49 protein-coding genes, 1 tRNA gene and 3 pseudogenes (1 of these 53 only partly in view) are annotated in these 57,336 nt (G+C 62.9%); 22 read left to right on the top strand and 31 right to left on the bottom strand.

What is annotated here, in order from left to right; genetic code table 11:
• The 4 genes in view from NKH50_RS09415 to NKH50_RS09400 are tightly spaced (at most 11 nt apart) and all read right to left on the bottom strand, a layout consistent with a single transcriptional unit that may run on beyond the window.
• Positions 1-395 carry the 5' portion of a glycosyltransferase family 2 protein gene (locus NKH50_RS09415; protein ID WP_352822898.1) on the bottom strand. It extends 556 nt beyond the left edge of the window, so 395 of the gene's 951 nt are visible here — the first part of the coding sequence; the start codon lies at positions 393-395; its stop codon lies beyond the left edge, outside the window.
• Complete coding sequence (locus NKH50_RS09410; RefSeq protein WP_352878178.1) at positions 385-1,335, bottom strand: glycosyltransferase family 2 protein; 951 nt, start codon at positions 1,333-1,335, stop codon at positions 385-387. The genes NKH50_RS09415 and NKH50_RS09410 overlap by 11 nt, the downstream gene beginning before the upstream one ends.
• Positions 1,335-2,327 carry a glycosyltransferase family 2 protein gene (locus NKH50_RS09405; protein WP_352822902.1) on the bottom strand — a complete coding sequence of 331 codons (993 nt, stop codon included), beginning with the start codon at positions 2,325-2,327 and terminating at the stop codon, positions 1,335-1,337. The genes NKH50_RS09410 and NKH50_RS09405 overlap by 1 nt, the downstream gene beginning before the upstream one ends.
• A gap of 11 nt (positions 2,328-2,338) precedes the next feature.
• Entirely contained in the window at positions 2,339-3,511 is a 1,173-nt protein-coding gene (locus tag NKH50_RS09400; RefSeq protein WP_352506976.1) for a glycosyltransferase family protein, read from the bottom strand.
• 302 nt (positions 3,512-3,813) lie between these two features.
• Here NKH50_RS09400 and NKH50_RS09395 point away from each other — a divergent pair.
• Positions 3,814-4,866 (top strand): annotated as a pseudogene (locus NKH50_RS09395) (polysaccharide pyruvyl transferase family protein); the annotation flags it as partial.
• Positions 4,867-5,088: 222 nt separating this feature from the next.
• Here NKH50_RS09395 and NKH50_RS09390 read toward each other — a convergent pair.
• The 8 genes from NKH50_RS09390 to NKH50_RS09355 form a co-directional block, all read right to left on the bottom strand.
• Positions 5,089-6,552: a lipopolysaccharide biosynthesis protein gene (locus tag NKH50_RS09390; protein ID WP_352506977.1), complete on the bottom strand. Its 1,464-nt coding sequence runs from the start codon at positions 6,550-6,552 to the stop codon at positions 5,089-5,091.
• Complete coding sequence (locus tag NKH50_RS09385; RefSeq protein WP_352506978.1) at positions 6,549-7,718, bottom strand: glycosyltransferase; 1,170 nt, start codon at positions 7,716-7,718, stop codon at positions 6,549-6,551. Before NKH50_RS09385 ends, NKH50_RS09390 begins: the two co-directional genes overlap by 4 nt.
• Positions 7,719-7,905: 187 nt before the next feature.
• Positions 7,906-8,985 carry a glycosyltransferase gene (locus NKH50_RS09380; RefSeq protein ID WP_352479830.1) on the bottom strand — a complete coding sequence of 360 codons (1,080 nt, stop codon included), beginning with the start codon at positions 8,983-8,985 and terminating at the stop codon, positions 7,906-7,908.
• A gap of 31 nt (positions 8,986-9,016) precedes the next feature.
• Entirely contained in the window at positions 9,017-10,348 is a 1,332-nt protein-coding gene (locus NKH50_RS09375; RefSeq protein WP_254816094.1) for a UDP-glucose dehydrogenase family protein, read from the bottom strand.
• An 85-nt stretch (positions 10,349-10,433) separates the two neighbouring features.
• Entirely contained in the window at positions 10,434-11,300 is an 867-nt protein-coding gene (gene exoK, locus NKH50_RS09370; RefSeq protein ID WP_352479829.1) for an endo-1,3-1,4-beta-glycanase ExoK, read from the bottom strand.
• Positions 11,301-11,432: 132 nt separating this feature from the next.
• Complete coding sequence (locus tag NKH50_RS09365) at positions 11,433-11,834, bottom strand: hypothetical protein (RefSeq protein ID WP_254816092.1); 402 nt, start codon at positions 11,832-11,834, stop codon at positions 11,433-11,435.
• A gap of 269 nt (positions 11,835-12,103) precedes the next feature.
• A complete protein-coding gene (locus NKH50_RS09360; protein WP_352506981.1) occupies positions 12,104-13,126 on the bottom strand; it encodes a glycosyltransferase family 2 protein in 1,023 nt (340 codons plus the stop codon).
• A 455-nt stretch (positions 13,127-13,581) separates the two neighbouring features.
• Positions 13,582-13,902, bottom strand: a complete 321-nt coding sequence (locus NKH50_RS09355; RefSeq protein ID WP_352649790.1) for an exopolysaccharide production repressor protein — start codon at positions 13,900-13,902, stop codon at positions 13,582-13,584.
• A 558-nt stretch (positions 13,903-14,460) separates the two neighbouring features.
• Between NKH50_RS09355 and NKH50_RS09350 the strand changes: the two genes are divergently transcribed.
• Together NKH50_RS09350 and NKH50_RS09345 are read left to right on the top strand one after the other, a co-directional pair.
• Positions 14,461-15,138 carry a sugar transferase gene (locus NKH50_RS09350; protein ID WP_352479827.1) on the top strand — a complete coding sequence of 226 codons (678 nt, stop codon included), beginning with the start codon at positions 14,461-14,463 and terminating at the stop codon, positions 15,136-15,138.
• A gap of 170 nt (positions 15,139-15,308) precedes the next feature.
• Positions 15,309-16,556, top strand: a complete 1,248-nt coding sequence (locus NKH50_RS09345) for a polysaccharide biosynthesis/export family protein (protein ID WP_254816387.1) — start codon at positions 15,309-15,311, stop codon at positions 16,554-16,556.
• A gap of 77 nt (positions 16,557-16,633) precedes the next feature.
• Here NKH50_RS09345 and NKH50_RS09340 read toward each other — a convergent pair whose 3' ends face one another.
• Positions 16,634-17,905 carry an O-antigen ligase family protein gene (locus NKH50_RS09340; protein WP_352878171.1) on the bottom strand — a complete coding sequence of 424 codons (1,272 nt, stop codon included), beginning with the start codon at positions 17,903-17,905 and terminating at the stop codon, positions 16,634-16,636.
• A 329-nt stretch (positions 17,906-18,234) separates the two neighbouring features.
• Here NKH50_RS09340 and NKH50_RS09335 point away from each other — a divergent pair, with 329 nt between their 5' ends.
• Positions 18,235-18,987 carry an SDR family NAD(P)-dependent oxidoreductase gene (locus NKH50_RS09335; RefSeq protein ID WP_254816087.1) on the top strand — a complete coding sequence of 251 codons (753 nt, stop codon included), beginning with the start codon at positions 18,235-18,237 and terminating at the stop codon, positions 18,985-18,987.
• Between the two features lie 40 nt (positions 18,988-19,027).
• On the opposite strand, the gene NKH50_RS09330 is transcribed toward NKH50_RS09335, so the two are convergent.
• Positions 19,028-19,609 (bottom strand): DUF1349 domain-containing protein, encoded by a 582-nt coding sequence (locus NKH50_RS09330; RefSeq protein WP_352878168.1) that lies wholly within the window; start codon positions 19,607-19,609, stop codon positions 19,028-19,030.
• 38 nt (positions 19,610-19,647) lie between these two features.
• Positions 19,648-21,084 (bottom strand): aldehyde dehydrogenase family protein, encoded by a 1,437-nt coding sequence (locus tag NKH50_RS09325; RefSeq protein ID WP_352878557.1) that lies wholly within the window; start codon positions 21,082-21,084, stop codon positions 19,648-19,650.
• Positions 21,085-21,260: 176 nt separating this feature from the next.
• On the opposite strand from NKH50_RS09325, the gene NKH50_RS09320 reads away from it, so the two are divergent.
• Complete coding sequence (locus NKH50_RS09320; protein ID WP_352878165.1) at positions 21,261-22,292, top strand: hydroxyacid dehydrogenase; 1,032 nt, start codon at positions 21,261-21,263, stop codon at positions 22,290-22,292.
• A gap of 27 nt (positions 22,293-22,319) precedes the next feature.
• On the opposite strand, the gene NKH50_RS09315 is transcribed toward NKH50_RS09320, so the two are convergent.
• The 8 genes from NKH50_RS09315 to NKH50_RS09280 form a co-directional block, all read right to left on the bottom strand.
• Positions 22,320-22,805, bottom strand: coding sequence for a hypothetical protein (locus tag NKH50_RS09315; protein WP_352702500.1), 486 nt, complete (start codon positions 22,803-22,805; stop codon positions 22,320-22,322).
• A gap of 110 nt (positions 22,806-22,915) precedes the next feature.
• Positions 22,916-25,777 carry a nitrate reductase gene (locus NKH50_RS09310; protein WP_352878162.1) on the bottom strand — a complete coding sequence of 954 codons (2,862 nt, stop codon included), beginning with the start codon at positions 25,775-25,777 and terminating at the stop codon, positions 22,916-22,918.
• Positions 25,778-25,780: 3 nt separating this feature from the next.
• Positions 25,781-26,110, bottom strand: a complete 330-nt coding sequence (gene nirD / locus NKH50_RS09305) for a nitrite reductase small subunit NirD (RefSeq protein WP_254816082.1) — start codon at positions 26,108-26,110, stop codon at positions 25,781-25,783.
• Between the two features lie 66 nt (positions 26,111-26,176).
• A complete protein-coding gene (nirB, locus tag NKH50_RS09300; protein WP_352878159.1) occupies positions 26,177-28,627 on the bottom strand; it encodes a nitrite reductase large subunit NirB in 2,451 nt (816 codons plus the stop codon).
• 19 nt (positions 28,628-28,646) lie between these two features.
• Positions 28,647-29,948 carry an MFS transporter gene (locus NKH50_RS09295; RefSeq protein ID WP_352878156.1) on the bottom strand — a complete coding sequence of 434 codons (1,302 nt, stop codon included), beginning with the start codon at positions 29,946-29,948 and terminating at the stop codon, positions 28,647-28,649.
• Between the two features lie 639 nt (positions 29,949-30,587).
• Positions 30,588-31,385, bottom strand: a complete 798-nt coding sequence (locus tag NKH50_RS09290) for an ABC transporter ATP-binding protein (RefSeq protein WP_352878153.1) — start codon at positions 31,383-31,385, stop codon at positions 30,588-30,590.
• An 11-nt stretch (positions 31,386-31,396) separates the two neighbouring features.
• Entirely contained in the window at positions 31,397-32,293 is an 897-nt protein-coding gene (gene ntrB, locus NKH50_RS09285; protein WP_352878150.1) for a nitrate ABC transporter permease, read from the bottom strand.
• 83 nt (positions 32,294-32,376) lie between these two features.
• The gene (locus tag NKH50_RS09280; RefSeq protein ID WP_352506993.1) at positions 32,377-33,693 is read right to left on the bottom strand and encodes a CmpA/NrtA family ABC transporter substrate-binding protein; all 1,317 of its coding nucleotides are present in this window, start codon (positions 33,691-33,693) and stop codon (positions 32,377-32,379) included.
• Between NKH50_RS09280 and NKH50_RS09275 the strand changes: the two genes are divergently transcribed.
• Positions 33,680-33,808, top strand: coding sequence for a hypothetical protein (locus NKH50_RS09275; RefSeq protein ID WP_280952097.1), 129 nt, complete (start codon positions 33,680-33,682; stop codon positions 33,806-33,808). The genes NKH50_RS09280 and NKH50_RS09275 overlap by 14 nt on opposite strands.
• 244 nt (positions 33,809-34,052) lie before the next feature.
• On the opposite strand, the gene NKH50_RS09270 is transcribed toward NKH50_RS09275, so the two are convergent.
• Complete coding sequence (locus NKH50_RS09270; RefSeq protein ID WP_352878146.1) at positions 34,053-35,291, bottom strand: CmpA/NrtA family ABC transporter substrate-binding protein; 1,239 nt, start codon at positions 35,289-35,291, stop codon at positions 34,053-34,055.
• A 2-nt stretch (positions 35,292-35,293) separates the two neighbouring features.
• Complete coding sequence (locus tag NKH50_RS09265) at positions 35,294-35,893, bottom strand: ANTAR domain-containing response regulator (RefSeq protein WP_023676288.1); 600 nt, start codon at positions 35,891-35,893, stop codon at positions 35,294-35,296.
• Between the two features lie 112 nt (positions 35,894-36,005).
• Between NKH50_RS09265 and NKH50_RS09260 the strand changes: the two are divergent.
• The 8 genes and pseudogenes from NKH50_RS09260 to NKH50_RS09225 form a co-directional block, all read left to right on the top strand.
• Positions 36,006-36,245, top strand: a pseudogene (locus tag NKH50_RS09260) (ABC transporter permease); the annotation flags it as partial.
• 139 nt (positions 36,246-36,384) lie between these two features.
• Positions 36,385-37,110, top strand: a complete 726-nt coding sequence (locus tag NKH50_RS09255; protein ID WP_352702513.1) for a GntR family transcriptional regulator — start codon at positions 36,385-36,387, stop codon at positions 37,108-37,110.
• Between the two features lie 3 nt (positions 37,111-37,113).
• Positions 37,114-38,124 (top strand): annotated as a pseudogene (locus NKH50_RS09250) (ADP-ribosylglycohydrolase family protein); the annotation flags it as partial.
• Between the two features lie 27 nt (positions 38,125-38,151).
• Complete coding sequence (locus NKH50_RS09245) at positions 38,152-39,135, top strand: PfkB family carbohydrate kinase (RefSeq protein ID WP_352878554.1); 984 nt, start codon at positions 38,152-38,154, stop codon at positions 39,133-39,135.
• Positions 39,136-39,173: 38 nt separating this feature from the next.
• On the top strand, positions 39,174-40,235 hold the full coding sequence (locus tag NKH50_RS09240) for an ABC transporter substrate-binding protein (RefSeq protein WP_352878142.1): 1,062 nt from the start codon (positions 39,174-39,176) through the stop codon (positions 40,233-40,235).
• A gap of 60 nt (positions 40,236-40,295) precedes the next feature.
• Entirely contained in the window at positions 40,296-41,165 is an 870-nt protein-coding gene (locus NKH50_RS09235) for an ABC transporter permease (RefSeq protein ID WP_352702522.1), read from the top strand.
• Positions 41,165-41,953 (top strand): ABC transporter permease, encoded by a 789-nt coding sequence (locus NKH50_RS09230; protein WP_352878139.1) that lies wholly within the window; start codon positions 41,165-41,167, stop codon positions 41,951-41,953. The genes NKH50_RS09235 and NKH50_RS09230 overlap by 1 nt, the downstream gene beginning before the upstream one ends.
• On the top strand, positions 41,953-43,020 hold the full coding sequence (locus tag NKH50_RS09225) for an ABC transporter ATP-binding protein (RefSeq protein ID WP_352878136.1): 1,068 nt from the start codon (positions 41,953-41,955) through the stop codon (positions 43,018-43,020). Before NKH50_RS09230 ends, NKH50_RS09225 begins: the two co-directional genes overlap by 1 nt.
• A gap of 312 nt (positions 43,021-43,332) precedes the next feature.
• On the opposite strand, the gene NKH50_RS09220 is transcribed toward NKH50_RS09225, so the two are convergent.
• The gene (locus tag NKH50_RS09220) at positions 43,333-44,832 is read right to left on the bottom strand and encodes a helicase HerA domain-containing protein (protein WP_352878133.1); all 1,500 of its coding nucleotides are present in this window, start codon (positions 44,830-44,832) and stop codon (positions 43,333-43,335) included.
• A 167-nt stretch (positions 44,833-44,999) separates the two neighbouring features.
• On the opposite strand from NKH50_RS09220, the gene NKH50_RS09215 reads away from it, so the two are divergent.
• The gene (locus NKH50_RS09215; protein WP_352878130.1) at positions 45,000-45,671 is read left to right on the top strand and encodes a type 2 periplasmic-binding domain-containing protein; all 672 of its coding nucleotides are present in this window, start codon (positions 45,000-45,002) and stop codon (positions 45,669-45,671) included.
• Positions 45,672-45,852: 181 nt separating this feature from the next.
• Here NKH50_RS09215 and NKH50_RS09210 read toward each other — a convergent pair.
• Both NKH50_RS09210 and NKH50_RS09205 read right to left on the bottom strand, forming a co-directional pair.
• Positions 45,853-45,928 (bottom strand) — tRNA-Ala (locus tag NKH50_RS09210).
• 163 nt (positions 45,929-46,091) lie between these two features.
• Positions 46,092-46,481, bottom strand: a complete 390-nt coding sequence (locus NKH50_RS09205; protein WP_254816066.1) for a TIGR02300 family protein — start codon at positions 46,479-46,481, stop codon at positions 46,092-46,094.
• Positions 46,482-46,675: 194 nt separating this feature from the next.
• Between NKH50_RS09205 and aroA the strand changes: the two genes are divergently transcribed.
• The 3 genes from aroA (at position 46,676) to rpsA (ending at position 50,864) form a co-directional block, all read left to right on the top strand.
• Positions 46,676-48,034, top strand: a complete 1,359-nt coding sequence (aroA, locus tag NKH50_RS09200) for a 3-phosphoshikimate 1-carboxyvinyltransferase (RefSeq protein ID WP_352878127.1) — start codon at positions 46,676-46,678, stop codon at positions 48,032-48,034.
• A 278-nt stretch (positions 48,035-48,312) separates the two neighbouring features.
• On the top strand, positions 48,313-48,963 hold the full coding sequence (cmk, locus tag NKH50_RS09195) for a (d)CMP kinase (RefSeq protein ID WP_352878124.1): 651 nt from the start codon (positions 48,313-48,315) through the stop codon (positions 48,961-48,963).
• 203 nt (positions 48,964-49,166) lie between these two features.
• Positions 49,167-50,864, top strand: a complete 1,698-nt coding sequence (gene rpsA, locus NKH50_RS09190) for a 30S ribosomal protein S1 (protein WP_023676278.1) — start codon at positions 49,167-49,169, stop codon at positions 50,862-50,864.
• Positions 50,865-50,965: 101 nt separating this feature from the next.
• Here rpsA and NKH50_RS09185 read toward each other — a convergent pair whose 3' ends face one another.
• Genes NKH50_RS09185 through NKH50_RS09175 form a run of 3 tightly spaced genes read right to left on the bottom strand, consistent with a single transcriptional unit; the run spans position 50,966 to position 54,156 of the window.
• A complete protein-coding gene (locus NKH50_RS09185; RefSeq protein ID WP_352464463.1) occupies positions 50,966-51,673 on the bottom strand; it encodes an SDR family NAD(P)-dependent oxidoreductase in 708 nt (235 codons plus the stop codon).
• A 57-nt stretch (positions 51,674-51,730) separates the two neighbouring features.
• Positions 51,731-53,311 (bottom strand): 5-guanidino-2-oxopentanoate decarboxylase, encoded by a 1,581-nt coding sequence (locus NKH50_RS09180; protein WP_352878121.1) that lies wholly within the window; start codon positions 53,309-53,311, stop codon positions 51,731-51,733.
• Entirely contained in the window at positions 53,308-54,156 is an 849-nt protein-coding gene (locus tag NKH50_RS09175) for a dimethylarginine dimethylaminohydrolase family protein (RefSeq protein ID WP_352807567.1), read from the bottom strand. The genes NKH50_RS09180 and NKH50_RS09175 overlap by 4 nt, the downstream gene beginning before the upstream one ends.
• 217 nt (positions 54,157-54,373) lie before the next feature.
• On the opposite strand from NKH50_RS09175, the gene NKH50_RS09170 reads away from it, so the two are divergent.
• The 4 genes from NKH50_RS09170 to NKH50_RS09155 all read left to right on the top strand — a co-directional run.
• On the top strand, positions 54,374-55,183 hold the full coding sequence (locus NKH50_RS09170; RefSeq protein ID WP_254816060.1) for an ABC transporter ATP-binding protein: 810 nt from the start codon (positions 54,374-54,376) through the stop codon (positions 55,181-55,183).
• A 54-nt stretch (positions 55,184-55,237) separates the two neighbouring features.
• Positions 55,238-56,032 carry a transporter substrate-binding domain-containing protein gene (locus tag NKH50_RS09165; RefSeq protein WP_352480693.1) on the top strand — a complete coding sequence of 265 codons (795 nt, stop codon included), beginning with the start codon at positions 55,238-55,240 and terminating at the stop codon, positions 56,030-56,032.
• A 126-nt stretch (positions 56,033-56,158) separates the two neighbouring features.
• A complete protein-coding gene (locus NKH50_RS09160; protein ID WP_254816058.1) occupies positions 56,159-56,890 on the top strand; it encodes an ABC transporter permease in 732 nt (243 codons plus the stop codon).
• Positions 56,890-57,336 (top strand): ABC transporter permease subunit (locus NKH50_RS09155; protein ID WP_352878551.1); only part of this gene is annotated, 447 nt, incomplete at its 3' end. The genes NKH50_RS09160 and NKH50_RS09155, both read left to right, overlap by 1 nt.

The following is a 57,336-nucleotide window of genomic DNA, read 5'->3' as shown; positions in this document are numbered from 1 at the left end:
AACATCGTCTCTTCGGCAACGCCATCCTCGCGAACGACCTGCAGATTATCGACCGCGATCTCGGCGCCCGCCTTCTCCGCGCGTTCGATCATGGTGCAGATTCGCCCGGGATAGACCGCGTCGTCGGAATCGAGGACCGCGACCCACCTGCCGCGGGCAAGTTCAAGGCCGGCGTTCCTGGCGCCGCCGGGGCCACGGTTTTGCTCAAGCGCGACCACGCGTACGATGCCTTCGGGGTAGGATCTCGCCAGATCGAGCGTCCGGTCGGCCGACCCGTCGTCGACGACGATGACCTCGACGCTGACATTGCGCTGGGCAATGGCGCTGGCGATCGCCCGATCGATGGTCGCCTCGGCATTGTAGGCGGCAATCACGAAGCTCACGTCAGGCTGCACGCTTGCCCCCTTGCTGCGGCGAAGACAGACCGTATTGGCGGATTTCACGAACCCCGACGAGGCCGCTGACGACGCCGACATGCATAATGCCGCGAAGCAGGCTGCGGTTCCGGCGCACGGGGTCGATGGCGACCGGAATTGCCGACAGGAAACTGTAGGCGGCCTTTGCCGCGGCAATGCCGACCTGCTTGAGCCGGGCAAGGCCGTGTACATTGCGCCCCAGAAGATGACCGTGCGTCTGCCCGACGCGGAACCGGCGGCGGCCGAGCCAGTCGAATGCCGCCCTGGCAGGTGGCACCGCTTCGTCGACCCAAGCCTCCGGCGAAAAGGCGATGCGGCCGCCGGCCTTGACCGTCTGGTCGAAGAATTCCGTATCTTCGCCGCCGGTCTGGCCACGTGCCAGGCTGAAGCGCCGGCCGCGCAGGCTCTCAGCCCCAATCCTGAGCAGGACGTTGCAGGTATAGCCGGTGCGGATCTCGCCGCGGACCCAGACCGGCAGGGTCGAGTGGAAATCGCCCTCGCGCATCCAGTCGGGCGCATCCGGCCGGTAACGGGCCCGCACCGGCCCGAGAACGGCCGCAGCACCAGTTGCTTCCGCCGTCGCCACCAGTTCGGCAAGCCAGCCGGCGGTGGCCGTCTCGTCGTCGTCGATAAAGGCGACGAAATCCATCGCACTTGCATCGAGGCAAGCGTTGCGCGCGATCGAGATGTTGCGGGCCGGAGCGTGGCGGTAGGTTACCGGCAGCTTCAACTCCCCCGACAGCCTGGCGACCAGCGTTTCGGCCGTCGGCGTATCGTCGTTGTCCGCAATGATGACACCGACGTCGAATCCCACGGGCATATCCATGGCCGCTATGGAGCGAAGCGTGTCGGCAAGCTCCGGCCGGCGAAATGTGCAGATGCAGATATCGATGCTTCGATTTTTCCTGACCGGGTCCATCACGCTACCTCGCGCTGCGGTCGCGGTGCGAGCAGTTGCAGCCAGAAACCGACCGACCAGCCGAAATGCATAACCATTGCCGAGACCCCGGCAAGCGCAATGTCGGGTTTGCGCCGGCTAACGGCGGTCCAAAAGCCGTAGCCGAGGCAGACCGACGCCCATAGCAAAAGCGGCACGGCCGCCAGCCAGTGGACGAAGGAAAAGGCGGCGAGAAGAACCACGGGGAACACCAGAAGCGGCACCATTTGCCGGATCTTCGGGATCATGCGGTGCTTGAGAACGTTCTTCGCCCGACCACGGCCATAGCCGAGATACTGAAAATAGAGGCCCTTCAGCGAGGAGCGCGGGTAGTAGACCATCTGCGTCTTGCCGGTCATCCAGATGCGGTAGCCGGCCTGGCGGAGCCGATAGTCGAGTTCGGCATCCTCATTGTGGCTGAACGTCTCGTCATAGCCGCCGACCGCGGTGAAGGCCGATATCCGCATCAGCGCATGGTGGCCATGATCGACCCACTCCCCCGCCGAAAGGTGCCGGTGCTTGGAGCCGCCGGTGCCGAGCCTGGAATTCTGCGCCGCTGCCGCTGCTTTCTGAACCATGCCGCTGCCACTGGTCAGCATCGAGACGACGACCGAATCCGCGCCGGTGGTCTGCGCTTCTTCGATCAGCCGGTCGCAATAATCCGCGGGATAGCCGCCGTGCGCATCGATGCGAATGAGATAGTCGACGCCTTCCCCGAATCTGGCGACGGCGAGATTGATCGCCGCGCTCTGCAAGCGCTTTTCATTGTGCAGCAGGGTAACCCGCTGATCTTTTGCGGCGATATCCGCGACGATCGTCCTGGTGCCGTCGGTACTGCCGCCATCGGCAACGATGATCACGGCGCCCAGCCTCTCGGCCGCAGGGCGAAGCTCTCGAAGCAATGCGCCGATATGGGCCGCTTCGTTCAGGCACGGAACCACGATCATGCAGGATGGAATGTCGGTTTGCGTCATCGGCAGTCCTTCTATGCCAATGCTTCGGCAGCATATGGACCGGGAGCCGCAGTCAGCCCGCGGAGCTTTTCGACAAACGCCCGGCAATCGGCGCGGTCGTGGCTCCAGGTGCGCGGATTGCGGGCAAGAACACGCGCCCTCAATGTCTCGAACCGATGCTGCTCCATCGTGCCGACGGCGGCTTCGAGCGCCTCGGGGGTGGCTTCTGACAATAGAACCCCGATGCCTTGCCGGTCGAGGAACCGGCCGGTTTCGGTGGTTCCCATCGAAATCGGCACAGCTCCGAAGCGGCAGCCTTCATAGAGCCGGTTCGGCAGCAGCCATTCGGAATTCAGGCCCTGCTCAAAAAAGTCGATGGCCCAGGAAAAGTGAACCTCGTGGTAGATCGCCGCCATGTCCTCGGGATTGCGGTAGGGCCCGCCAAACGACAGCCAGGGTTCCGATTGAACAAAACCATGGAAATCGGGAAATTCGGACAGCGCCGGCCGGCCTCTGAGGACGATTTCAAAGCGGCCGTCGAGGCGGCGCGAAAATTCGGCCAGAAGCTCCAGGGAGCGACGGCAGCGGAGCGCACCGAACCAGCCGATCCGCCACGGCGGCGCAACGGGATTCTCCGCCGTAATGCGGTCATCCAGCGAAGCTGCGGCCGGCTCGAAATGCTTGTTTTCGAGCAGTTCGACCGGAGCGGCAACCTGTCCGAACGGCTTGAAATAGTTAGCGATGAAGGCCGGAGAGCTGGTCACCAGAAGCTTCACATCCCTGGCTAGGAAGCGTTCCGCACCGCGCATCGCCCAGCCCAGCGAATCGTCGCGAAGCAGCAGGCGATGGATGTCCAGGCACTCGTAGACGATCGGCACTGTTGCCTGGAAAGCCGACCTGGCGCGGCGGGCAAGCGCCAGCATTTCCAGATTGCGCGCGATAATGAGATCGGGCCGTGGCATTGAGCCCAGCTTCGAGCCGGTCGAGACCACCGCCTTCATGATCGCGGCCAGACGTTGGGCGAATCGGCCATCACGAGTCGGGCCGAGATCGATCGGCTGCAAGCCCTCGACATCAGCAACTGCGCTTGCCGTACGACGAAAGCCCGCCAGCGTAACCTGTGCGCCGCCTGCCTTGAGCATTATGATCCGCCGGCGCACTGCCGGGTCGGAGACGTCGTGTACCAAGTACAAGACATGCAGCATGAAAACTCGACCGCTGTTGGCCCGCCCGCGACGATGCTAGTACACCTCTTGCTGCATCGCAACATTTTTGGTTGCAGCGTAGCAAAGATCCACGTTTTTTGTTGCACTGCAAAATCGATGGGTTAATCTCGCTCTGCTTGGGCCGCATGGACCGCGCGCTGGCCTGCCATCGGACTGCGCGCCAATAATCACGACGCGAGGACCATCCTTGGCGTGCAGCATTTTCGGCCAACCCGCCTGCAATTCGCCCCTTCGCGCCCGTCGATGGAAGCACGGGACTACTCACGAAATGAGGTCATTCCATGAAGATCGCGGTTGAAAACACCGTCTGCCTGAATACCGGGGATGCAGCGATTCTCCTGGCGATTCGCCATGTTTTCAAGACGATCGTGCAGGACGATATCCAGTTCTACGTCTTCGACAGCCAGCCGGAGGTGGCGGCGAGGCTCTACACGAAGAAGGACTATCCGGACCTCGAATTCCACAAGCTGCTGTCGGAATCGCTGTTCCGCTACAAATACGGCAGCGGGCTGAAGAACCTGTTCAAGCCGATCTACAATCGGCTCGTCCTCAATGCCCTGCGGCGGTTCGGCATCCGCGGCGTTGTTGGGCGTTTGTTCAGCTCAAGCAATCGCCGTGGTCTCGAGATCTACAAAGACGCCGATCTCGTGGTCACGACAGGCGGAACCTATCTCGTCGAGACCTACAATCTGGAGCGGCGCCTCAATCAATTCAGGATCGACGCGATTCTGGGCAAGGACCCAGTCTTCTTCACACAATCGCTCGGCCCGTTCAACAAAAGTTACAATCGCCAGGAGTTGAGCCCGATCTTCGACCGGAGCCCGCTCATCCTGCTGCGCGACGAACGTTCGCGGGGCCACATTGTGGACATGGTGAAAAACCCCGGCAAATGCCACGTCGTGGCCGACGCCGTCTTTGCCCTGGCCGACACTGACAGGATCGGAAAAATTCTGGCCTCCGGCCAGTCGGCGACCGTCACCGGCCGCGTCGCCATTTCCGTCCGTCACTGGAACTATGTCAGCGACGGCGAGGGCGGCATGCGCCGCTACATCGACTCGATCCGCGAGATCGCGACTATCCTGGTCAGGGACCACGCCAAGGAGGTCACCTTCGTCTCCACCTGCCAGGGCGTGCCGGAATACGCCCATGACGATTCCAAGACGGCGAGGGCGATCGTTGCCGAACTCGATCCGGAGATCGCCAAGCATGTCAGCGTGGACGCTTCGTTCCACACGCCGGAGCAATTGATGGCCCTGGTGAAAGGCTTCGACTTTGTCGTCGCAACACGCATGCATATGATGATCATGTCGCTCTGCGTCGGCACGCCGGTGCTGCCGATCGCCTATGAATTCAAGACCAAGGAGCTTGCCAAGCGGATCGGCGTCGCCGACCTGCTGCTCGACATCGATACGGTGACGCCCGAGGAAGCGAGCGAGAAGCTCGGCAGACTTACCGCCAATCTCGACCTCTATCGCAGGACGAGCCTTCAGGCAGTGCTTGAGGAGCATGCGTCGGCGATGTCGGCAGGTGAGCTTTTGAGGCCGGTGATCGCTCGCCTAGCGGGCGTTGCGCATGGCGCTGGAAAGCGTGGTGAACAGGGCGCTGCGCGACTGGCGAAGGGCAAGCATGAGGATCAGGCCGATCGAATAGTTGAGGGCAACCGCCAGGACCACCGCGAGCAGGTCTGATTGGCCGGTCAGCGATGCCGGCAACTCGCGGTACACGGACCAGGCAAGCAGCGACGATACGATGAAAAGCCCCTGCATGATCAGGAAGTCGGCTGCGGTCACCGGGCCGACCCGGTGGACCAGGACGGCAAGCACCGGGACGCGCAGCACATAGCCGCTGATTGCATAGGCCGCCGCGACACCGACGGCCCCCCAGTGCAATCCGATGATGAAGGCGGCGACCGTCGTCAGCGACGAGTAGATGCCCCAGTGGAACATGGTCTTGGTCTTGCCCTGGCAGATGAAGATCCATCCCGTGGTGCTCGAGACGGACTGGATCAGGCTGGCGATGCCCAGCCAGGCGAAAATCGGCGCCACCGCCGCCCAGCGCTCGCCGAAGAGAAGCCCGACGACCTGGTCCGACGTTAGCGTCAGCGCCGCGATGCCGGGCATGGTGACGGCCGCCAGCATCCAGTTGGTTCGCACATAGATGTCGCGAAACCGCGCCTTGTCCTCATGGATGCGGCTCAGCAGCGGCACCATCACGCGTGTCAGCGGCTGGTTGATGTTCTGCAGCGGGAACAGCAGGAGCTTATAGGCGCGGTCATAATAGCCGAGCTCGATCGCGCCCGAATATTTTCCGATCAGGATGTTGTCGAGATTGCGCGAGAAGAAGTTGGCCAGATTGAAGCCGGTCAGATTGGCGCCGAAGGACAATATGTCGGTATCGACCTTCAGGTCCGGCCGCGACGGCGTCCAGCGCGCCACCTGCCATGCCGCGGCCAGCGCGACAACAGCCGATACCGCCGGGCCGATGACCAGCGACCAGTAGCCCAGCCCCGCATAGGCCGCGGCTGCTGTAGTCGCAAGTCCGGCAGCAGCGGTTATCATGTCGTTCAGCGCGAGCTGGCCAAAGCGCAAGTGACGGTTCATCAGCGCCAGCGGCACCGCGGCGAGGCTGCCAAGCAGCAGCGGCAAGGCAGAGCCGATGGTGATCCCGACCATGCGTTGATCGCCGTAGAAGGCGGCGATGGCGGGCGCCAGGCATGCCACCATCACGGCACTGCCCAGCCCGACCAACGCACTGATCCAGAATACCTGGTTGAGCTGCTCCGTGCTGATATCCTTGCGCTGGACCACAGCCTGCTGCAGGCCAAGGTTTTGAAGCAGTCCGACAAAGGCCACGATCGGCCCGACAGAAGCCACCAGGCCGAAATCCTCGGGCACGAGCAGACGCGCAAGCACGATGACGGAGAGAAACTGGATCGCCATCTTGAAGCCTTGCGCGCCGATCGTCACCACGCCGCCGCGCAGGGCGACACGACCGAACTGGGGGGGCGGGTTGGCGTTCATGCCGGGCGCCCGGCTTCGGCCAGCTGGGCAACGATCTGCGCAAAACGTTCGTTGAGCACGTCCGCGTTGAAATCCTGCTCGATCTTACGGCGCGCCGCACGTGCGATGCGCTCGCATTTGTCCGGGTTTTCGGCCACCCAGACAAGCTTGCGGGCCAACGCCGCAACGTCTCGCTCCGGTGCGAGGAAGCCCGTCTCCTGATCTTCGATCAGTTCGGGAATGCCCGAGTGATAGGTGCTGACGACGATCAGCCCGGCGGCCATAGCCTCCATCAACGCCACCGGAATACCCTCGAGATCGCCGTCTCGCGCGGTAACGCTCGGCAACAGGAATACGTGGGCATCGCGCAGGCGCTGCTTGACCTCGGCGTGCGGACGCGGCCCGAGGAAAGTCACCCGGTCGGCAATGCCGAGATTTGCGGCGAGGTTCTTCAACTCTTGCAGCAATTCGCCGCCGCCAATCACCGAATAGACCCAGTCGCGCCGCGGCAGGCTGGCGAGCGCCCGAAGGGCGAATTCGATGCCCTTCTTTTCGGTCAGCCGGCAGACCGAGATGAAGGACAGTGTGTCCCGTTCCCAGGAACGCCAATGGTAGCCGATCTCACCGGGCCGCACGCCCATATGGTGAACCATGACTTGCGCCGGGGGTGCGCCGACGCCGATCAGGGCGTCGCGGAAAAACGCGTTCACCGGGAGCTGGAGAACACCCTTGTCGAAGACAACCTTGTAGCGCGTGAGTGTGTTGTCATGCAGCGGTTCGCCGACATCGCGGCCGTGGAATATGGTCACCAAAGGAGCGGAAATCCGGCCTCGTTTCATGGCGCGGGCGACGCGCATGCCGTTATTGCCGAAATGCGCGACGATCACATCGGCGTTCTGCAATTTGCGCGCAAAAGCGATGTCGACGGCGGTCGAGAGCTTATCCCAGAACCTGCCCGACCATTTCCTGAGCGTCGGGCGAAAGCGCCCCAGCCCGCCCCACCAGCAGACGACCTTGCCAGGGAGAGCCTGCCAGCGGCGATCGTCGATGTTGCTGTCCTTGCCGAAGGACGTCTCGTTGCAGACGACGCCGACTTGCATGCCGCGCTCGAGGCACCCTTCTATCTGGTCAAGGACGAAGGTCTCCGACAAAGAGGGGAACTTATCAACTACGAAGCAAATCTTCATCGAATGGACGATCTTTCGAGGCCGGTCGGCGATCTGCTCGCGCGGATGAGGGCTGACGCCCGTCGCCGCCGTGCGAGGCGCTTCAAGCGTCTGGTGTTGTGCATGTTGTTGTCCCAAAGCCGCTCACACCCCGGTCAGGCGCAAAAGCGGGCTGTTGGGCGACATAAACGATTTTGGACGAAATGCATCAGGCGGCACGCTCCAGCGCGCCTTGCCTGGCGTTGTCGAGAACGCCGAGGAAGGTCGTGAACTGACTGTCGGGGTTCATTTGCGGCCGCTCCGAAAACAGCTGCGCCGCCGCCGACAGCCGATCGTACTCGGCCTTGTCGCTCCATAGTCGCCTGACCGCGGCGACCCAGTCGTCGAGCGGTGCGTCATAGTCGAGCACAACGCCGCCGGCGCCAATCGCTTCCGGCAGGCCGCCGCGGCGGGATCCGACGACTGGAATGCCGCTGCAATGGGCCTCGGATGCCACCCGCCCCCAAGCTTCTTCCCATTTGCTGGGCGCCAGCAGTATCTTGGTGCGGCCATAGACGGTCTTCATGTCGCTGGTGCGGCTTTCCAGCCTGACGTTGCGTAGCGGCGCGATGATCCGTTCGATCTGCGCCCGGTGGTCGTCGTCGAGCTTCCAGCTTTCGACGAACAGGAACGGGATTTCGGGGCATTGGCCGGCGATGCGCACGGCGAGTTCGAACCCTTTTTCATTGTAAGGATTGATCAGCGTGACGAATTCGCCGGTGGTCGGCGTGCTGTAGAGCCCGGGATTGATGGTCGGCGGGATTACGGTCGAGTCGATGCCGAACTTTTCCTTATAGGTGCGCGCCGTGAATTCGGAGTTGGCGATATAAAGCGCCGAATGCAATTCGCGCAGGTCGCCGGCCAATTCGTGGAATTCGACGTTCCGCAGATAGACCACCAGCGGCACGCCGAGCGCCTGCAGCGCCTTTCCGATCGGCACCGATTTGTGGCACTGCACGACGGCGACATCGGGATCGAGCCGTTCGACGGCGAAGCGGGCCGCCTCCCAGGGAAACCACGCCCGCACGACAGGATAGCCGGGATAGCTGTCGATGACCGCGCGCTGGCGAAGGAGCTTCATCTTGGCGCGCGCCTTGAAACCGAACATGCCGTCACCGAACAGCGCCGCCAGCACCGAGGCGTCATGACCGTGCTCGCGCAGCTGCTCGACCAGATGGTGCGTGCTCGACTGAACGCCACCGCTGAACTGCGGTGTGTAGCCGTTGCCGCCTGCAAACAGAACTTTCATGGACCTGGCTCCTTGCTGGACCGCCCTAGCGTCACGCCGCCATTCTGCCGATGCTGTGGTATTCGATGCCGTGGCGGGCGATGACCTTGGGGTCGTAGAGATTGCGTCCGTCGAAGATGACGGGCCTGGTCAGCGCGTTCTTCAATGCATCGAAGGACGGCGCGCTGAAACTCTTCCACTCGGTCACGATCAAGAGCGCGTCGGCGCCTCGCAGCGCGGCCTCCTTGGTGCCGCACAGTTGCAGGTCGTCGCGCAGCCCGTAGATCGCCTGGCATTCCTGCATCGCCTCCGGATCATAGGCCTGGACATTGGCACCGGCGGCCCAGAGCGCTTCCATCAGCGTGCGGGCCGGGGCCTCGCGCATGTCGTCGGTATTGGGTTTGAAGGCGAGGCCCCACAGCGCAAAGGTTTTGCCTTTGAGATTGCCCTTGAAATAGCGGTGCACCTTCTCGAACAGGACCGACTTCTGCTGGTTGTTGCGCTCCTCGACGGCACGCAGCAGCTTGGCGTCGAACTTGACAGCCTCGGCGGTCTTGATCAGGGCACGCACATCCTTCGGGAAGCACGAGCCGCCATAGCCGAGGCCCGGATAGATGAAGTGGTAGCCGATCCGCGGGTCGCTGCCGATGCCCTTGCGGACCTCCTCGATGTCGGCGCCCAGTTGCTCGGCCAGGTTGGCCATTTCATTCATGAAGCTGATCTTGGTCGCCAGCATGCAATTGGCCGCGTATTTGGTGAACTCGGCACTGCGCACGTCCATCACGATCATCTTTTCGTGGTTGCGGTTGAACGGCGCGTAGAGCTCGCGCATCACCGCCTCGGTGTCCTCGTTGCTGGTGCCGACGATGATGCGGTCGGGCTTCATGCAGTCGCTCACAGCGGACCCTTCCTTGAGGAATTCCGGATTGGAGGCGACGTCGAAAACCAGATCCTCGCGCCCGCGCGCCTTCAGCGTCTCGGCGATCCTGGCCTTTATTCTTTCGCAGGTGCCGACCGGCACGGTCGACTTGCCGACGACGATCTTGGGCGCGTCCATCTCACGACCGATAGCCTCGGCGACGGCCAGCACATATTTGAGGTCTGCCGAACCATCCTCGCCCGGCGGCGTGCCGACGGCGATCATCTGGATCTGTCCATGCTTGATCGCCGCGGCGGCGTCGGTGGTGAACTTGATGCGGCCGGCGGCATGGTTCTCCTTGACCATATTTTCGAGACCGGGCTCGAAGATCGGGACATGGCCCTGGTTGAGCCTTTCGACCTTTTTTGCATCGATGTCGACACAGACCACCTGGTGGCCGACTTCGGCAAGCACCGCCGCCTGTACAAGACCGACATAGCCGATTCCAAAGACAGTCAAATTCATTCGGTTTCATTCCTGTTCAAGGCTTCGGGCGTGTTCAAGCTTCGGTTTTCCGACCACCTTCGGCCCGGCCGGTTCAGATGCGCTTCTAGTTTGTGTTGCATGCCAGCGATTCCGGGAATTGGCAGGGCTGGCCGAGTGCGGTGAACGCAACGCGATCCACCTGCATGGTGAGCTTGCGGCCCGGATCCGAGAACGGCCCCATCCAGCCCTTCATCGTGTCGCTGCCCCACAGGCTGAAATAGATCCTTTGCGAATGGGTGGGCAGCTTCGCCGGATCGGTGATCTCGTGGACAAGCTTGCCGTTGACGTACCAGCGCAGCCGGTCTTTTTCCCAGACGAAGGCGTAGTCGTTGAAGGCCTTGTCGGTGCCGCCGGCGACGTCGACCAGTTTCTCGTTCTTGCCTTTGCCGGCTATGTAGGCGTTGACCTGAACCTTGGACGTGTCCTTGGTCAGCACCTCGAAGTCGATTTCATCATGCGGCTGCTTGTCGGCATCGCCGACGAAGCTGAAGAATGCCGCGTTGACGCCGGAGCCCGTGTCGGTCTTCATCCGCGCCTCGTAGGTGCCGTAGCCGAAGCGCTGCTTGGTCTGGATCTCGGCGCAGGCGAATTCGCGATCCTTCAGCTTGCGCTTCTCGAAACCGAGCGTCAGCATGCCGTCGGAAAGCCCGATCAGGTTTTTGGACCAGGTGCAGTTCTGATGCTTGCCGTTCGTCCAGCCGTCGGAAATGTACCAGCGCGCGCGACTGAGGCTGGTGAAATCATCGACAAAAGACGGCGCGGTTGGCAGATCCTGGGCACGGACGGGTACAAGGCCCGCAACCAGACTGACGAGAACGATCAGCAGAAACGCGCCGTCTGAACGGAGCGGCCGCAGCTTGCCTGAGATCGGGCGCGTGAACGGGGTGCCGCGGGGTGCCGGGGCGGACGTGCTTTTAAGATCTGCATTCATATCAAAACTCACCTTGTGCTGTGCGCCCCCAAAGCGATCGTTCGAACCGTGACGAAACAACCTGATCTTGACCTCTGTCGCTCCCAAGCTCCGTGTTGTGCCTAAACCATTGCGCCGACCCAGGGTGTTCGCTCAGCCCGTGCCGGAATCGGCGGGCTTCACAAAATCAGTCCTCATGTCGGGACCGTTCTGCCGCTTCGGCTCGAAGATTTCATCCAGCGAATGACGGAGATCCTTCATCATCTGCATCTGGCGCGACAGCGCTGCGATGCGCCGCTCGCAATTCAGAATCGACCTGGTCAGTTCGCCGACTTCGGAAGACCTGCGCGAGGAGACCGAACCGTTCTCCATCGCCTCGACCAGAAAGGCGGCATTGGTGGCCGTTGTCCTGTAGCGGTTCTCAAGTCCGCTCTTCTCCGCCTCGACTTCGGCCGCGATCTGGTCCAGCAGCTTTGCCAAGCGATCGAGGCGCGAGGTGTCGGTCTGCGTGTCGCGCGCCGGATCTCTCGATCGGAAGCGAAAGATCGAGGCCATGTAGTCAGCGCCCCGTCATCGTCGAGCTGGTGAACGGCCTTAGAGCCCGTCCACATTCAAAAGACATTTCTTGCATCGTCCAGCTCCTCCGACAGGGTATGTCTCGGGCCAGTTCGGTTGGCCGTCCAAAATTGCTGCACCGCAACATAGATTGCCATTCCCTGCGCGCATAGGCAACCACCTAGATCGTAAACTCATGAATCTCGTTGAAATGGTGCGAGCCGACCTAAGGGTAACGGAGTGGCTACCGCCATCGCACGTTGACGGGCCTAGCTATCGCTGGCCGTGCTGGTTCCGGCCATGAGGAAGCGCAGCGGCGGCACATGCTGACGCTTCGCGGCGAGGCCGGCGCGGCGAAACAGCGCATCCAGCTTGTCGGAGGCAACGCCGCGGACGACGGCTGTGAGGTTGGACGAGCCGGCCAAGGCGTAGGCCGCGGCCGGTGCCAACCCGCGCTCAGCCTTCACGTCTAAAAACTTCCGCAGCCGGTATTTGTCGCGGATGTGCCGCTCGTGCCTTCTCAGCGCAGCCTTCGATGCCTCCGGCAAACTGTCGATCGCAAGCAGTGCCAGGTCGGCATCGGCCAGATGCTTCAGGTCCTGGGTCTTGTGCCGTCCGCTCAGCGAATCGGCGCGCACGATCGCGCCGTAGCCACAGGATTTGATGACCTTGAAGCGCGCGCCATGGGCAACCGCGCGCGCATAGAGTTCATAGTCTTCACCCAGGCGCAGCTTCTCGTCGTAGCGCAGCCCATGCCGATCGAGGAAGGCGCGGCTGATCACTGGCTTGAGGAAGCCCAGTTCCCCTCGTTGCACACGGCGCCTGGAGATATTGCCATCGACGAAGCCCTCGAAATCGAGGAATTCCGGCTCGGGCGAGAACGGTGGAGCAACGATTTTCGAAACGTCGGTTGCCGCGTCATCCCTGACAAGCATGATGTTGTCTGCGGCGAAATCCCAATCGGTGCTGGCGAACAGTCTGTGAAACCTGCCTTCGAAAAAGAAATCATCAGCGTCCAGAATGCTGATGAACGGCGACCTGGAACCGGCTATCGCGGCGTTGCGTGCAAAGGAGGGGCCGCGATTGACGTCGAAGCGGATGACGGACAGGCGGCCCGTGCCGTCGCCGGCTGCGTGGGCGACTTTCGCCGTATCGTCGGTGGACGCGTCATCGACGACGACAACTTCCGCAACCTCAGGTTCGCGTAATGCCGATGCAATGGCAGCCGGGATTGTCCGCGCCGCATTGCGTGCGGCGATGATCACGCAGACCTGGAATGATGTCATGGACATGCCTCTCGATTGCAGAAGTCGTTGCGGATTTCCTCGCCCCGACCGCTCAATGACCCACCGCCCAACCTGAAATGCATCGGCCCAAACGCCTATGCTGCAAGTGCGAAGCAAGCATCGCCAAAATCATCGGCGCCGTCCAGTTTTTCATTCTGCTGGGTGTCATGGCCCGGCTGGGCAGGCGGCGAGCCTCAATCGGGATGGCTCCAGAAATGCGCCGCTTGGCAGAGCCGTTCCTACACGCTCCATCAGAGCGCTCGACTGGCGGAAAACCAGTTGCTGGTCCTGGCCGACCGGACTGCGGCGGGGCGGAGCGAGCGCGTCGAGGCCCGCAGTGTCAAGGAAACGAAAGAACAGGAATGCCGACTGCCGGTGTTGTCGAGGCGAGCAATTCGTCAGAGGACCGGCGAGCTTAACCATAGGTCACATGGACATCGCAGACCCGGCCAGGCCCGAAATCAGTGAAGGCCTCTCCTTGCGCTGAATTTCTCGCCTTCGGCCGCCTCGTTCGAACTCAGCGTTCGTTCAGCGTCGCGAATTTTGTCGGCCGGGGTCGGGGCATTTCTGGCGACCATGGCAAAGACCAGTAGAAAATAACCCATTTGGATGACTATGGCACAGCCGATGACGCGAAACAGCGTCGTGCCGAGCGAGGCGCCGCCCAAATAGGACCAGACGATCACGATCGCCAGCGCAAAACACATTCCGATAATGAACTTTGGCAGTGACATACCCGATAGCCCATCCACCGGCTCGGGAAAAAATGTCGACAAGCCCACCCCGAGCACCTCCCTTAAACTCTGCGAGCTTATTTAGGTTGCCCGCTTCTGGCCGGTTGCTTCCGGCCTAGCCCAACCTGTCCATAGTCCGACAGAAACAATTTGCAACTCTATTGAGCCGCGCAATAGCCGGCAAGGGCAGCTGCGGAATAAATTTTAAACGAATCCTCGGGATCGACTCTGCCATGGTGCAATGCACACGTCGGCATCACCACTGATTGCCGGATATCGACTCGCTTCAGTAAGATTTATGATATCGATTAGTATTTTACCACAACGTCAGTCGTTATTTCGAAATTCTAAATGGCGACAAAGCTCCACAGCAGGGTATAAAGAGCGATTCGCCTAAAATCAGCCTCAAAATTGGACTAGCTTTTCCAAAATTGCCCGTAATCCGTCTTTTTTGCGACATAAAGGCGCAATTTTGTGCAGGACGAGTTTATTATTTAGTCAGTTCATGACGCGACTATTACAGCCGTCTGGGAAATTGTGTGTTGCGCTGCAGCATTTTTTTGGTATCGTGCGGTAAACCATCCGTTCAACGTATGGAGTTTACGCATGAGGGACGTAGCCAAGCCGGCCGATGCGGATTTTTCGCAGGCCGGTGTCGATTTTCCGCCACCGATCGGCGGCCTGCTCAAACGCAGCTTCGATATTGCCGGTTCGCTGATCGGCCTGGTCGCCCTCAGCCCGCTGTTCGTAATGATAGCGCTGCTGGTCAAGTTTTCCGATGGCGGGCCGATTTTCTATGGTCATAGCCGGATCGGTCGCGGAGGACGGATTTTTCCGTGCCTCAAGTTCCGCACCATGGTTCCAGACGGCGAGCGGGTGCTTGCTGCCTATCTCGCTGCGAATCCGGAGGCCAGCGCCGAATGGATCGCGACCCGCAAGCTGAAGAACGACCCGCGGATCACGCGCGTCGGAGCGGTGCTGAGGAAGCTCAGCCTCGATGAGTTGCCGCAAATCATCAACATCCTGCAGGGGGATATGAGCCTGGTCGGGCCTCGTCCCGTGGTGCGCGATGAGCTGGAGATCTATGGCAATTCGGCCGTCTATTACCTGAAATCGCGCCCCGGCCTGACCGGGCTATGGCAGGTCAGCGGACGCAACGACGTTTCCTACGACAGCCGCGTCGCGTTCGACAGGCACTATGTCGAGAACTGGTCGATGTTCGAAGACATTCGCATCATCATCAAGACCGTACCTGCGGTCTGGATGTCGCGAGGCTGCTACTGACGGCCGCTTGCTGGCCGACATCGAGGAGCAGCTGTCCAGAATTCGGGCCCGGAATTCAGGCCCCTAACTCAGGCATCGGCAGTTCATCGGGCGGGGCAAACCAGATCGGAAACGCTCAGTTGAAAGCAGATATAATCGATATTTTTTGCACCGGCACTCTCTCCAGACGCATGCGGCGAGTACGACTTTTGACGACTTGCCTTACAGTGGCGACCGGCCTGACGCTGTCGCTAGCCCTGCCACAGTTTGCCTTCGCCGACGACTATCGGCTTGGAGCACAGGACAAGCTGACCATCCGCGTGGCGGAATGGCAGACCGTCGAAGGCACGTTCCGCGACTGGTCGGCCATCAATGGAGAATACACGGTCGGGCCCGCTGGAACCTTGTCGGTTCCCTTCGTCGGCGAGATGCCCGCATCCGGCAAGACGACTTCGGAGATCGCCGCATCGCTCGGCGAGGCGCTGCAGCGCAAGCTCGCTCTGGCCGACAGGCCGGAGGCTTCCGTCGAAATGGCGCAGTACCGGCCATTCTACATCTCCGGCGAGGTGCAAGCGCCTGGCCAGTATCCTTGTGTGCCTGGGTTGACCGTGCTGAAAGCGATGAGCATTGCCGGCGGAGCCCGGCGGACCCCGGAGAGCGGACAGCGCTACGATCGCGACCTGATCAATGCCAAGGGCAATTTCGACGTATTACAAGACCAATTGGTCAGGCTGACAGTCAAGCGCGCCCGCATCGAAGCGGAACTGGCGGACAAGCCGACATTCGCGGTGCCGAAAGAGGTGGCCGACGATCCGAAGCTGCCCAGCATCGTTGCCGATGAGACGGCGATCCTGGCGGCCGACCAGAAGAAACTCAAGCTGCGCTTGCAGGCGCTCGACGATTTGAAGGCGCTGCTGCAGAGCGAGATCGATTCGCTGCAGAAAAAGATCGTCAACCAGCAGAAGCAGGTTGATCTGGCGAAGGAGCAGCTCAACGGCATCGGCTCGCTGGCGCAAAAGGGCTTGGTCGTCAACACGCGCGTTTTGAACTCGCAGCAAACCATCGCCGACCTTGAGGGCCAGATCCTGGATTACGAAACGGCGATTCTCACGGCCAAGCAGTCGATCAGCAAGGCCACCCAGGACGCCATCGATCTCGAGAACACCCAGAACTCCAGCCTCGCGACCGACCGGCAACAGACGGAAGCCGATCTCAACGAGGTGACGCTGAAGCTGAATATGGAAAAGGCCTTGATGTCCGAAGCCTTGTCGGGCAGCCCTATGCCGCAATTCTATGGCAACAACGAACCAGCGGCCTTGTCTTTTTCCCTGGTGCGGGTGGTCGACGGCAAGACCAGCGAAATCACCGCCGATGAAGACACGCCGGTACTGCCAGGGGACGTGATCAAGGTCAAACCGGCGCCCCTGGCTATCCAGTAGCTTCTTTCCACCGGAGCGAAGCGCCAACCCCGTGGGCAGCGGTCTGCGGGGTTTTTGCCGTTTGGGATCCGCCCGCGCTAGCCTCGCACGGCGTCCGGTTCCTCTAGATGATTCACGGCGCTCCACCGGGAAGCAGCGACGGCCGGCACGCTCACCAGCTTGAAGTAGCTATAGTAAAGCAGGAACGATCCCATGATGTAGGGATTGAGGGTCTCGACCTCGACGAAGGATCGGATGAACAGAAGCACCATGACGCCGGCAAGAATCACGGAGTCGGCTTGCCATGTCCTGAATATCAGCGCCGAGACGTGACCCCAGAGCGTGCGCAGGATAATCAGCGAAAGCAGTGTCGCGCCGACGAAGCCGAGTTCCACCAAGGTCTCGATGTAGGTGTTGTGGAAGTGGAAGCCGCTTCGCGCGGCGATGTAGAATTCGTTCCACAGCCGCTCGGCCTCGGAGAAGCCCTGCACCCAATAGGCCGCGTAGCCGACGCCGAGCATGGGCGATTGCTGCGCGGCATTCCAGCCCTGCTGCCAGAGGTAGGTTCGTCCGGTGAGCGTCGAATCCTTGCCGAAAAGGCCAAGGACAAAGTCCATCAGCCCGAGATTCAGCGCAATCACGGTGCAGGCGACCAGCCCGCCCGCACCGATCATGAAAATCACCCGGCGATGGCGGAGCGAAAGCACCTTGCCGATGGAAAGCATGGCGACCAGAGCGAGAACCGCCGGGGTCGATGCCATCGAAGTGGCCGAATGCGACACGACCAGTAGATAGCCCGATAGAAGGATAATTGGTACGATCAACAAAAAGCTTGTCCGGCCCCGCCTGAGAAAGGCGAGGTAGACAACGCAGAAATAAATGCCAAGCGATGCGACAAAGCCGATCTGGTTCTTGGAGCTGAACGCGCCGACGAAATTGTACGTCCCATCGAGAACGTCGTAGGAATAACTCGCGACCTTGAGCGAGTAGAGCAGGACGACGAAAATCCCGATCAGGGCGCCTATGGTCAAGGTCCGGACGCTGACGGTGCGTGCGGCAATGTAGGCGCAGGCGATATGGGAACAATATTGGACGGCCGTCCTTGCCGTGGTGCCGGGAGCCGCCGACCAGAACACCGAGAAGCAGACATAGGTTGCAAAGGCCAGCGGAAGCCAGGCGCTGGAAGCGTGCCTTAATATCTTGCGGTAGTCGACCAGGATGAGCGGCAGCCAGACTGCATAGTAGGCCAGGATCATGGCCTGGCCGAAAATGGTCGAGTAGGAGAACGCCCAGATCGAGACGGCAACGGCAAAGCTGCCATAGACCGTGTTCTTGTCCGGATCGATCAACAGAGATTTTGGAATCTTCATCTCGGTATCGGTTTTCCGTCCTTGCAGCTCAATGCCGATTCATGGGCCGATTTCATGGGCCGATTCATCGGATCGATGGGAGCTTCGCCTGCAGGCGCTCGCATTGTGCAGTGCAATATAACGCATCCGGCGCCGCCTGTCACCCGAATGCCAACTGGGCGCGTCGTTCCTGCAGTTCTCGCAATACCGGACGAGACGATTTGGCCAGGAGGCAGTGCCGTCCAATTGCCCGGTGCTGGCCCATCACAAGCTGTTCTGAGGCTGCGAGTCCGTGCTTGAACTTGTCCGCCGTTGACTTCACATTCGCCGCCGATTGGGAGGAAGACGACATGCCGATGAGTTTCGCGGGACGATTTGCCGGACGATCCGCTGTTATCACCGGCGGCGCCTCAGGCATCGGCCTGGCCGTCGCGCAAAGGATCACTGACGAAGGCGGGCGTGTTTCGGTCTGGGATCGCGATGCCGCCCAGATCGAGCAGGCCAAGGCCATTGTTCCAGGCCTGCACAGCGTCACCCTCGACGTCGCCGACCCCATAGCGGTCGAAGCCGCCGCCGGAGAGACGATCGAAGCGCTGGGCGCGGTCGATATCCTTGTCACCAGTGCTGCCATCACCGGACCTAACATGACGACCTGGGAGTATTCCGTAGAGGATTGGCGCCGGGTCATCGACATCAACATCAACGGCGTCTTCTTCTGCAACAAGGCGCTGGTCCCGCATATGCTCGAACGCAATTACGGCAGGATCGTCAACATCGCCTCGATTGCCGGCAAGGAAGGTAACCCGAACGCCTCGGCCTACAGCACCTCCAAGGCGGCGGTGATCGGCATGACCAAATCGCTCGGCAAGGAACTGGCCAAGACCAAGGTGACGGTGAACTGCGTCACGCCGGCGGCTGTGCGCACCGCGATCTTCCAGCAGATGAGCCAGCAGCACATCGACTTCATGCTGTCCAAAATACCGATGGCGCGCTTCGGCGAGGTCGGGGAGGTGGCGGCGCTGATTTGCTGGATCGCCTCCGAGGAATGCTCGTTCACGACGGCTGCCGTCTTCGACGTCTCCGGCGGCCGGGCGACCTACTGAGGCCGGCCCGACGCAAACCGCCCGACGGCATCGCGGCGCCTCAGTCGTGAAGCTCCCGCGAGATCGGCGGGCCGATCGAAAAATCGCTGAATTTCACTTCGAAACCCTCGCGCTGCGGCGAACAGCACATCATGCCGACATCGACCGTTTTCGACGGCGGGAAATAGGCAAGCCGCACCGGTTTCCAGTGCTTGTCGGACGCGTCCAGATACTGGACGCGGATCGTCTCGGCATGGCGGGTCAGGCGGATCCTGACTCCGTCGGGGTCGGCGGGAATGCTGGCCAGCGACCAGTCGGAGGCATCGTTGGTGACGACGACGGAAAAATACATCAGCCCGTCGGTGTATTCGATGCCGGCCTTTATCCAGTGCGTCTCGCTCAGGCGGACCATAAGCCCGGCCTGATCGTAAAGCACCTCATAGTGCCCCTTGACCGTGACTTCGGCGCTGAAATCGCCCTCGACCTCACGATAGAGGAAATGGCCATTGTCGCGCCAGAAGCCGTAGAACGTCTCGCGCCAGAAGTCGGTCTCCTTGCCGGTCCGTACATCCACCGTATTGTTGCCGAAGGCGTGGTGCGGCGGCGGATTGAGCCAGGTCAGGGCCGTATTCTCAGATGTCATCGATTTGCTCGCCTGCCTGGCTGGTCTGCCGCCTTTTCTTAGCCGGCAAACGTGTAAGCGGTCTTCACTGTGGTGTAGAACTCTGCGGCATAGCGGCCCTGCTCGCGCGGGCCGTAGCTCGATCCCTTGCGTCCGCCGAAAGGCACGTGGAAGTCGACGCCGGCCGTCGGCAGGTTGACCATGACCATGCCGGCTTCCGAATTGCGCTTGAAGTGCGTGGCATGCTTGAGGCTCGAGGTACAGATACCGGAGGTCAGGCCGAACGGCGTGTCGTTGGCCACCGCCAGCGCCTCGTCATAATCCTTGACGCGGATGACGTTGGCGACCGGTCCGAAAATCTCCTCGCGCGAGATGCGCATGGCGTTGGTGGTTTCGGTGAACAGCGCCGGCTGCAAATAGAAGCCGCGGGTTTCACGATCGAGCCGCTCGCCACCGAAGGCGAGGTCCGCACCTTCCTGACGGCCGATGGCGATATAGTCTTCGTCCTGTTTGAGCTGGCTCTGGTCGACAACCGGCCCGATCTGGGTCTTGGCATCGAGAGCGTCGCCGACGACCAGCTTGGCCATGCGGTCCTTGAGCGCCTCGACGAAGCGGTCGTGGATGCCGTCCGTCACCACCAGCCGGGACGACGCCGTGCAGCGCTGGCCGGTCGAGAAGTAGGCACCGTTGATAGCGCAGTCGACGGCGACGGCAAGGTCGGCATCGTCGAGCACTACAAGCGGGTTCTTGCCGCCCATTTCGAGCTGGAACTTGCGCATGTGCTCGACGCTGGCGGCGGCGACGCGCTTGCCGGTGCCGACCGATCCGGTGAAGGTGATCGCGTTGAGGTCAGGACTGTCGAGCATGGCCTGGCCGACCACCGAACCTTTGCCCATGACCAGATTGAGCACACCCTTGGGCAGCCCGGCGCGGTGCAGGATGTCGACAATGGTCCAGGCGCTCTCCGGAACGAGTTCCGCCGGCTTGAAGACGATGGTGTTGCCGTAGGCCAGCGCCGGAGCGATTTTCCAAGCCGGAATGGCGATCGGGAAATTCCACGGCGTGATGATGCCGACGACGCCGACCGCTTCGCGGGTGATCTCGACGCCGACGCCGGGCCGCACGCTCGGCACCAGCTCGCCCGACAGGCGCAACGCCTCGCCGGCGAAAAAATCGAATATCTGGGCGGCCCGCACGGTCTCGCCGATGCCCTCGACCAGCGTCTTGCCTTCTTCGCGCGCCAAGGCCCGGCCGATTTCATCTTTCCGCGCGGTGATCTCGTCCGACGTCTTCCTCAGCACCGCATGGCGGGCCAGCAGGCCCGATCGAGACCATGCCGGAAATGCCGCTTTCGCCGCCGCGATGGCCTGCCGAGCATGCTCCGCGCCCCCCGATGCATATTCGCCGACCACGTCGTCGAGATTGGACGGGTTGATGTTGCGGGAGCCGGCATCGCCTACCCACTCGCCATCGATGAGGTTCTTTCGAAACGGGATCATGTCGCTGTCTTCCTTGTCGTCTTTCGATCGCCGTCTATCTGGACCACCGACCGCCGCACCGCAAGGCCGAAGAAGGCAAACTTCTCCTTCTCGACAGGCATGTGATAGGTGTCGGGGCGGGAAAAGACGATTCTAGTGTGGTGCGACGCGGATCGCACGGGAGGTGAAGTATCATGTCCAACAGCGCCTTGCCCCTGGTGATCAGCGCGCCCGAACCGCGCACGCTCGACCTGATCTTCACGCCGGCCGCGCTGGCGAACTTTCGATCGAAATACCGCATCGTCGAAACATCGCCGGAAGCGGTGGCGGCGCTGCCGGCCGATATCCTTGGCGAGGCGCGCTACATCGTCGGCCAGCCACCTATCGCGCCGGAGACGCTGGAAAAAATGAAGGCGCTGCGCTGCATCTTCAATGTCGAGAGCAACCTCATCAACAACATGCCCTACGAGACGCTGTTTTCGCGCGGCATCCATGTCGTCACCACCGGGCTGGTGTTTGCAGAACCGGTGGCCGAACTCGGCCTTGCCATGGCGCTCAACCTCGCCCGTGACATCGTCGACGCCGACCTCGCCTTTCGACAGGGCAAGGAGCGTTGGGGCGGCGACGGCAACCGGACGGCGCGGCTTCTTTCCGGCGCGGACGTCGGCATCATCGGCTTCGGCGATCTTGGCCGTGCGCTCAACCGGCTGCTGTCGGGCTTTCGCACGCGGACAAAAGTCTTCGACCCGTGGCTGCCGCCGTCGATCCTGACCGAAAACGGCGTCGAGCCGGCCTCTCTCGACGACGTTCTGTCGAACAGCAATTTCGTCTTCGTCGTCGCTTCGGTGACTAGCGAAAACCAGGGCTTCCTCGGCGCCGAGGCGTTTGCCAGGATGCGCAAGGGAGCCGCTTTCATCCTGCTCAGCCGAGCCGGCGTGGTCGATTTCCCGGCACTGATGGACGCCGTCCGCAGCGGCCATATCGTCGCCGCCAGCGATGTTTTTCCTGAGGAGCCGCTTGCCCAGGATCACCCGGTCCGCACATTGCCGGGGTTCCTGCGCTCCGCCCACCGGGCCGGTGCGCTCGACATCGCTTTCAAGCGGATGGGCGACATGGTGCTGGAAGACATGGACCTGGTCGACCGCGGCCTGCCGCCGATGCGTTCGAAGCGGGCCGAGCGTGAGACCGTTTCGCGCATGCGTTCGAAGCCGGTCGACAAGAATTAGGCCGTCGGCCCGACGCGTCGCACATGCTCAGACGGTGAAGGACCAAAACAGGCAGGCCAGTGTCGCTGCGGCGAAGACGACGAAGAACAGGCTTCGCAACAGGATGTTGCGGCGCAGCTCGTTGATGAAGAGATGGCATCCGACGACGGCTGCGACAAACAGGAACCGCCAGTTCAGCAGTGCCGGGAGCACATCGCGCTGACCGAAAGCAAACCTCGCGGCGAGACATCCAACGATGACCGCAAACAACACGATGACCGTCCAGAAGATCGCATCGGCGGCATGTGTCAGGACGACGCCGGCGAGCCTGATCGGCAGAACCATCATCAGCAGTGCGCTGAAAAAATAGACTGCCGCGAGCGGAATGAACGTCCCCGCATCGGCAACGTCGCTCAGGCGCTTGGCGCCGATCGCGCCATAGGGATAGCCATGCCTGGCCACCGTCAGGCTGAGCGCCATCAGCAAGGCCGTCAGCACGGCGGCAAGCGCGAATGAGGTCAGGGCTTTGCTCATGAGGCTCCCGTTCCGAGCGAATCGAAGTCAGAACGTTGGTAGCCCATGGTTTGTAAATTGCTAGTAAGCATCATGCAGCATGCAGCGGCGCGGCAGAGTTCCTCGGCGCATCACTCCGCAGCTTGCAGACGCCGCCCGTCGATAATGGTCTTGATCTCGGCGCGGCAAGAGCCGCAATTGGTGCCGGCGTGAAGGGCGGCGCCGATTGCCGCGACGCTGGTACAGCCGCCGCGTACCGCTTCCGCGATCTGGTTGGCACCGACCCCGAAACAGGCGCAGACGATGGCACCGCGGTCGACGCCGTTGCCGCCCGGGCGCCCGGCGACAATCGCCAGTCGCGCCTGCCGATCGGCATGATCAGCACCAAGTTGTTCGACCGCCCAGCCGCGCGACACCGCTACCGGCGTAGGCGCAAGATAGAGCGCGCCGACCAGCCGATTGCCTGCGAAACGGGCGAAGCGATGGTGCCCGCCGGCGATGTCGTGATAGGCGAGCGTCTCGCCTTCCATGCCTAACAGCGCGGCGGCCAACCCGGTCCAGTCGCGGCTGTCCTGCAGCGCAATTTCAAGCCGCCAGCCGGCGGGGCTGCGGGCGAGGCTCCAGTAATCGGCGTCGATCGATGCGGGCCGTTCGGCAAGCACGGCGAAGCCGAAGGCTGTGGCGGCGAACCGCTCGATGCGAGCGGCAACATTCTTTGAGGCCGGTTGGCCTGAAATCGCATCGGTCGTCGGCGCGACCAACGCATCGACACGCGCGCGGGCGGAGAACTGATCGGTCCAGTGCATCGGTACGAATACAGAGCCTTGGCGTTGACGCGCCGTCACCAGGGCGCGGACCAGCACCTCGCCATGGGCAGTCGAGACGCGGACGATCTCGGCATCGCCGATGCCGAAGTGCTGCGCATCCGACGGGTGGATTTCGACGAACGGTTCGGCCATGTGCTGCGACAAGCGCGGGCTCTTGCCGGTCCGCGTCATGGTGTGCCAATGGTCGCGCACGCGCCCGGTGTTGAGCACTAGCGGGTAGTCCGGGCTGGTGCGGGTTTGTGCGGCTGGGCGGATAGCAATGAAGCGCGCCCTGCGGTCGGGCGTGTAGAAGCTGCCGTTGGCGAAGAAGCGGGTGGTAAGTGAGGCTCGTCTTGCCTGAACCCCCAAGTCTTTTTCACTTTCAGCCTGAGCACCCCCCTCTGGCCTGCCGGCCATCTCCCCCGCAAGGGGGGAGATTGGCAGCTTTGGCGCCGGCTCTCCCCTTGCGGCATTGGAGATTAGCGAAGGCCGTGATGATAGCCGATCTCCCCCCTTCCGGGGGAGATGGCCGGCAGGCCAGAGGGGGGTGGCTTGGCTCGGCGCTGGCCACTGGAATGGCGCCAACTCCTCATAGGTCTCTGCATCCACATCGGCATAAGCGCCGATGTCGAAATCGCGAGCACTATCATTCTCGAATGCCGACAACGCCGCGTGCTCGGCGAAGATGTCGGCCGGCGACACATGCGAAAACGCCTCGCCAAAACCCATCCGCTTGGCCACTTCGGCGATGATCCACCAGTCGGCTCTTGCCTCGCCGGGCGTAACCAAAAAGGCGCGCTGGCGCGAGATGCGGCGTTCCGAATTGGTGACGGTGCCGTCCTTCTCGCCCCATGCCGCCGCCGGCAGCCGGACATGGGCGTGGCGGACCGTGTCGGTCTCGCCCAGCACGTCCGACACCACGACAAACGGGCAGGCCTTGATCGCCGCTTCGACGGCATCGGCATCCGGCATCGAATCGACTGGGTTGGTCGCCATAATCCACAGCGCCTTGATGCGTCCGTCGGCCACCGCGTCGAACATCTCGACCGCTTTCAGGCCGGGTTTTTCGGCGACGGCCGGCGCGTGCCAGAAGCGCTGCACGCGGTTCCGGTGCTCGGGGTTTTCGATCTCCATGTGGGCGGCCAGCATGTTGGCCATGCCGCCGACCTCACGGCCGCCCATGGCGTTGGGCTGGCCGGTCACCGAGAATGGCCCGGCGCCGGGCTTGCCGATGCGGCCGGTGGCTAGATGGCAGTTGATGATGGCGTTGACCTTGTCGGTGCCCGAAGACGACTGGTTCACGCCCTGGCTGTAGACGGTCACCGTCTTCGCCGTCGCGGCAAACAGACTGTAGAAGCGGGCCAGTTCGTCCTCGCCAAGGCCGGTGGCCGCGGCGATGCCGGCCAGGTCCAGCGCCGAGGCGGCGAAAAGCGCTTGCCCGAAGCCGGTCGTGTGTGCCGTGATATAGGTGCGGTCCAACGCGTTGTGCTGGCCGAGGTAGGCAAGCAGGCTGGTGAACAAAGCGACGTCGCCATCGGGCGCGATCGCCAGATGCATGTCGGCGATGTCTGACGTCATGGTGCGGCGTGGGTCGATCAGCACCACCTTCATCTCGGGCCGCTTTTCCCGGGCGGCGGCAATGCGCTGGTAGAGCACCGGATGGCACCAGGCGAGATTGGAGCCGACCAGCACGATCAGGTCGGCAAGTTCCAGATCCTCGTAATTTCCCGGAACGGTGTCCGAGCCAAAGGCGCGGCGGTGGCCGGCAACGGACGATGCCATGCACAGGCGCGAATTGGTGTCGATATTGGCCGAGCCGATGAAACCTTTCATCAGCTTGTTGGCGACGTAATAGTCCTCGGTCAGCAACTGGCCGGAGACGTAGAGGGCGACCGCGTTGGGCCCGTGTTCGGCAATGGTTTGCGAGAAGGTCGAAGCGACAAGGTTGAGCGCTTCGTCCCAGCCGGTGCGGCGACCGTGTATTTCCGGATGAAGCAGCCTGCCTTCGAGATCGGTGGTCTCGGCCAGCGCCGAGCCTTTGGAGCAGAGCCGGCCGAAATTCGCCGGGTGGTCCGGGTCGCCACGAACGGTTATTTCACCGTCCGCGGCGACCTTCGCCAGCACGCCGCAACCCACCCCACAATAGGGGCAGGTGGTCCTCACCTCGCGCGCTTCATCAATCTGCATGGTTCACGCCGCGCGGCTGGCCAGCGCTTCCAGCGCAATGAACAGCCGCTCGCCGTCGATCCGCACCGCGATGGTGCGCACCGCGCCCTCGTCGGCGCCAAGCGCCTTGCCTGTCTCCAGCGAGATCACCCAATTGTGCAAGGGACAGGTCACCGCCGTGCCATGGACGATGCCCTGGCTGAGCGGCCCACCTTTGTGCGGGCAATGGTCATCGATGGCAAAGACCTGATCGTCGGCCGTACGAAAGACGGCGATCTTGCCTTCGGGCGTTGCGACGCAGCGCGCACCGCGACGCGGAATGTCAGACAGGGAGCCGATCGATACCCAATTCATATGGCCATTCCTCTTTGCGCGTTGTTCTTGTCCGAAAACCGCGTTCCACTTTTCGGGAACACGCGCCTACTCCGCCGCCTGTGCAAAGCCGACCGAAGCCAGCGGCCGGAATTCATGCTTGTCCTTGCCGGAAACGCGTTCCGACCACGGGTCGACCTGGGCGAATTTCTGCGAAAAGACGAAGCGGTCGAAATAGGCCTTGCGCTTCTCGCCATCGTCCATGATCTGACGCTTGATCTCGGCGATGCCGATGCGCTTGGCCCATTTGTAGATGCGCTCGAGATAGCGGCCCTGCTCGCGATACATCTGCGTCAGCGCCACGATATGCTCCAGCGCCTCGTCCTCGGTCTTGACCAGGCCAAGCACTTCGGTGCCCTTGATGTCGAGGCCGGCGGCGCCGGCGAAATGGATCTCATAGCCGCTGTCGACGCAGATCACGCCGACATCCTTGCAGGTCGCCTCGGCACAGTTTCGGGGACAGCCCGACACCGCCATCTTGACCTTGGCCGGCGTCCAAGAGCCCCACATGAATTTTTCGATACGGATGCCCAAGCCGGTCGAATCCTGCGTGCCGAAGCGGCACCAGTCCGAGCCGACGCAGGTCTTCACCGTGCGCAGTCCCTTGGCATAGGCGTGGCCGGAGACGAAGCCGGCCTGACCGAGATCGGCCCACACTGCCGGCAGGTCTTCCTTGCGGATGCCGAGCATGTCAATGCGCTGGCCGCCGGTGACCTTGACCATCGGAATGTCGAACTTGTCGACGACATCGGCGATGGCGCGCAATTCGGCGGCGTTGGTGACGCCGCCCCACATGCGCGGCACTACCGAATAGGTGCCGTCCTTCTGGATGTTGGCGTGGACGCGCTCGTTGATGAAGCGCGACTGGTAATCGTCGGCGTATTCGTCGGGCCAGTCGCAGACGAGATAATAGTTGAGCGCCGGCCGGCATTTGGCGCAGCCGCAAGAGGTCTTCCACTCCAGCTCCTGCATGACGGCGGGAATGGTCTTCAGGCCCTTGGCCTTGATCAGCCGGCGGACCTCGTCATGGCCAAGCGAGGTACAGCTGCACATCGGCTGGACCGCCGCGGGGTTGTATTTGTCGCCGATGGTCAGCACCATGAGCTTTTCGACCAGCCCGGTGCAGGAACCGCAGGACGCCGACGCCTTGGTGTGGGCGCGCACATCGTCGAGCGAGGTCAAGCCCTTGGCCGTGATCGCGCCGGTGATCTTTCCCTTGCATACGCCGTTGCAACCGCAGATTTCCGCATCATCCGGCAAGGCTGCAACGGCCGCCATAGGGTCCAGGGGGGCGCCTCCCTGGTAGGACTGGCCGAAGATGAGCGTGTCACGCATCTCGGATATGTCGGTCTGCTTCTTCTTGAGGTCGTTGAACCAGGCGCCGTCCGCTGTCTCGCCATAGAGCACGGTGCCGATGATGCGGTCGTCCTTGAGCACCAGGCGCTTGTAGACGCCGGCTGCGGCATCGCGCAGCACGATCTCCTGGCGATCCTCGCCCTCGGCGAAGTCGCCGAGCGAGAACAGGTCGATGCCGGTGACCTTGAGCTTGGTCGGCGTGTCCATATGGACGAAAGCTGCCGCCTCGTTACCAGCCAGCTGGCTGGCAGCGACGCGCGCCATCTCGTAGAGCGGCGCGACCAGCCCGTAGACCTGGCCGTTGACCTCGGCGCATTCGCCGATTGCATAGATGTCGGGATCGTTGCTGCGCATGCCTGCGTCGACGACAATGCCGCGATTGATGGCAATGCCGGCTTCCTTGGCCAGCGCCGCATTCGGCCTGATGCCCACCGCCATGACGACAAGCGTCGCCGGGATGATGGTGCCGTCGGCAAGCTCCACCCGCTCGACCTTGCCGTTGCCGGTAATCGCCTGGGTGTTGGCTTTGGTGATGACCTTGATGCCGCGCTGCTCGACTGCGCGCTGCAGGAGATAGCCGGCGGCCGGATCGAGCTGACGCTCCATCAGCGTCGGCATGACATGCAGCACGGTGACGTCCATACCTTGCGCGTTCAAGCCCGCTGCCGCCTCGAGCCCAAGCAGGCCGCCCCCAATGACGACAGCCTTGGCCCGCGACTGGGCGGCAAGCATCATGGCCCGGACGTCGTCCAGATCGCGATAGGTGAGCACGCCCGGCAGGTCATGGCCGGGCACCGGAATGATAAACGGCACCGAGCCGGTGGCGATGACGAGTTTGTCATAAGGCTCGGTCACGCCATGATCGGAGGTGACGGTCTTTGCCTGCCGGTCGATGGCGACGATCTTGTGGCCCTTGTAGAGGGTGATGCCGTGCTTGATGTACCAGCCGTCGCCATGGATGATGATCTCCTCATAGGCCTTTTCGCCCGACAGAACCGGCGACAGCATGATGCGGTCGTAGTTCACGCGCGGCTCGGCGTTGAAGATGGTGACCTGGTAGCGCCCAGGCGCCTTTTCCATGAGGTGCTCCAGCATGCGCCCGGGGGCCATGCCGTTGCCGATGATAACGAGTTTCTCGGTCATGTCCTGATCCACTCCGGTCTCACTCAGCCGCGTAGGAAAGGCCTGAAGCTTCGTGAGACGCCGTGCGCTCCATCCGCCGGATGGAAAAATGCATCCAGGCAAAGCAGGTGGCGACGATGACGAAGAGCAGCATGAAGCAGCTCGACCAGACGCCGGTGAGGTCGTTGAGCACGCCGAAGGCGATTGGCAGGATAAAGCCGCCGAGCCCGCCAATCATGCCGACAACGCCGCCGACCGCGCCGACACTCTGCGGATAATAAGCCGGGATGTGCTTGTAGACGGCGGCCTTGCCAAGGCTCATGAAGAAGCCGAGCACACAGGCCACGGCTATGAAGGCGAGCGGGCCGATCTCGAAATGGAAGGCGATCGGCCCGCTGATACCGCGCACGACGTAGTCTGCCGAGGGGAGAGACAGAACGAGAGTCGCGACGGCACTGACAGCGAAGGTGCAGTAGAGCACGGTGCGGGCGCCGATCCGGTCGGAAAGCACGCCGCCATAGGCGCGGAAAATACTTGCCGGAATTGAATAGGCCGCGCCGATCATGCCGGCGGTCGCAAGTCCGAAGCCGTAGACGCCGATCAGGTAGCGGGGCAGCCACAGCGACAGCGCCACGAATGCACCGAAAGCGAAGAAATAATACAAGGCGAAACGCCAGACCTGCAGGTTCTTGAGCGGCGCGAATTCCTGCAAGAAGCTTCTCGCGGGTGCAGCCTTGCCGTCGCGGCGCTCGCGAATGACCGGATCGTCGCCGGTCGTGAACCAGAAGACGGCGGCCATGACGACAAGTGCTGCCGCCCAGATCAGCGCGACCGACTGCCAGCCCCAGGAGAGAAGCACGAACGGTGCCAGGAACTTGGTGACCGCGGCACCGACATTGCCGACGCCGAAAATGCCAAGCGCCGTACCCTGCTTGCCGGCCGGGAAGAAGCGCGAGACATAGGCGACACCGACGGCGAAGGAACCGCCGGCGAGCCCAACGCCTAGCGCAGCGGCCAGCATCTGCCCGTAGGTGTGCGCAAACGCGAGCAGGAAGGTCGCGACTGCCGCCGCAAGCATGGTCGCGGTGTATACCAGCCGACCGCCAAAACGGTCGGTCCAGACACCGAGCACCATGCGCACAAGCGAGCCGGTGAGGATCGGCGTGCCGACGAGCAGGCCGAACTCCGTCTCGTTCAGCCCCAGTTCCTGCTTTATGCGCACGCCGATGATTGAAAAGATCGTCCACACCGCGAAGCAGACGGTGAAGGCGATGGTGGACATCAGAAGCGCCTGCCGGGGAGCAGTGTCCTGGCTGGGCGCGGCAGGGAGATTTGCGGTCATTTTCTGGCTCCGGTTTGCGGCGTGGGGGGCGGCACCGCCCTTGGCTGTTCGTTCGCGACTGTCAGCGGCGCGGCATCGGCGAACTGGTTGAAACCGAGCTGTGCACGGTCACTTCGAAACCTTTGCCGTCAGTCTTGGCGCCAGCGGGAAAGAGGACGAGCGCGGCGGTGAACAGCGCGTTGCTGGCCAGAAAAATGGCGGCGCGTGAATTCCGTCAGGCACGCGCCAGTTCCGATCCGTTTCGTCATCGTCGTCTCCGGTTGGCGCCGCTTGGGACCAGCGCCGTCGATTGCGTCAAAACAAAAAAGCCGCCGGCCAGGTCTTCGCGTCCGGGATTCCGGGAGCGCGTGTGGACCTGAGCGGCAGCTTTGCCTGTGGCGCCCGCCATTGGACGCCGTGTCACTTGGCCCTTGCGGGCCCTACATTTTGGAAAGCAGGAAGCGTGCCAATTCGACAGCGCTCTTAATTAGCGAATGAAATCAATATGAACCGCAGCCGCGCGACTTTGACCAAGCTCGGCAGCGGATCAAAGATTAGTCAAAATGCCTTGCATAGCAGCATAATATTTGTGCAATGCGGTAGATTGCCCATTGCCGATGCAGATTTCCGATGATGATGACCCGTTTTCCCGTTATGGCCTCACTCCGCGGCTTCGACGAAGCGGTGACGTTCGTAGAGGAATTTCAGCACCGCCTCGCGGCAGCGCAGGAAGGTGCGGTCGGAGGAAAGCTCGATGCGCCGACGCGGCCGGGCCAGTGGCACGGGAAGAACCTCGCCGATGGTGGCCGCCGGCCCGTTGGTCATCATGACGATGCGGTCGGACAATAGCACCGCCTCGTCGACATCGTGAGTGATCATGATCGTCGTCGAGCCGAGCTTCGAATGGATATCCATCACCGCGTCCTGCAGATGCGCACGGGTCAGCGCGTCGAGCGCCCCGAACGGCTCGTCGAGCAAAAGAATCTTCGGCTCCATCGCGAGCGCGCGCGCAATGCCGACGCGCTGCTTCATGCCGCCCGAAATCTCCGCTGGGCGCTTGTCTTTCGCATGCGCCATCTGCACGAGATCGAGATTGCGCATGATCCAGTCATGCCGTTCGGCCCGGCTCTTTTTGCCGCCGAAGACCTTGGATACCGCGAGGTTGATGTTTTCGTAGACGGTGAGCCATGGCAGCAGGCTGTGATTCTGGAACACCACGGCGCGTTCGGGACCGGGGCTGTCGACCTCCTTGTCTTCCAACAGAACCGCGCCGGCGGAGACCTTGGTCAGCCCGGCGATTAGATTGAGCAAGGTCGACTTGCCGCAGCCGGAATGGCCGATGATCGAGACGAATTCGCCCTTGTCGATGGTCAGTCTTATGTCCTTCAGGACGTCGCTGACCTGGCCGCCGCGCATGAAGGATTTATCGATATGGTCGAGTTTCAGATAGGCCGTCATCGTCCCTCTCCTCACTTTGCCGTTGTGCCGCGGGTGACGAAGACGCCGATCGCCGCGACCAGGCGGTCGAGGCAAAAGCCGGTGACGCCGATATAGGCGAGTGCGACGATGATGTCGGGCAGCCGCGACGAATTCCAGGCATCCCAGATGAAGAAGCCGATACCGACGCCGCCGGTCAGCATTTCGGCGGCGACGATGGCAAGCCAGGACAGACCGATGCCGATGCGCAAGCCGGTGAAGATGTAAGGTGCCGCGGCCGGCACCATGATCTTCACGAAGAATTCGAGCTGGTTGAGCCTGAGGATGCGGGAGACGTTGCGATAGTCCTCTGGAATGTTGCGGACGCCGACGGCGGTGTTGATGATCACCGGCCAGATCGAGGTGATGAAGATGACGAAGATCGCCGACGGGCTGGAATCGCGGAACGCCGCCAGCGAAAGCGGCAGCCAGGCGAGCGGCGGTACCGTGCGCAGGATCTGGAACACCGGATCAAGGCCGCGCATCGCCCAGATCGACTGGCCGACCAGAGCGCCGAGCGCGACGCCGACGACCGCCGCAAGGCCAAAGCCGATGGCGACGCGCTGCAGCGAGATCAGCACCCGCCAGGCGAGCCCAATGTCCTGCGGGCCATTGTTGAAGAACGGATGGGCGATCAGGTCATAGGCCTCGTTCCAGACCTGGCTTGGCGGCGGTAGGCTGGCCGTCGGCGACGAACAGGCGACCTGCCAGACGACGAGCATGATGGCGACGACGATGACCGGCGGCACCAGCGTGCTGGCCAGCTTGCCTGTGATTGCGGCCGGGTCGAAGCGACGCCGCGCCCTGACGGTGAAGGCGATGATTTCGGCGGGCTTGGAAGGCGCGGGGAACGGCTTCACCTTGCGGTCCTTGATGGCTTGGATAGACATTTCTCGAACGTTCCTTTGGCATTTGGCGACAAGGGCGCCGTTGCGCTTGCGGCGACAAACGGCGCGAGCGCCGTTTGCGCCGTTCAGGCCGATGCCTTGATCTTCAGGCTGTCGAGATAGGCGGACGGGTTCTCCGGATCGAACACCTTGCCGTCGAAGAAGGTCTCGACGCCGCGCGATGAAGACGCCGGGATATCGGCCGCGGCGACACCAAGATCCTTGGCCGCTTCGCGCCACAGATCCTCGCGATTGACCTGGGCGACCAGCGCCTTGATGTCGGTGGTCGGCGCGAACTTGCCCCAGCGGATGTTTTCGGCGAGGAACCAGCTGTCGTGGCTCTTGAAGGGATAGGACACGCCGCCCTGCCAGAACTTCATGTAGAGATCTGTGCCGTTGGCGACGCGGCCATTGCCGTAATTGATGTCGCCCTTGAGGCGGCCGATGATGTCGGCGGTCGGCACGTTCATCCATTGCCGCTTGCCGATGATGGCGGCCATCTCGTCCTTGTTTTCCTTGGCTTCGCACCATTGCTGGGCTTCCATGACGGCCATCAGGATCGCCTTAGTGGCGTTCGGATACTTGTCGATGAAGGCGGCGCGCAGGCCGAGCGCCTTTTCCGGATGGCCCTTCCATAGCTCGCCAGTGGTAGCGGCGGTGAAGCCGACGCCCTGGTGGACGAGCTGCTCGTTCCACGGCTCGCCGACACAGAACACGTCCATGTTGCCGACCTTCATGTTGGCAACCATCTGCGGCGGCGGCACGACGATGGTCGAGACGTCCTTGTCGGGATCGATGCCGCCGGCGGCCAGCCAGTAGCGCAGCCAGAGGTCGTGCGTGCCGCCCGGGAAGGTCATGGCGGCCTTGACCTCCTTGCCAGCGGCCTGCTTGGCAGCGAAGGCATCCTTCAGCCTGGAGGCGTCGAGGGCGACGCCGGTGGCGGCATATTCCTGGGCAACGGAAATGCCCTGGCAGTCGTAGTTGAGGCGCGCCACGATCGCCATCGGCAGCGGCTGCTTGTTCTGCGTCACCTTGCCGGTGTGCATCAGATAAGGCATCGGCGTCAGGATATGGGCGCCGTCAATGCCGTTGGCTTCGCCGCCGAGCACCAGATTATCGCGCGTCGCCCCCCAGGAGGCCTGCTTGAGCACCTCGACATCGGGCATGCCGAATTTCTCGAACAGGCCTTTCTCCTTGGCGATCATCAACGGTGCTGCATCAGTCAATGCGATGAAGCCGAGCTTGGCGCCCGTGACTTCCGGTACGGCGGTAGCCGCATAGGCGCCGGAGGGCAGCAGCGCACGCGCCGCGGCCAGCGTTGCCGCGGTGGCCGCGCTGATCCTCAGGAAATCGCGGCGGCTGATCGCCGTTTGGGCGGAATGGCTCTTGATGCGTTTCGTCATCGTCATCTCCGGTTGGGCGCGGCTTGGGATCGGCGCCGTCGATTGCGTGTTCGACCAAAACAAAAAAGCCGCCGGCCAGGCCGCGCGCGTCCGTCCATCCGGGATCGCGTGTTGACCTGAGCGGCAGCTTTGCCTGTAGCGCCCGCCATTGGACGCGCATTCCGTGACTCCGAGAAGAGTCTGCCTATTGCTAAGCAGGAACCGTGCCAGGTTCGGAATGGATGACAAACATCAATGAGATCAACCGCATGCCAAAATCGTCGGCGCCCCGGCCCGCCGGGCGAGCAAGCCAAAGATTGTTCATTAGCGCAGTTGCACGCACATTTTTTGTGCAGTGCACAAGAATGGCGCGGAAATGATCAGGCTTCAGCACGCGCCAATTTCTGGCCGGCAATGTAGGCGTCGATCTCGTCGGGATCGAAGATCTGGCCATCGAAGAAACCATCGGGACCGAGCACCAGGCTTGCCCCCGCCGAACCAACTGGGGTCGCGGCCTTCAGCGCGCCCTCGACCTTGGCATTGGCACCGGGAAGCGCCACGCCAAGCGGCTTCAACGCCGAGCGGTAGAGATCGGGGCGGTAGCAGTCGCGGGCAATAGCGAGGTTTTCCGGCGTGTGCGCGACATGCCCCCAGCGCACCATCTGCGTGTAGAACCACAGCGCATGACTCTTCCACGGGAAGTTCGCCGCCTTGTCGAAGGGCAGAAAGAAGTCGCCGACGCTCAGTTCGGCGCCGCCGCCGAGCGCCAGATGCCCGCTGAGGATCGGCATCTGAAGCGCCGGCGCCAGGCCGAGAAAGGCCGGCTGCGCCATCAGGGCCGCGAGTTCGCCACGGTTTGCCGGGTCCTGGCACCAGCGCGCCGCATGATGCAGCGCGCGCAGCAGAGCCGAAAGCGTGTCCGGCTCTCTTTCGGCCCATGCCTTGCGCACGCCGACGACTTTCTCCGGGCTGGTCTTCCAGATGGCCGCCTTGACCGTGGCGATATGCCCGGTGCCGGCGACGACCGCGGCGCTGTTCCAGGGTTCGCCGACGCAGTAGCCGTCGATCCTGCCGGCGGCGAGCGCGTCGGCCATGAATGGCGGCGGCACGATGACGATTTCGATTTCACGCGACGGGTCGATGCCGCAGGCGGCGAGCCAGTAGCGCAGTTCGTAATTGTGCCCGGAATGCGGATGGACGACGGCGAAGCGCAGCGGATCGCCGCCGCCATTCGCCCGTTCCCGGATCAGCGCGCCCAACGCCTTGCCGGCCCGCGCCGGATCGAGATCGGGTTGGGCGCCGTGCGCGGCCATGCCGGCCCAGACGGCGTTCGAAACCGTCACGCAATTGCCGCCGAGGCCGAGCGAGAACGGCACGACGGTGTCGGAGGCGAGCGGCGTCAGCCCCAGATTGCAGGCGATCGGCATCGGCCCCAGCATATGCGCCAGGTCGAAATGGCCGATGGCGATGCGGTCGCGGATGTTGGCCCAGGACGTTTCCCGGTTGAGCGTCAGGTCGATGCCTTCACGCAAGGCGAAGCCGATTTCCTTCGCCGCGACAAGGATGGCGCTGTCGAAGAGCGGCATGAAGCCAACATTGATCCGGTGCTCGGCCGCCATTCTCAACTCTCCTCGGGATCCAGAAGCCCTGCCGCCGTCACCAGGCTCTGCGCGATTTCGGCGATCTTGCGGTTCTGGTTCATGGCTGTCTTGCGCAGCAGCGTGTAGGCCGCGTCCTCCGACAGGCCGCGCGACTTCATCAGGATGCCCTTGGCGCGATCGATCACCTTGCGGCTCTCCAATTCGCTGCGGGCCTCTTCCAGTTCGCGCGCCATGCGCGAGAAGGCGTTGAAGCGGCTAATCGCCATGTCGAGGATCGGCTTGACCCGCTCCTGGCGCAGGCCGTCGACGACATAGGCCGACACCCCGGCTTCCACCGCTGCCTCGATCGACGCCTGGTCCGAGCGGTCGACGAACATGGCGATCGGCCGCTTCACCACGCGCGAAAGCTGGAACATGTTTTCGAGCATGTCGCGGTTGGGATTTTCGAGATCGATGACGATGACGTCGGGTTCGATCTCGGCGATCCGCCGCGCTATGCCGGCGACGTCGTGGATGACCGTGACCTGCTGATGCCCGGCCTCCCGCAGTCCCGCTTCGATTATGGAAGCGCGGATGTGGTTTTCATCGATCACCAGGACAGTGAGGGATTTGCGGATCATGCCGCATTTTGCGCAGGCGAGGCGATTGTGCAATGCGGCATAGCGAGATTCACGGAAACAAAGCCGGCGCGCCCCTGAGGCACTGGACGCGACGGCCGCCGCGACGCGGGCGGCGGTCGGCGACAACGAACGGGCAACACGCCTGTCCGGCGTCTGCGCCTGGCAGGCGATCACCGTGCCCTACATCATCTCGAGCGGGCTCGCACTGCTCTATATCGGCCTGATCAAGGCGCCGTCGCTGTCGCTCGCCGAACCGCTGGTGCTGCCTTCGGTGCCCGCGGCCGTCGGCGGCGGAACCTCGATCTCCGGCGGCCGCGGCGGCTCCACCATCATCGGGGCGCTGATCCTCACCCGAAACGCTGTGCGGTCAGATAGTCATGGGATTTGAAAGCGTCCTTCACGGCTGCAGGCCAGATATCAGTCGTCGTTGACAAGACCACCGCGTGAGGATAATGAACATGATCATACAGGTTCACTGAACAGGTATCCAAATGAAGCGGCGTTCGGTTCAACTGTCTCCCGGCACGGGCAAGCCAGAACAGATTGCCACGGTTCTCGAACATGAAATCCGCTCCGGTGTTCTGGGCTTCGGCGACCGGTTGCAAAGCGAGAACGAGCTCGTCCAGCGTTTCTCCGTCAGCCGTAACACCGTTCGCAAGGGCCTCGAGGAACTGTCAAGCCGCGGACTGATCACCACCAAGGTCGGCATCGGCTCTTTCGTCACCTTCGATGGCAACCCCGTCGATGACTCAATCGGTTGGTCGCGGGCGCTCGCCAACGCCGGCGCCAATGCCGAGACGCGCACCCTGCGGCTTGAGGTGATCGAGGATCCTGATCTTGCCGCGCTGCTTGGTATAGAAAACCCGTTTTTCATCGCTGTCGACCGGGTGCGCACCAATGCCAGCGACGGCCACGCTATTTCCATCGAGCGCAGCCGACTGCCATTGTCGCCCGAACTGGAGGACGTGCCGTTGCGCGGCCTGCGCGAAGGCTCGCTGCACCAGACGCTGCGCGGCGCCGGCCTCATTCCCGACCATGGCGACGAATGGGTGGGCATCGAAATGCTCAACGCCGACGATGCCGCAATCCTCGGCTGCCCGCAAGGCACGCCGTTCCTGCGCGGTCGCCGGTTGACGCGTGCGGCCGATGACCGGCCGATCGAATATGTGACCAGCCTGCTCAACCCGGCGCATTTTGCGCTGCATATGAGGTTCTGAGAGATGCCCGACGACACCCGGGACACGACCGATCGGGCTATGGGAGCGCTTGTCGGCGGGGCACTGGGAGATGCGCTGGGCATGCCGACGCAGCTTTTGTCGCCGGCGCGGATTGCCGAACTCTACGGCCATATCGAAGGCTTCATTACTCCTTTCGCCGACCATCCGGTGTCGAAGGGGCTCCCGGCCGGAACGATCACCGACGACACCGAACAGGCGCTTCTGCTTGGCCGTATCTTGGTCGAATCCGGTAACCGGTTCGACCATGCGCGGTGGGTCAACGCGCTGCTCGACTGGGAACGCGATGTCAAGGCGCGCGGCAGCTACGATCTGCTGGGACCATCAACCAAACGCGCCATCGACGCCATCAACAATGGTATACCAGCCGAGGAAGCCGGGCGCAGTGGCGACACAAATGGTGCGGCCATGCGCATCGCGCCAGTAGGTATCATGATGCCGCTGGAGCCGCTTGACGCGCTGGTCGCCAAAGTGGCCGAAACCTGCATGGCGACGCACAACACGTCGATCGCAATCGCTTCGGCCGCAGCGGTCGCTGCCGCCATCAGCCGCGGCGTCGCTGGCGGTGACTGGCGTGCCGCTTCCGACAACGCCATCACGGCAGCGAGACGAGGGGCGACGCTCGGCCATTGGGCGACCGGCGGTGACATTGCTGCGCGCATTACTTGGGCGCAGGAGCTTGTGCGCGGCAAGGCGACGAAGGACGCGATCCGGCTGATCATCGATCTGGTCGGCACCGGCGTCGCCAGCCAGGAGTCGGTTCCGGCTGCATTCGCAGTGCTGGAAGTCGCCGGTGGTGACCCTTGGCAGGCGGCAGTCATCAGTGCCAATCTCGGTGGCGACACCGATACGATCGGCGCCATCGCGGCCGGCATGGCCGGTGCCTGCACCGGCTTTTCCCGATTGCCTCAGAACCGCATTGCAAACCTCAAGGGCATCGACATGACGGGGGTTAGCGCGCTCGCCGCCGACCTTGTTGTGGCGCGGATGTCCAAGGGCCGTGTGGACAAGGGCAGTGGCGGCATGAGAGGGCGTCTCGTCCATGTCGGCAGCGCGGTGGTCGACTATGTTTACCGCATCGATGCCTTGCCGGCCCCGGGCACGGAGAAGACTGCGTCGAGCTATGCACGAGTCGCCGGCGGCGGCTTCAACATGATGGTCGCGGCCAGCCGCACCGGCATGAAGGTGGTGTTCGGCGGCCAACTCGGCAGCGGACCCAATGGCGACTTCCTGCGCAGCGCCTTCAACGCCGAGGGTATCAGTACTATGACCCCGCCATCGCCCATGATGGACAGCGGCCATTGCGTCGCCTTGATCTCGAGCGATGCCGAACGCACTTTCGTGTCTTGGCCGGGTGCTGAAAGCGTGCTCAGCGTCGACATGCTGGCGCCCGTGGTGGTCGCTGCAGACGACTGGGTGTTCACGTCAGGCTATACGCTGAGCTATCCCAAGAGCCGCGACGCGCTCACCGACTGGATCGAGGCGCTTCCGGCCGACACACCGCTTGTCCTCGACCCGACACCTGTCATCACCGACATTCCCCACCCTATCCTGTCGCGGATACTCGCCCGTACTACCTGGTTGAGCTGCAACACGACGGAAGCGGCCGCGATTGCCGGTCCGGGCGCCGTCGAGACACTCGCGTCACGGCTGCTAAGTGACCACTCCCCTAAGGCCGTTGGCGTCGTCATTCGTGCTGGCGCGAAAGGCTGCCATGTGCGGCTGGCCGACGGCTCGGCGCAAACGATTGCCGGCTTCGAGGTCGCCGCCCTCGACACCAATGGCGCCGGCGACACCCATATCGGCGCTTTCGTCAGTGCGCTGGCGCGCGGCATGCCGCCTTTTGCGGCAGCGCACTACGCCAATGCGGCGGCGGCCATTGCCGTCACCCGCCACGGTGGTTCATCAGCGCCGACCGACCACGAGATCCAGACATTCCTGAGCCATGGCGGTCCGCAGATCGGCCTCCATGGCCAGAAGCAAGAGGCCAAACGCCCGACAGCCTGACAAGCCCGGGAAGCGGGCAAACACAGAGAGGAACGAACATGCGCATGCCCGACTTGACTGCCCTGCTGACGGCGACCGCCGTCCTCACCTCCGCACTTGCATTTGCCGCAAACGCCGACGAGGTGCACGTACTCAACTGGAAGGGCTACGGCGCCGACGAGCCGTGGGCCATCGAGGCCTTCGAGAAGGCGACCGGCAACAAGGTCGTCAACGACTTCTTCAATTCCGAACAGGAAATGCTGACCAAGCTCAGGACCAATCCCGGCCTCTACGACGTCGTTATGATCAACGCCGCCTTCAACGACCAGGCAATGGCGGAAAAGCTGATCCAGCCGATCGACACATCCAAGGTGCCGAACTATGCCGACATCAGCAAGGACAAGGCGAGTTCGCCGATGCTTGTCCATAACGGCAAGGTCTATGGGGTACCGTGGGTCTGGGGACTGACGGCGCTCGCCATCAACGACAAGTCCTTCGACAAGCCGCCAACGAGCATCGCTGAAATGTGGGATCCCGCCCACAAGGGCCGCGTCACCATCCGTGACGATGCCGTCGAGGCGGTGCAGTTCGGCGCCATTGCCACCGGCCAGAACATCAACGATGTCAAGGACATGGAGGCGGTCAAGGCGAAACTCACCTCGCTCATGCCGCAGATCAAGACGTTCTGGAGCTCGGAGAACGACTGGAACCAGATGGTTGCCTCTAACCAGATCGACATCGGCACCTATTGGAGCGGCTCGGCCGACCGCGCCAAGACCCATTTCAAGCTGCCAGTCTCGCTCGTGATCCCGCAGGAGGGCGCTGTCGCCTGGCTCGACGCCTTCTCCATTCCCGCCAGTTCCAAGAATGTCGCCGGCGCCGAGGCCTTCATCAACTACATGGTCGACCCGAAGTTCTATGTCGAATGGGTCACCAAGGTCGGAGCCCCGGTATCTGCCAATACCAAGGCCGTGGAAGCACTTCCCGAGGATGCGTTCAACCGCAAGGTGATGGGTGACCCGGCAGTTGCCAAGCGCATTCAGTTCCAGGCGCCGATCACAGACGCCCAGCGCGAAGCCTATCTGTCGCTCTGGCAGCAGCTCAAGGTCAACGTGAAGTAACAGCAGAAAGCGGGATCAGCCGATCATATATGTCGGCTGATCCTTCCCTGGGAGGATGTCATGGCAGCACAGGTTGCAGCCGCGTCGCGCAGCGGGCTGAGATCGGCCTTGCCGCTACTGGCGCCTGCCTATCTCTGGCTGACGGTTGCGATCTTCCTGCCGCTCTCAGCCATGGTCTTCTTCTCTCTCACGACCGAGCTGCCGTTGTCGGGCAAGCCGTGGGCGTTCACGCTCGAAAACTATACCGCCTTCTTCTCGCAAAGCCTCTATCTGACGCTTCTGCTCGCCTCGCTGCGCCTCGGCCTCGAAGTGACGCTGTGGTGCATCATCGTCGGTTATCCCGCCGCTTATGTGCTAGCCAAGGTGCTGAAAGGCCGTAGCCGCGAAGCGATTTTCCTGCTCGTCATCCTGCCGTTCTGGTCAAATGGGCTTGTGCGCATCTTCTCCTGGGCGATGGTGCTGCGCGAAGGGGGCATTCTCGATACCGCGCTCAACGCCGTGCTGCCGTTCAAGATCAATATCGACCTGATGTATTCCTATCCGGCTGTCATCATCGGGCTAGTGCACTCCTACGTTCCTTACATGGTGCTGACCTGCTACCTGACCCTACAGGCCATCGACGACTCGCTGATCGAGGCCGGGCGCTCGCTCGGCGCATCGCGGCTGCAGATGCTGAAGCGGGTCATCATTCCGCTGTCGATGCCGGGGCTGGTGGCTGGCGCGGCCCTCATCTTCGTCCCGGTCGTTGGCTCGTTCATGGAGCCGCGCATACTTGGCGGCCGTACCGGCACCTTTTACGGCACTGTCATCGAGGACCAGTTCGTCGCCGTGTTCAATTGGCCGCTGGGTGCTGCGCTCTCCTTTATCCTGCTGGCCGTCGTGCTGGTCATCCTGGCGGTTGCCTCGCCGGTGCTGAGGAGGGCTATGTGATGGCGACGACACGGGTCCTCGAATGGCTCGGCCGCCTCTACATCTGGCTATTGGTCGCCTTCCTCTATGTGCCCATCATCATCATGGCGCTGATGTCTTTCAACGTTTCGCCCTTCTATCAGCTGCCGTTCGAATGGACGACGGAATGGTATGCCTCGCTGTGGCAGAACGACCAGCTCATCTCAGCCACCTGGAACAGCCTCGAGATCGCGGTCATCACCACCATCATTTGCGTGGTGCTTGGCTCCGCGGCGTCACTGGCGCTCTACCGCTATGAGTTTCGCGGCAAAAAATTCCTGCAGGCGCTGCTGTTTCCGCCAATCGCCATTCCGTGGCTGATTACCGGCACGGCGATGCTGATCTTCTTCTTCGGCGTCGGCATCGGGCGCGGTCTGTTCGCCATCCTGCTCGGCCACGTCGCGCTTGCACTGCCCTATGTCATCGTCGTCGTATCGGCCCGGCTGCAGACCTTCGCGCCCGAGTTGGAAGAGGCGGCGCGCTCGCTCGGCGCCAATCAATGGCAGGTGACGAACCGCGTCACGCTGCCCTGGATCATGCCGGGTGTCATTGCCGGAGGGCTGTTCGCTTTCGCCGTGTCCTTCGACCAGTTCGTCGTATCCTACTTTCTGTCGACGCCCGGCCAAACGACGCTGCCGGTCGAAATCTACGCCGCGATCCGTAAGGGATTCACACCTGAGATCAATGCGGTCTCGACGATCATCATTGTCGTGTCGATGGCATTGATGCTGCTCACGGCGCGTTTCTTCAAATTCGGCGGAGAGAAATAATGGCGGGCGTGCAGGTATCGAATGTGTCGCGCAGTTTTGGCGCGCACAAGGCGCTGGACGATGTCTCCATCGATTTTGCCGACGGCGGCTTCTACGCCCTGCTCGGTCCCTCCGGCAGCGGCAAGACCACGCTGCTGCGCCAGATCGCCGGCTTCGACTTTCCCGACTCTGGCCGCATTGCGATCGGAGGCGAGAGCGTCGAGCGGGTGCCGGTCGAAAAACGGCGCATCGGCATGGTGTTCCAGAACTACGCGCTGTTTCCCAATATGAGCGTCGCCGACAATGTCGCCTTCGGCTTGTCCGTGCGCGGCGAGCCCAAGGCAGTGATTGCTGCCGCGGTGCAGGGGGCGCTCGACCTCGTGCAACTCGGCAAGCTCGGTGGTCGCCGGCCACACCAGCTCTCCGGCGGCCAGCGCCAACGGGTGGCGCTCGCTCGCGCCATCATCACCAAGCCGCGTGTACTTCTGCTCGACGAGCCGCTCGGCGCTCTCGACAAAGCGCTGCGCGTCGGAATGCAGCTCGAGCTCAAGCGCATCCAACGCGAGATCGGCATCACCACAATCTTCGTCACCCACGACCAGGAAGAAGCGCTGACGATGAGCGACCGCGTCGGCATTCTGCGAGACGGCAAGCTGGTGCAGGAAGGCCCGCCCGAGGAGATGTACAATCGGCCGAAGAGTGAGTTTGCCGCCACCTTCCTCGGCGATGCCAACATTTTTCGTGGCGAGAGCACAGGCAACGGCATCCGGCTGCCGGACGGCACGGCGATTTTCGCTGGATCTGGCGCCAACCTTGCCCCTGGTGCAAAGGCCAGTTGCGCCGTACGGCCCGAACGGATCCGCATCTTCACCGATGCTGCGGCTCCGGATACGGCCAATGCGAACGTGCTGCGGGGGGAAGTGTCGAAACGCATCTTTGCCGGCAATAGCAGCACCTACTTCGTCGAACGTGGCGGACAGATGCTGAAAGTCATCGTGCAGAACACCGGTGCTGACAAGCTGGCGGAGGGCCAGGAAGTGGTGCTGCGGTGGTCGCCGGAGAGTACCGTCCTGATGGCAGCGAGTTAGTCTAGCGGGCGGCCGTGCTAACGGGACGTTGCGTTACCTCCCCACCTCCTCTGCCCTACCGAACATTCGTCGCTCATCGTGAGCAAAGAAAACATCCACCGCCAGATATTGGCAGCACTAATTGACTGCGTTGGGTCCAGATCAGGACAAACCCTTTGCCGTGCAGACCGCCGGCTCACTCACATCTCGCACCAAGAAGCCGCCGGTCCACTTTCGGCCCAAACGCGACGTCTGAGTAATGCTTCGGCGATGACCGCTTTTGGCTTTGCTGCTGTTGAGCGACGCCAGCTTTCGCCCAAATCGCCCTCCCCATCATCCCACCACCCTCCCCTGCTCCGCCTCCGCCGCATTCGGATCGCCCGGCGCTGTCGCCCAGGCCAGTTCGACCAGCGTCACCGTCCGCCTTCCGACCCCGTCGAGCTGGCACACGATCAGCCCCTGCTCCTCGATATAGGTCAGCAGGCGCCGGGCGCGGCGTAGCGAGTGCGAGCCATAGGCGCGGGCGATCGCCGCGTCGCTCGGGCAGGGCCAGCCCTCCTTGGCCGCGCGGGCGATCATCATGAACACGCCCTGCATATCCTCGGGCAGCAGCGAGGCGCGCGCCGAGACATCCTGCCAGGCGTCATCGTCGGCCATGTCGGAGCCGAGGCCGGCGCGGGCGCGCGTCAGCATGCGGCGGAACGCGGGCAGGTCCGGCACGACCGAGGCGAGGCCCTCTATGCGGCAGCGGACCACGAACTCCTGATAGAGCACGCCGATGACACGGAAGCCCGCGTCGGGTTGCGCCAGCACAGCGCGCAGCACCCGGTCGACACGCTCGCGCCGCTCCGCCAAGTCCTCGGCGCTGATCGGCGGCTCCACCGCTTCGGGGCGGATTTCCAGCGCCGCCGATTTTGCCGCCATCAGCTGATCGAGCAGGTCCGGCGACGACCGGCGCTGCGGCCGGACGGTTTCGGGCGGCGGGGCCGCCAGGATGATCGCGCGCGCGTCCTCCAGTCCCGATTCCGGCAGCGGCATCAGGCGCGGCGTCGCGTTGCGCGGGCTTGTATCGGTCGGGCCGATGCGCAAGCCGAGCGGACGGCGCGACAGCGCCGGGCCGAGCGCCATGAACTGCCCGCGCTCGAGGTCGCGAAAGGCTTCCGGCTGGCGCCGCTCCATGCCGAGCAGGTCGGCGGCGCGCGCCATGTCGATATCGAGAAAGGTCCGGCCCATGAGGAAATTGGAAGCCTCGGCGGCGACGTTCTTGGCAAGCTTGGCCAGCCGCTGGGTGGCGATGATCCCGGCCAGCCCGCGTTTGCGGCCACGGCACATCAGGTTGGTCATGGCGCCGAGCGAGAGCTTGCGCGCCTCGTCCGAAACCTCGCCGGCAACCGCCGGCGCGAACAGCTGCGCCTCGTCCACCACCACCAGCATCGGATACCAGTGGTCGCGGGCGACCTCGAAAAGCCCGCCGAGAAAGGCGGCGGCGCGCCGCATCTGGTTCTCGGCGTCGAGCCCCTCGAGATTGAGCACCGTGGAGACGCGGTGGATGCGCGCCCGCTCGCCGGCGCTCTGCAGGCCGCGCTCGGTATGCTCCTCGGCGTCGATCACCAGATGGCCAAAACGGTCGCCCAGTGTCACGAAGTCGCCCTCGGGGTCGATGATCGTCTGCTGCACCCAGGGCGCACTCTGCTCCAAGAGCCGGCGCAGCAGGTGGGACTTGCCGGAGCCAGAATTGCCCTGCACCAAAAGGCGCGTCGCCAGCAGCTCCTCAAGATCCAGCGCCGCCGGGGCGCCTGCGCTCGTGTGGCCCATCTCGATCGCAACGGTCATGTCTTCGACTCTCCTTAAGGAGAGGGCTTATCAACGGGGTGGCAGCCCGTCGAGCGCCCATGGCAGAGCGCTCCGTGTTGCGCACAGGCTGGATGCTGCTCACGATCAAGTATCGTAGAGGATTGGCATGAAACGGGCCGTTTCGATTCGATAAGGAGGCGGTGCGGATGTTTCGCAGCCGTTATCCGGAGATCGAGGTGGATCTCATCGGGATGAATTCGCCATTGCTGGAAAGAGCACTCGCCGCCAGCGAGATCGACCTCGGCGTGCTGCATCCCGCTCTCGACCCCGGAGCTGATCGTCCATGGCCTGCCCGACGAGCCGCTGGTGCTGGCGCTTCCGGCAACACACCGGCTTGCGGCACGCCTTTTACCCACTGTCGTGGCGCCATTCACGAAACGACGAACAACAAAGCTCTCATGATGACTGTATCGATCACTATTTCTGTCGAACGGAACATCCTGGAAAAACTCTCGTTGGGTATAGATCGCGATCCAGCGATGCAACTCGATGGAGACACTAAGATGATGAAAATTCTCTCTGCATCCCTACTTGCTATCGGCCTGGCCACATCTGCCATGGCACAATCAACCGGTTCGGGAACTGGCGGAACTGGTATGAACGGCAATACCGGCGTCGACACGGGCACCGCCGGCAACAGCGGCAACAACGGGACCAGTACCACTACGCCGAACCAGATCGATCCGAATGCAACGAACGCCACCACGCCGCAGACAAACGGTATGGGGGACCGCTGCAAGGATACGGCAGGCAACGACACCGACAACAACACCCCAAGCGGCGCCATGACGTCGGATATGCAGAACTGCAACAAGTAACGGAGTTTTGCTCAGCGGTCGTTTCAGCCCGCTGCCTGGTCCAGACCGGGCACGGGCTCGCCATTTTAGATGGACGGCGAGCCGAGGTCGGCTAGCCATACATTGTGTCTCAGCTAGGTCCGCGACAGATGGCGGCCAGCCCGGGACGGGCGGCCGTTCTGCTGATTTTCGCGGAGAGAACTGGTGGAGCCAATCGGAATCGAACCGACGACCTCTTGAATGCCATTCAAGCGCTCTCCCAACTGAGCTATGGCCCCACTCCGGCAGTTCGCCGGCGCCGTTTCCGGCGAAGAGATCCGGCGCGGGTTCTAGACCGCGCCGTTCGTGCAGGCGGCTTCTAACCCCGCCTTCAGTCAATATCAAGCCTTCAACGACCGCTTTTTCTAGGCGGCGCGGCGAAAGCCGGCGAATGCGGTTCGCTCAGACTTCGTCGTCGTCGTCGCCGACGCCGATCATGTCGGCAACGTCGTCGTCTTCTTCCTCCTCGTCGGCAAGGAACGTGTCATCCTCATCATCGCCAAGGTCGACGTCGTCCTCGTCATCGGCGAGATCGGGAAGTTCGTCGGCCTTCGCGTCCTCGTCCGCCTCTTCGAGCGAGACGACCTCGACGCCCTCTTCCTCCTCGGCGTCCACTTCCTTTTCGGCAACTTCCTCTTCTTCCTCGAGGGCGGCGATCTTGCCTTCTTCGAAATAGGAGCGCGGATAGCTCTTGCCCGTATAAGGCGAGACGATCGGGTCCTTGTTCAAGTCATAGAATTTTCGACCCGTCTCCGGGTCGATGCGTTTGGTGCCAAGTTCGGGTTTTGCCACAGCAAGCCTCGTCGATGAAAGTTTGGTCCCCTTAACCAGAGTTTACGGCGCTGTCAAAGCGAAAAGCCGGCGTCCCAAAAAGCGTGAATTCGAAGGCCTGCGTACCAAGGGGATGACCATTTCGGTCCGCCATGATAGGAGACCGCGCAAACCAGAAGAAAATAGCCGGGCGCCGGCGTTTCCAGGAAAGAACCATGTCGCACGCTGCTGCCCCGAAACAGGCCACCGCCCGCAAATCATCTGGCCTTTCAGGTGCGGCACGGGTGCCGGGCGACAAGTCGATCTCGCATCGCTCGTTCATGTTCGGTGGCCTGGCCTCTGGCGAAACCCGCATCACCGGGCTGCTGGAAGGCGAGGACGTAATGCGTACGGGCGCTGCCATGAAGGCGATGGGCGCTCATATCGAAAAGCATGGCACCGAGTGGGTGATCCGCGGCACCGGCAATGGCGCGCTGCTGCAGCCGGAAGGCCCACTCGATTTCGGCAATGCCGGCACGGGCTCCCGTCTCACCATGGGCCTGGTCGGCACCTATGACATGGAAACCACCTTCATCGGCGACGCCTCGCTGTCCGGCCGGCCGATGGGCCGCGTGCTCGAGCCGCTGCGCCAGATGGGCGTGCAGGTGCTGAAGGCGACGCCTGGCGACCGCATGCCGATCACGCTGCACGGGCCCAAGCACGCCGCGCCGATCACCTACCGCGTGCCAATGGCATCGGCACAAGTCAAGTCGGCGGTGCTGCTGGCTGGGCTGAACACGCCGGGCATCACCACCGTCATCGAGCCGGTTATGACGCGCGATCACACCGAAAAGATGCTCAAGGGATTCGGCGCCAATCTGTCGGTCGAGACCGACGAGCGCGGCGTGCGCCACATTTTCATCGAAGGCCAGGGCAAGCTCACCGGGCAGACCATCGCGGTGCCAGGCGACCCCTCCTCGGCGGGCTTTCCACTCGTGGCGGCGCTGATCGTGCCGGGCTCGGACATTACAATCGAAAACGTGCTGATGAACCCGACCCGCACCGGACTTCTGTTGACGCTGCAGGAAATGGGCGCGCGAATCGACATAATCGACCCGCGCAACGAAGGCGGCGAGGACGTCGCCGACCTGCGCGTGCGCTATTCCGAGCTGAAGGGCGTCACCGTGCCGCCCGAACGGGCGCCGACCATGATCGACGAGTATCCGGTGCTTGCCGTGGCGGCGAGCTTCGCCGAGGGCGAAACGCTTATGCTCGGGCTGGAAGAGCTTCGGGTGAAGGAATCCGACCGGCTGTCGGCGGTCGCCAACGGGCTAACGCTCAACGGCGTCGACTGCACCCAGGGCGAGGCCTCGCTTGTCGTGCGTGGAAAGCCGGGCGGCAAGGGCCTCGGCCAGCACCCCAACGGACAGGGCACCATCGTCCAGACCCACCTCGACCACCGCATCGCCATGAGTTTTCTGGTGATGGGGTTGGCGACGGAAAAACCCGTGACCATCGACGACCAGGCGATGATTGCTACGAGCTTTCCGGAATTCATGGGGCTGATGAAGAGGCTGGGGGCGGAGATCGAGTGACAGTTGATGGCAATCGCAAACCTTGGAGATTGGGCGCTAACATCCTCCCCTTCGTCATCCTGGGGCGAAGCAAGGAGCGAAGCGACGCGGCGAAGGCCCCAGGATCCATGCCGTGACGTCAGAGCATCGCAACGGTGCAGAATTCTGGTTCACAGCATTCTTCGGCTGATGTTACGGCATGGATCCCAGGGTCTTCGCTCCGCTACGCGATCGCTGCGCCCTGGGATGACGAAGGCGCGGTGGCCTGTTGCCAAGTGGACAAAGGCGGCAGGCAGCCGATGAGCACCCCCTTCAGCATCGCCATCGACGGCCCGGCCGGCGCCGGCAAGGGCACGCTGGCCCGACGGCTGGCCGACCACTATCACCTGAACCTGCTCGATACCGGCCTCACCTACCGTGCGGTGGCGCATTCGCTGCTCCGGCTCGGGCTGCCGCTCGACAATGTCTCGGCCGCCGAGACTGCCGCCCGCCAGGTCGATCTGGCAAAGCTCGACCGCGCCGTGCTTTCGGCACACGCAGTCGGCGAGGCGGCTTCGAAAGTGGCTGTCATCCCGTCGGTCCGGCGGATACTGGTGGACAAGCAGCGTGCCTTTGCAAAAACACCGCCTGGCGCGGTGCTCGACGGCCGCGACATCGGCACCGTCGTCTGTCCCGACGCCGACGTAAAACTCTATGTCACGGCCAGTGCCGAGGTGCGGGCAAAGCGGCGGCTGGATGAAATCGAGAGCATCGGCGGCACTGCCAATTTCGACGAAATCCTTGCCGATATCGTGCGCCGCGACGAGCGCGACATGGGCCGCGTGGACTCGCCATTGAAGCCGGCCGCCGATGCGCACTTGCTCGACACGTCGGAAATGGCTATAGAGGCCGCGTTTCTGGCAGCTCAGGCGATCATCGACGACGTCCTGGCTAAGAGAAACGAAGCCTGAGCCGGGTTTTCCTGCCGCCGCCGATTGCCGGCGACCAAAGAATTCCCATATTGGGCGTGAACCAGCCTGCCAGCATTCTTCATGCGCCGGAATTGCCGCTCAAGGGCGGCCAAGGGCTTTTTGCCCGGAACGCCGGCAGGCCAACGCAACGCTAACCCACGGCGCCCGCCCCGCGACAGATGCGGGGCATTCCAGGAGAAACTATGTCAGTTGCAAACCCCACTCGCGATGATTTCGCGAGCCTGCTCGAAGAATCATTTTCCGCCGGCCATTCCGGCGAAGGCCAGGTCGTCAAGGGCATCATCACTGCCATTGAGAAGGACATGGCTATCATCGACGTCGGCCTCAAGGTCGAAGGCCGCGTGCCGCTGAAGGAATTCGGCGTCAAGGGCAAGGACACGACGCTCAAGGTCGGCGACACGGTCGAGGTCTATGTCGAGCGTATCGAAAATGCGCTTGGCGAAGCGATGCTGTCGCGTGAGAAGGCCCGCCGCGAAGAGAGCTGGGTCCGTCTCGAAGAGAAGTTCACCAAGGGTGAACGCGTCGAAGGCGTCATCTTCAACCAGGTCAAGGGCGGCTTCACCGTCGACCTCGACGGCGCCGTGGCCTTCCTGCCGCGCAGCCAGGTCGACATCCGCCCGATCCGCGACGTCTCGCCGCTGATGCACAACCCGCAGCCTTTCGAGATCCTCAAGATGGATCGCCGCCGCGGCAACATCGTGGTGTCGCGCCGCACCGTGCTCGAGGAAAGCCGCGCCGAACAGCGTTCGGAAATCGTGCAGAACCTCGAAGAAGGCCAAGTAGTCGAAGGCGTCGTCAAGAACATCACCGACTATGGTGCGTTCGTCGACCTCGGCGGCATCGATGGCCTGCTGCACGTCACCGACATGGCGTGGCGCCGTGTCAACCATCCGACCGAAATCCTCAACATCGGCCAGACGGTCAAGGTGCAGATCATCCGCATCAACCAGGAAACCCACCGCATCTCGCTCGGCATGAAGCAGCTCGAGAGCGATCCGTGGTCCGAGATCGGCACCAAGTTCCCGATCGGCAAGAAGATCAAGGGTACCGTCACCAACATCACCGACTACGGCGCGTTCGTCGAGCTGGAGCCGGGCATCGAAGGCCTCATCCACGTTTCGGAAATGTCGTGGACCAAGAAGAACGTGCATCCCGGCAAGATCCTGTCGACAACGCAGGAAGTCGACGTTGTGGTGCTCGAAGTCGATCCGGCCAAGCGCCGTATCTCGCTCGGCCTCAAGCAGACGCTGGAGAACCCGTGGGAAGCCTTCGCGCGCAGCCATCCGGTCGGCAGCCAGGTTGAGGGCGAGGTCAAGAACAAGACCGAGTTCGGCCTGTTTATCGGCCTCGAAGGCGACGTCGACGGCATGGTCCACCTTTCCGACCTCGACTGGACCCGTCCGGGCGAGCAGGTGATCGAGGAGTACAATCGCGGCGACATGGTCAAGGCGCAGGTGCTCGACGTCGACATCGACAAGGAGCGCATCTCGCTCGGCATCAAGCAGTTGGCCAAGGACACGGTCGGCGAAGCCGCGACGTCGGGCGAACTGCGCAAGAACGCAGTCGTCACCTGCGAGGTTATCGGCGTGAAGGATGGCGGTCTGGAAGTGCGGCTGGTCGACAGCGGCATCGAGACCTTCATCAAGCGCTCCGACCTCAGCCGTGACCGCGACGAGCAGCGCCCCGAGCGCTTCACCGTCGGCCAGAAGGTCGACGCCCGCGTCATCGCCTTCGACAAGAAGACCCGCAAACTGCAGGTCTCCATCAAGGCGCTGGAAATCGCCGAAGAGAAGGAAGCGGTCGCCCAATACGGTTCGACCGACTCCGGCGCTTCGCTGGGCGACATCCTTGGCGCCGCGCTGAAGAAGCAGGGCAGCTAAGCCAACACCGCGCTTCGCGCGGGTTATAAACGAAACAAGAGAGCCCCGCCGGAACGATCAGGCGGGGCTTTTGCTTGTGACCTTTGCGACGGACCGCAGGCTCAGGCCCTGCCGTAAAGCGGCACCAGCGTGCCGCTGATGGCCATGTTGGCCGGCGAGGCGAGATAGGCAATGGCCTCGGCGGCCGCTTCAAGGCTGACCCATCTGCTGAAATCTGCGTTCGGCATGTCAGCCCGGTTGGCCGGCGTGTCGAGCGTCGAGGGCGCCACGGCGTTGACCAGAATGCCGTTGCCCTTCAGCTCTTCGGCCATCGCCACGGTCATCGCGGCGACTGCCGCCTTGGCGGCGGCGTAGGCCACCTTGCCGGAGCCGCGCCGCGGATCGAGCCCGGCTCGCGCGGTGACATTGACGATGCGGCCCGGCACGGAAGATTCCAGCATCGAGCGTATCGCCGCGCGGCAGCACAGGAAGGTGGTGCGGGCGTTGGTGTCCATCATCTCGGCGAAGGAGGCGGGCTCGATCTTCTCGACCGGCGCGGCGGTGAAGCCGCCGGCCAGATGCACCGATGCCCATAAATCCGGAACGCTGGCATAGAAGGCGTCGACCTTGGCAGGGTCGGCGAGGTCGACGTTATGCGCCAGCCTGACGCGGTCATGCGCCGGGAAGGGGAAATGTGCAGGCGCGGCAGCGTGAGCGTTGGGCACATGGCAGATCGCGCCCTGCTCCAGCAGTTTCCCTACGACCGCGCCGCCAAGGGCACCGGTGCCGCCGGTCACCACGATATGTCTGCCGTCCAGTGTTTCCGTCATGTTCGACCGCTCCGTCATTGCGCGCCGCCGATGCGGAAGGTCGCGCCTTTCGCGCGATCACTCAACCGAAATCTCGATGACGTAAGGTCGTCCAGTCGCCCGCGCGCGTCCAAGCGCGTCCGCCAAGCCGCCGGCGCCGGAAATCCGCTCGGCGGCAATGCCGTAGGCTTCGGCCAATTTGCAGAAATCCGGCGGTGCCGGGGAGACGCCGACCGGCTCGACACCGACGTCGAGCATCGAGGTCTCGATCTCGCGGTAGCCGCGATTGTTCCAGACGGCGAAGATCACCGGCGCCGCCGCGTCGAGCGCGGCGCCCAGTTCCGGCAGTGTGAACTGGAAGCCGCCGTCGCCGGTGAGGCAAACGACCGGCGCCTCAGGCCTGGCAAGGACGGCACCGATCGCCGCCGGCGGGCCATAGCCGAGCGCGCCGAAGCCGGTGGCCGCGTTGAACCAGCCGCCCGGCCGGTCATGATCGTAATAGAGGTTGGCGGCGTAGACCGGCTGGGTCGAATCGCCGACGATGATCGCGCCAGGCAGCGCATCGCGGATCGTCTCGACGGCGCGCAGTTGCGCCTGCATAGCCGGGCCGATCTCGGCAAAGGCCGCTTGCCGCGTCGCGGCGGCGCGAGCGGCGCCGTCGACCGATTGCGCCTGGCCCGTGCCGAGTTCGGCACCCAGCGCCTCGAGCGCTGCACCGCAATCGGCCTGGATCGAAATCCGGGCCGGCCGGCGGGCAAGCTGGTCGGCGCCGATGTCGATGCGGATCAGATTGGCAGGCAGGACAAAACCGCCGTCGCCATAGCCATCATAGTCGGTCGGACCGAATTCGGTGCCGGCGGCAATGACCAGATCGGCGCCGGCCATCAGCGCACGCACCGCCTTCAGGCTGGGGCTGGCCGGCACGCCAAGCGGATGGCGATAGAGCAGGCCGCGCGCATTGGCGGTCTGGACGACCGGCGCTCCCAACCTCTCGGCAAGGCGCTGCAACGGTGCTTCGGCCGCTTTGGCGCCGCCGCCGGCCAGGATAAGCGGCCGGCGGGCAGACGCGCATAGCCTTGCCGCCCCGGCAATCGCCGCCACATCCGGCTCGGGCGGCGCTGAATTCCGCAGCAGCGGCACGATGCCGTTGGCAGGCAGGCTCATGACATCGGTCGGGATCTCGATATGCACCGGACCCGGACGCGAGGATGAAAACAGCGCAAAGGCGCGAGCGAGCACGCCGGGCAGTTCGCCGGCCTCGGTGACACGGTGCGAAAACAGCGCCACCTTCTCCATCATGCCGCGCTGGTCCGGCAGTTCATGCAGATGGCCAAGGCCTTTGCCCAGCGTCGGTGTGGCGTTGACGCCCGAGATTACCAGCATCGGCACCGAATCGGCGCGCGCCTGGCCCATGGCGGTGATGGTGTTGGTCAGCCCCGGCCCGGTGATGACGAAGGCGATGCCCGGCCTGCCGCTGGCGCGCGCATAGCCGTCAGCCATGAAGCCGGCGCCCTGCTCGTGGCGCGGCGTGACGTGACGGATCTTCGATCGCGCAAGCCCGCGATAGAGCTCGACCGTGTGTACGCCGGGAATGCCGAAGACTGTGTCGACGCCGTGCGCTTCGAGCAAGGTGATGAGCGCTTCGCCGATGGTCGTCATTGTCTTAGCACCGGGCGTGTGAGGCAGGTCGGGCCGCCCTCGCAGGCAATGCACAGCGCATCGGCCTCGAATGTCGAGACCGTACAGCCAGCGGCCTGCATGGCAGCCGCCGTCTTCGGAAAACCGGCAACGGCGATAACCTGGCGCGGCGCGGTCGGCAGGACGTTGAGGCTGAGCCCATTCGAGGCGAAGAATTCGTCGGCGTCGCCCTCGACCAGCCGAATGCCGCGTTCGCGCAGCATCTGGTGGAAGGCGACCGGCAGGAGGGGCGCATAGACCAGCGCCAGATCGTCGGCGAGCGGGCTGATCACCGACATCAGGTGCAGGCAGGCCTCCTCGCCTTGCCAGAGCGGCAGGTCGAAGCCGTAGACCTGGATACCCTTGGGCGAAAGCAGGTTGGAGAGCTGCTGGATGCCAAGCTGATTGGTGCGCACGCCGCGGCCGACGGCCAGCGTGTTTGCATCCACCCACACGCAGTCGCCGCCCTCGACCTGGCCGGGAGCCTCGATACGACCGAGGATGGGGATGCCCATGCGCACATAGGCTGCCTCGTGCAGGCCTGGCTCGGGCCGGCGCAGCGCCTTGCCCATAGCGAGGATAACCGCGCCGTGGTCGGTCATCAGCGAGGGATCGTGGGTGAAGACCGAATCGGCAAGCCCGTCATCGGCGTCGCTCAGCCATTCGATTTCGGCGCCTGAGACAGAAATCAGCCTGGCCAGCGCATCATGCTGGGCCGCCGCTTTTTGCGGATCGAAGCCGGGGCCATAGTGCCAATCCAGCGCTTCGGCCCGACGCATGGCGCTGGCGGCGGAGCGCATCAGCACGCGCTGCAGCGTCCCGGCCATCGACTGCGACCCGTATGCTTTGCCCACTAAATTCTCCTGAAACGCGCCCCTCCTGCCAATAGCCACTCGGCAGGCGGTGATCAATGGTCCAAAAACTGCGGTTGACGGAGGCAAGCGGAACGGTCCATCTTGAGAATCGGAACGCTGTCCAGTGACGGGTAATGGGTAAAAAATTCCAGCAAGGACTGCCTCGGTTGCTCCGCGGGGCGCCGCGACGATGACAGCGCCCGTCACCGCCCTGAAGCATCCGGCGCAGAACGGCGCTGCCGAAGCCATCCACGTCGAGAACCTGCACAAGAATTTCGGCAACCTGCACGTACTGAAGGGCGTTTCGCTGTCGGCGCGCGACGGCGAGGTGATCGCCATCATCGGCGGCTCAGGCTCGGGCAAATCCACGCTGCTGCGCTGCATCAACTGCCTGGAGAACCCGACCAGCGGCATCATCCGCGTCAATGGCGAGCAGATCCGGTTGAAGGCCGACAGCCACGGCCACACCGTGCCCGCCGACCGCAAGCAGATCGAACGCATCCGCTCCAAGCTCGGCATGGTCTTCCAGAACTTCAATCTGTGGAGCCACATGACGTTGATCGAGAACGTCATCGAGGTTCCCGTGCATGTGCTCGGCGTCAAGCGCGATGTGGCGATCGGCGAGGCGGAAAAGCTGCTCGCCCGCGTCGGCCTTGCCGAAAAACGCGACGTCTATCCGGCCTATCTGTCGGGCGGCCAACAACAGCGCGCCGCGATTGCCAGGGCGCTGGCCATCAATCCGCGCGTCATGCTGTTCGATGAGCCGACCTCGGCGCTCGACCCCGAGCTGGTCGGTGAGGTGCTGAAAGTGATCGGCGACCTGGCGCGCGAAGGCCGCACCATGGTGCTGGTCACCCATGAGATGAAGTTTGCCCGCGAGGTCGCGACGCATGTCGTCTACCTCCATAACGGGCTGGTCGAGGAAGAAGGGCCGCCGGAACAGATCTTCGGCGCACCCAGATCCGAAAGGCTGAAGCAGTTTCTGCGCAATGTTGGATGACTTGCGAGAAAGCAGACGGGAACGTCAAAGCAAAAAACGGGAGAACTGAAAGAAATGAAACCTTTTCTCAAAACGGTGCTCGCGGCCACGCTGATCGCATTGTCGGGTGCATTTTCGGCAAGCGCGGAACAGATCAAGGTGGGATTTTCGCCTGAAGCCTATCCGCCGTTTTACTCGCAGGATGCCTCCGGCAAGTGGGGCGGCTGGGAAGTCGACATCGTCAACGCCATCTGCGCCGAAGCCAAGCTGGATTGCGTATTGACGCCAGTCCCATGGGACGGCCTTATCCCGGCGCTTAAAACCAAGAAGATCGATGCAATCATGAATTCGATGTCCATTACCGACGAACGCAAGAAGGAAATCGACTTCTCCGACAAATATTATAACACGCCGACCGCGGTGATCGGGGCCAAGGATCAGAAATTCGATGCGACGCCGGAGGGGCTGAAGGGCAAGATAGTCGGCGTTCAGGCCTCCACGGTGCACGCCGCCTACGCCAAGAAGCACTTCACCGACGCTGCGGAAATCAAGGAATACCAGACGCAGGACGAGGCAAATCAGGATCTCGCCGCCGGCCGGATCGATGCCACCCAGGCCGATTCGATCGCGCTCGACGCATTTTTGAAGTCGGATCAAGGCAAAGCGTGCTGCGACCTCAAGGGTTATGTCGCACCGGACCTGGAAGTGCTCGGGCCTGGCGTCGGCGCCGGCGTACGCCAAGGCGACACCGAGCTCAAGGATAAGCTCAATGCCGCAATCAAGGCCATCCGAGCCAATGGCAAGTATGCCGAAATCACCAGGAAGTACTTCGACTTCGACATCTACGGCGGCGAGTCGCAGTCCAACTGACGGCAGCGGCATCAAGCCGGGCAGGCCTAGCCGCCATCGTCGCGATGGCACGTCCGGCTTGATACATCATTGGCGCCTCAACCCGGAAGTCCAGGGGGACATAAGCTGAGCGACGTTCTCGCCACCATGTTCGGAGCCAGTTCGCTGGAATTGCTGTCCTTCGAACCGCCGAACGGCAGGGGTCTCAACCTTCTGCACGGGCTGGCAAACTCGGTCGGAATTGCCTTCGGTTCCTTTGGGGTGGGTCTTGTGATCGGCGTCGGCGGCGCCTATGGCAAGCTCTATGGCGGGCCGGTGGTCCGTGACCTGCTGGAAGTCTACACCACAGTGGTCCGCGCCGTGCCCGAGTTGGTCCTGATCCTGCTGCTTTATTTCGCTGGTACCGACCTCATCAACCAGTTGCTTACCGCGCTCGGCTATGCCGCGATCGATATCAACGGGGTTGTCGCCGGCATAGGTGTGCTCGGGGTCGTGCAGGGCGCCTACTCCACCGAAGTCTTGCGCGGCGCGATCCGCGCCATTCCGCAAGGCCAGATCGAAGCCGCCCGGGCGTATGGAATGCCTCCCGGCCTGCTTCTCAGGCGCATAACGCTGCCGGCGATGCTGCCCTTCGCCATTCCGGGGTTGGCAAATCTGTGGCTGATCGCCACCAAGGACACCGCGCTTCTCGCGATCGTCGGCGTTAATGAACTGACCCAAACCACACGGACGGCAGCCGGCGCGACGAAGGCTTATTTCACCTTCTTCATGGCGGCGGGCGCGCTCTATCTCGTCCTGACCCTCGTCTCCAACATCGCTATCGGGCGCGTTGAGCGCTGGGCACGACGCGGCATGCCCTCGATCGCGGGATCGCATTGATGGCCGCCGAAACTCCGGTCATTGACGCCGCCGCACGGGCCTCGCTGTGGGTGCAGCCGCACCGCATAGCGCTGATCCTGATCGCGCTGGTTGTCGTAGTGGCATCGATTTTCCTCATGCGCTGGGATTGGCTGCCCGCCTATCTGCCGCTGGCTTTGCAAGGCATATGGCGGACCATCTGGCTGCTCGTGGTAACGTCGGTGCTGGGCATCGCGCTGGCCATTCCCCTCGGCCTTGCGCAGGCGATCGGCCCGCCGATCTTGAGTGCGCCGGCCAAGGTGTTCTGCACGATTATTCGCGGCACGCCGCTGCTGCTCCAGCTCTGGCTGCTCTACTACGGACTGGGTTCGCTGTTTCCGCAATTTCCTTGGATACGCGATTCGTTCCTCTGGCCCATTCTAAGGCAGGCATGGCCCTACGCCGTTCTTTCTCTGACGATCTCGTAT

The organism is Mesorhizobium sp. M1027 (assembly GCF_040318745.1).
In the GTDB taxonomy this organism is placed as follows: Bacteria; Pseudomonadota; Alphaproteobacteria; order Rhizobiales; family Rhizobiaceae; genus Mesorhizobium.
This window is presented reverse-complemented; position numbering and strand designations above follow the sequence as displayed.

Bases quoted from the DNA above. Each gene is read 5' to 3' on its own strand.
- NKH50_RS09410 (WP_352878178.1), bottom strand. From the start codon at position 1,335: ATGGACCCGGTCAGGAAAAATCGAAGCATCGATATCTGCATCTGCACA.
- NKH50_RS09405 (WP_352822902.1), bottom strand. From the start codon at position 2,327: ATGACGCAAACCGACATTCCATCCTGCATGATCGTGGTTCCGTGCCTG.
- NKH50_RS09400 (WP_352506976.1), bottom strand. From the start codon at position 3,511: ATGCTGCATGTCTTGTACTTGGTACACGACGTCTCCGACCCGGCAGTG.
- NKH50_RS09390 (WP_352506977.1), bottom strand. From the start codon at position 6,552: ATGAACGCCAACCCGCCCCCCCAGTTCGGTCGTGTCGCCCTGCGCGGC.
- NKH50_RS09385 (WP_352506978.1), bottom strand. From the start codon at position 7,718: ATGAAGATTTGCTTCGTAGTTGATAAGTTCCCCTCTTTGTCGGAGACC.
- NKH50_RS09380 (WP_352479830.1), bottom strand. From the start codon at position 8,985: ATGAAAGTTCTGTTTGCAGGCGGCAACGGCTACACACCGCAGTTCAGC.
- NKH50_RS09375 (WP_254816094.1), bottom strand. From the start codon at position 10,348: ATGAATTTGACTGTCTTTGGAATCGGCTATGTCGGTCTTGTACAGGCG.
- exoK (WP_352479829.1), bottom strand. From the start codon at position 11,300: ATGAATGCAGATCTTAAAAGCACGTCCGCCCCGGCACCCCGCGGCACC.
- NKH50_RS09365 (WP_254816092.1), bottom strand. From the start codon at position 11,834: ATGGCCTCGATCTTTCGCTTCCGATCGAGAGATCCGGCGCGCGACACG.
- NKH50_RS09360 (WP_352506981.1), bottom strand. From the start codon at position 13,126: ATGTCCATGACATCATTCCAGGTCTGCGTGATCATCGCCGCACGCAAT.
- NKH50_RS09350 (WP_352479827.1), top strand. From the start codon at position 14,461: ATGAGGGACGTAGCCAAGCCGGCCGATGCGGATTTTTCGCAGGCCGGT.
- NKH50_RS09345 (WP_254816387.1), top strand. From the start codon at position 15,309: ATGCGGCGAGTACGACTTTTGACGACTTGCCTTACAGTGGCGACCGGC.
- NKH50_RS09340 (WP_352878171.1), bottom strand. From the start codon at position 17,905: ATGAAGATTCCAAAATCTCTGTTGATCGATCCGGACAAGAACACGGTC.
- NKH50_RS09335 (WP_254816087.1), top strand. From the start codon at position 18,235: ATGCCGATGAGTTTCGCGGGACGATTTGCCGGACGATCCGCTGTTATC.
- NKH50_RS09330 (WP_352878168.1), bottom strand. From the start codon at position 19,609: ATGACATCTGAGAATACGGCCCTGACCTGGCTCAATCCGCCGCCGCAC.
- NKH50_RS09320 (WP_352878165.1), top strand. From the start codon at position 21,261: ATGTCCAACAGCGCCTTGCCCCTGGTGATCAGCGCGCCCGAACCGCGC.
- NKH50_RS09315 (WP_352702500.1), bottom strand. From the start codon at position 22,805: ATGAGCAAAGCCCTGACCTCATTCGCGCTTGCCGCCGTGCTGACGGCC.
- NKH50_RS09310 (WP_352878162.1), bottom strand. From the start codon at position 25,777: ATGCAGATTGATGAAGCGCGCGAGGTGAGGACCACCTGCCCCTATTGT.
- nirD (WP_254816082.1), bottom strand. From the start codon at position 26,110: ATGAATTGGGTATCGATCGGCTCCCTGTCTGACATTCCGCGTCGCGGT.
- nirB (WP_352878159.1), bottom strand. From the start codon at position 28,627: ATGACCGAGAAACTCGTTATCATCGGCAACGGCATGGCCCCCGGGCGC.
- NKH50_RS09295 (WP_352878156.1), bottom strand. From the start codon at position 29,948: ATGACCGCAAATCTCCCTGCCGCGCCCAGCCAGGACACTGCTCCCCGG.
- NKH50_RS09290 (WP_352878153.1), bottom strand. From the start codon at position 31,385: ATGACGGCCTATCTGAAACTCGACCATATCGATAAATCCTTCATGCGC.
- ntrB (WP_352878150.1), bottom strand. From the start codon at position 32,293: ATGTCTATCCAAGCCATCAAGGACCGCAAGGTGAAGCCGTTCCCCGCG.
- NKH50_RS09275 (WP_280952097.1), top strand. From the start codon at position 33,680: ATGCGTTTCGTCATCGTCATCTCCGGTTGGGCGCGGCTTGGGATCGGC.
- NKH50_RS09280 (WP_352506993.1), bottom strand. From the start codon at position 33,693: ATGACGAAACGCATCAAGAGCCATTCCGCCCAAACGGCGATCAGCCGC.
- NKH50_RS09270 (WP_352878146.1), bottom strand. From the start codon at position 35,291: ATGGCGGCCGAGCACCGGATCAATGTTGGCTTCATGCCGCTCTTCGAC.
- NKH50_RS09265 (WP_023676288.1), bottom strand. From the start codon at position 35,893: ATGATCCGCAAATCCCTCACTGTCCTGGTGATCGATGAAAACCACATC.
- NKH50_RS09255 (WP_352702513.1), top strand. From the start codon at position 36,385: ATGAAGCGGCGTTCGGTTCAACTGTCTCCCGGCACGGGCAAGCCAGAA.
- NKH50_RS09245 (WP_352878554.1), top strand. From the start codon at position 38,152: ATGAGAGGGCGTCTCGTCCATGTCGGCAGCGCGGTGGTCGACTATGTT.
- NKH50_RS09240 (WP_352878142.1), top strand. From the start codon at position 39,174: ATGCGCATGCCCGACTTGACTGCCCTGCTGACGGCGACCGCCGTCCTC.
- NKH50_RS09235 (WP_352702522.1), top strand. From the start codon at position 40,296: ATGGCAGCACAGGTTGCAGCCGCGTCGCGCAGCGGGCTGAGATCGGCC.
- NKH50_RS09230 (WP_352878139.1), top strand. From the start codon at position 41,165: ATGGCGACGACACGGGTCCTCGAATGGCTCGGCCGCCTCTACATCTGG.
- NKH50_RS09225 (WP_352878136.1), top strand. From the start codon at position 41,953: ATGGCGGGCGTGCAGGTATCGAATGTGTCGCGCAGTTTTGGCGCGCAC.
- NKH50_RS09220 (WP_352878133.1), bottom strand. From the start codon at position 44,832: ATGACCGTTGCGATCGAGATGGGCCACACGAGCGCAGGCGCCCCGGCG.
- NKH50_RS09215 (WP_352878130.1), top strand. From the start codon at position 45,000: ATGTTTCGCAGCCGTTATCCGGAGATCGAGGTGGATCTCATCGGGATG.
- aroA (WP_352878127.1), top strand. From the start codon at position 46,676: ATGTCGCACGCTGCTGCCCCGAAACAGGCCACCGCCCGCAAATCATCT.
- cmk (WP_352878124.1), top strand. From the start codon at position 48,313: ATGAGCACCCCCTTCAGCATCGCCATCGACGGCCCGGCCGGCGCCGGC.
- rpsA (WP_023676278.1), top strand. From the start codon at position 49,167: ATGTCAGTTGCAAACCCCACTCGCGATGATTTCGCGAGCCTGCTCGAA.
- NKH50_RS09185 (WP_352464463.1), bottom strand. From the start codon at position 51,673: ATGACGGAAACACTGGACGGCAGACATATCGTGGTGACCGGCGGCACC.
- NKH50_RS09180 (WP_352878121.1), bottom strand. From the start codon at position 53,311: ATGACGACCATCGGCGAAGCGCTCATCACCTTGCTCGAAGCGCACGGC.
- NKH50_RS09175 (WP_352807567.1), bottom strand. From the start codon at position 54,156: ATGGCCGGGACGCTGCAGCGCGTGCTGATGCGCTCCGCCGCCAGCGCC.
- NKH50_RS09170 (WP_254816060.1), top strand. From the start codon at position 54,374: ATGACAGCGCCCGTCACCGCCCTGAAGCATCCGGCGCAGAACGGCGCT.
- NKH50_RS09165 (WP_352480693.1), top strand. From the start codon at position 55,238: ATGAAACCTTTTCTCAAAACGGTGCTCGCGGCCACGCTGATCGCATTG.
- NKH50_RS09160 (WP_254816058.1), top strand. From the start codon at position 56,159: ATGTTCGGAGCCAGTTCGCTGGAATTGCTGTCCTTCGAACCGCCGAAC.